This window comes from Luteibacter jiangsuensis, from assembly GCF_011742555.1.
GTDB classification, from domain to species: domain Bacteria; phylum Pseudomonadota; class Gammaproteobacteria; order Xanthomonadales; family Rhodanobacteraceae; genus Luteibacter; species Luteibacter jiangsuensis.
This window is the reverse complement of sequence record NZ_JAAQQR010000004.1, coordinates 398,921-456,591: the sequence shown is the minus strand read 5'-3', so window position 1 is coordinate 456,591 and position 57,671 is coordinate 398,921. Positions and strand designations below refer to the sequence as shown.

The 57,671-nt window shown below is 65.5% G+C and carries 48 protein-coding genes (2 of these 48 running past the window's edge); 25 read left to right on the top strand and 23 right to left on the bottom strand.

The annotated features are described in order from the left end of the window. On the bottom strand, positions 1–383 hold the 5' end (the start) of the coding sequence (locus tag HBF26_RS11945; protein ID WP_167126418.1) for a PfkB family carbohydrate kinase. 472 nt of this gene lie to the left of the window's left edge; 383 of the gene's 855 nt are visible here — the first part of the coding sequence; the start codon lies at positions 381–383; the stop codon falls past the left edge of the window. A 3-nt stretch (positions 384–386) separates the two neighbouring features. After that, positions 387–1,691 (bottom strand): NupC/NupG family nucleoside CNT transporter, encoded by a 1,305-nt coding sequence (locus HBF26_RS11940; RefSeq protein ID WP_167126415.1) that lies wholly within the window; start codon positions 1,689–1,691, stop codon positions 387–389. 102 nt (positions 1,692–1,793) lie between these two features. Here HBF26_RS11940 and HBF26_RS11935 point away from each other — a divergent pair, with 102 nt between their 5' ends. Continuing rightward, on the top strand, positions 1,794–2,468 hold the full coding sequence (locus tag HBF26_RS11935) for a homoserine/threonine efflux transporter (RefSeq protein ID WP_343162797.1): 675 nt from the start codon (positions 1,794–1,796) through the stop codon (positions 2,466–2,468). Between the two features lie 7 nt (positions 2,469–2,475). On the opposite strand, the gene HBF26_RS11930 is transcribed toward HBF26_RS11935, so the two are convergent. The 3 genes from HBF26_RS11930 to HBF26_RS11920 all read right to left on the bottom strand — a co-directional run bounded on the left by HBF26_RS11930 (position 2,476) and on the right by HBF26_RS11920 (position 5,465). Further along, positions 2,476–2,937, bottom strand: a complete 462-nt coding sequence (locus tag HBF26_RS11930) for a MarR family winged helix-turn-helix transcriptional regulator (protein WP_167126412.1) — start codon at positions 2,935–2,937, stop codon at positions 2,476–2,478. A gap of 3 nt (positions 2,938–2,940) precedes the next feature. Next, positions 2,941–3,699 carry a helix-turn-helix transcriptional regulator gene (locus tag HBF26_RS11925; protein WP_167126409.1) on the bottom strand — a complete coding sequence of 253 codons (759 nt, stop codon included), beginning with the start codon at positions 3,697–3,699 and terminating at the stop codon, positions 2,941–2,943. 110 nt (positions 3,700–3,809) lie between these two features. Continuing rightward, the gene (locus HBF26_RS11920; protein ID WP_167126406.1) at positions 3,810–5,465 is read right to left on the bottom strand and encodes an alpha-amylase family protein; all 1,656 of its coding nucleotides are present in this window, start codon (positions 5,463–5,465) and stop codon (positions 3,810–3,812) included. A 128-nt stretch (positions 5,466–5,593) separates the two neighbouring features. Here HBF26_RS11920 and HBF26_RS11915 point away from each other — a divergent pair, with 128 nt between their 5' ends. Further along, positions 5,594–7,165 carry an alpha-amylase family glycosyl hydrolase gene (locus HBF26_RS11915; protein ID WP_167126403.1) on the top strand — a complete coding sequence of 524 codons (1,572 nt, stop codon included), beginning with the start codon at positions 5,594–5,596 and terminating at the stop codon, positions 7,163–7,165. Between the two features lie 8 nt (positions 7,166–7,173). Here HBF26_RS11915 and HBF26_RS11910 read toward each other — a convergent pair whose 3' ends face one another. From HBF26_RS11910 to HBF26_RS11900, 3 genes are all read right to left on the bottom strand, one after another. Further along, positions 7,174–7,368: a hypothetical protein gene (locus HBF26_RS11910; protein WP_167021826.1), complete on the bottom strand. Its 195-nt coding sequence runs from the start codon at positions 7,366–7,368 to the stop codon at positions 7,174–7,176. A 65-nt stretch (positions 7,369–7,433) separates the two neighbouring features. Then, on the bottom strand, positions 7,434–8,348 hold the full coding sequence (locus HBF26_RS11905) for a hypothetical protein (RefSeq protein ID WP_167126400.1): 915 nt from the start codon (positions 8,346–8,348) through the stop codon (positions 7,434–7,436). 43 nt (positions 8,349–8,391) lie between these two features. Continuing rightward, positions 8,392–8,661 (bottom strand): hypothetical protein, encoded by a 270-nt coding sequence (locus HBF26_RS11900; RefSeq protein ID WP_167126397.1) that lies wholly within the window; start codon positions 8,659–8,661, stop codon positions 8,392–8,394. A gap of 104 nt (positions 8,662–8,765) precedes the next feature. Here HBF26_RS11900 and wrbA point away from each other — a divergent pair, with 104 nt between their 5' ends. Then, positions 8,766–9,365: an NAD(P)H:quinone oxidoreductase gene (wrbA, locus tag HBF26_RS11895; RefSeq protein WP_167126394.1), complete on the top strand. Its 600-nt coding sequence runs from the start codon at positions 8,766–8,768 to the stop codon at positions 9,363–9,365. On the opposite strand, the gene HBF26_RS11890 is transcribed toward wrbA, so the two are convergent. Further along, positions 9,362–9,940, bottom strand: a complete 579-nt coding sequence (locus HBF26_RS11890) for a helix-turn-helix domain-containing protein (RefSeq protein ID WP_205287626.1) — start codon at positions 9,938–9,940, stop codon at positions 9,362–9,364. The genes wrbA and HBF26_RS11890 overlap by 4 nt on opposite strands. Positions 9,941–10,177: 237 nt before the next feature. Here HBF26_RS11890 and HBF26_RS11885 point away from each other — a divergent pair, with 237 nt between their 5' ends. From HBF26_RS11885 to HBF26_RS11860, 6 genes are all read left to right on the top strand, one after another. After that, positions 10,178–12,118 carry a PAS domain-containing sensor histidine kinase gene (locus HBF26_RS11885; protein WP_167126392.1) on the top strand — a complete coding sequence of 647 codons (1,941 nt, stop codon included), beginning with the start codon at positions 10,178–10,180 and terminating at the stop codon, positions 12,116–12,118. Then, positions 12,115–12,753 (top strand): response regulator transcription factor, encoded by a 639-nt coding sequence (locus tag HBF26_RS11880; protein WP_167126389.1) that lies wholly within the window; start codon positions 12,115–12,117, stop codon positions 12,751–12,753. Before HBF26_RS11885 ends, HBF26_RS11880 begins: the two co-directional genes overlap by 4 nt. A 109-nt stretch (positions 12,754–12,862) precedes the next feature. Further along, the gene (locus HBF26_RS11875; protein WP_167126386.1) at positions 12,863–13,234 is read left to right on the top strand and encodes a response regulator transcription factor; all 372 of its coding nucleotides are present in this window, start codon (positions 12,863–12,865) and stop codon (positions 13,232–13,234) included. Between the two features lie 68 nt (positions 13,235–13,302). Next, positions 13,303–14,055: a YdcF family protein gene (locus HBF26_RS11870; protein ID WP_425482995.1), complete on the top strand. Its 753-nt coding sequence runs from the start codon at positions 13,303–13,305 to the stop codon at positions 14,053–14,055. Positions 14,056–14,115: 60 nt separating this feature from the next. Further along, positions 14,116–14,622: a hypothetical protein gene (locus HBF26_RS11865; RefSeq protein WP_167126382.1), complete on the top strand. Its 507-nt coding sequence runs from the start codon at positions 14,116–14,118 to the stop codon at positions 14,620–14,622. A 99-nt stretch (positions 14,623–14,721) separates the two neighbouring features. Then, entirely contained in the window at positions 14,722–15,600 is an 879-nt protein-coding gene (locus tag HBF26_RS11860; RefSeq protein ID WP_167126379.1) for an EamA family transporter, read from the top strand. A gap of 61 nt (positions 15,601–15,661) precedes the next feature. Here HBF26_RS11860 and HBF26_RS11855 read toward each other — a convergent pair whose 3' ends face one another. Beyond that, a complete protein-coding gene (locus tag HBF26_RS11855) occupies positions 15,662–18,565 on the bottom strand; it encodes an autotransporter family protein (protein ID WP_167126376.1) in 2,904 nt (967 codons plus the stop codon). A 247-nt stretch (positions 18,566–18,812) separates the two neighbouring features. Here HBF26_RS11855 and HBF26_RS11850 point away from each other — a divergent pair, with 247 nt between their 5' ends. The 4 genes from HBF26_RS11850 to ligD all read left to right on the top strand — a co-directional run bounded on the left by HBF26_RS11850 (position 18,813) and on the right by ligD (position 23,163). Then, on the top strand, positions 18,813–19,061 hold the full coding sequence (locus HBF26_RS11850) for a hypothetical protein (RefSeq protein WP_167126373.1): 249 nt from the start codon (positions 18,813–18,815) through the stop codon (positions 19,059–19,061). 181 nt (positions 19,062–19,242) lie between these two features. Further along, complete coding sequence (locus HBF26_RS11845) at positions 19,243–21,150, top strand: CocE/NonD family hydrolase (RefSeq protein ID WP_167126370.1); 1,908 nt, start codon at positions 19,243–19,245, stop codon at positions 21,148–21,150. A 174-nt stretch (positions 21,151–21,324) separates the two neighbouring features. Continuing rightward, entirely contained in the window at positions 21,325–22,287 is a 963-nt protein-coding gene (gene ku, locus HBF26_RS11840; protein ID WP_167126367.1) for a non-homologous end joining protein Ku, read from the top strand. Between the two features lie 3 nt (positions 22,288–22,290). Beyond that, on the top strand, positions 22,291–23,163 hold the full coding sequence (gene ligD, locus HBF26_RS11835; RefSeq protein ID WP_167126364.1) for a non-homologous end-joining DNA ligase: 873 nt from the start codon (positions 22,291–22,293) through the stop codon (positions 23,161–23,163). Positions 23,164–23,335: 172 nt separating this feature from the next. On the opposite strand, the gene HBF26_RS11830 is transcribed toward ligD, so the two are convergent. From HBF26_RS11830 to HBF26_RS11815, 4 genes are all read right to left on the bottom strand, one after another. Beyond that, positions 23,336–24,556: an AGE family epimerase/isomerase gene (locus tag HBF26_RS11830; protein WP_167126361.1), complete on the bottom strand. Its 1,221-nt coding sequence runs from the start codon at positions 24,554–24,556 to the stop codon at positions 23,336–23,338. Further along, positions 24,553–25,533 (bottom strand): carbohydrate kinase family protein, encoded by a 981-nt coding sequence (locus tag HBF26_RS11825; RefSeq protein WP_167021843.1) that lies wholly within the window; start codon positions 25,531–25,533, stop codon positions 24,553–24,555. Before HBF26_RS11825 ends, HBF26_RS11830 begins: the two co-directional genes overlap by 4 nt. Positions 25,534–25,602: 69 nt before the next feature. Next, on the bottom strand, positions 25,603–26,922 hold the full coding sequence (gene fucP / locus HBF26_RS11820; RefSeq protein WP_167126358.1) for an L-fucose:H+ symporter permease: 1,320 nt from the start codon (positions 26,920–26,922) through the stop codon (positions 25,603–25,605). A gap of 20 nt (positions 26,923–26,942) precedes the next feature. Next, a complete protein-coding gene (locus HBF26_RS11815) occupies positions 26,943–27,992 on the bottom strand; it encodes a LacI family DNA-binding transcriptional regulator (protein ID WP_167126355.1) in 1,050 nt (349 codons plus the stop codon). A 166-nt stretch (positions 27,993–28,158) separates the two neighbouring features. Between HBF26_RS11815 and HBF26_RS11810 the strand changes: the two genes are divergently transcribed. The 6 genes from HBF26_RS11810 (at position 28,159) to HBF26_RS11785 (ending at position 35,687) form a co-directional block, all read left to right on the top strand. Beyond that, a complete protein-coding gene (locus HBF26_RS11810; RefSeq protein ID WP_167126351.1) occupies positions 28,159–30,513 on the top strand; it encodes a GH92 family glycosyl hydrolase in 2,355 nt (784 codons plus the stop codon). 189 nt (positions 30,514–30,702) lie between these two features. After that, the gene (locus HBF26_RS11805) at positions 30,703–32,499 is read left to right on the top strand and encodes a CHASE3 domain-containing sensor histidine kinase (protein WP_167126348.1); all 1,797 of its coding nucleotides are present in this window, start codon (positions 30,703–30,705) and stop codon (positions 32,497–32,499) included. Then, entirely contained in the window at positions 32,496–32,942 is a 447-nt protein-coding gene (locus HBF26_RS11800) for a response regulator (RefSeq protein WP_167126345.1), read from the top strand. The genes HBF26_RS11805 and HBF26_RS11800 overlap by 4 nt, the downstream gene beginning before the upstream one ends. A 16-nt stretch (positions 32,943–32,958) precedes the next feature. Next, positions 32,959–34,524, top strand: coding sequence for a hybrid sensor histidine kinase/response regulator (locus HBF26_RS11795; protein WP_167126342.1), 1,566 nt, complete (start codon positions 32,959–32,961; stop codon positions 34,522–34,524). Between the two features lie 50 nt (positions 34,525–34,574). Continuing rightward, on the top strand, positions 34,575–35,165 hold the full coding sequence (locus HBF26_RS11790; protein WP_167126339.1) for a hypothetical protein: 591 nt from the start codon (positions 34,575–34,577) through the stop codon (positions 35,163–35,165). A 27-nt stretch (positions 35,166–35,192) separates the two neighbouring features. After that, positions 35,193–35,687 carry a hypothetical protein gene (locus HBF26_RS11785; RefSeq protein ID WP_167126336.1) on the top strand — a complete coding sequence of 165 codons (495 nt, stop codon included), beginning with the start codon at positions 35,193–35,195 and terminating at the stop codon, positions 35,685–35,687. 92 nt (positions 35,688–35,779) lie between these two features. Here the strand turns inward: HBF26_RS11785 and HBF26_RS11780 are convergent, their stop codons facing one another. Together HBF26_RS11780 and HBF26_RS11775 are read right to left on the bottom strand one after the other, a co-directional pair. Further along, positions 35,780–37,183: a sigma-54-dependent transcriptional regulator gene (locus HBF26_RS11780; protein WP_167126333.1), complete on the bottom strand. Its 1,404-nt coding sequence runs from the start codon at positions 37,181–37,183 to the stop codon at positions 35,780–35,782. 67 nt (positions 37,184–37,250) lie between these two features. Then, complete coding sequence (locus HBF26_RS11775) at positions 37,251–38,891, bottom strand: sensor histidine kinase (protein ID WP_338039670.1); 1,641 nt, start codon at positions 38,889–38,891, stop codon at positions 37,251–37,253. Positions 38,892–39,145: 254 nt separating this feature from the next. Here HBF26_RS11775 and sucC point away from each other — a divergent pair, with 254 nt between their 5' ends. From sucC to HBF26_RS11755, 4 genes are all read left to right on the top strand, one after another. Next, positions 39,146–40,306, top strand: a complete 1,161-nt coding sequence (gene sucC, locus HBF26_RS11770) for an ADP-forming succinate--CoA ligase subunit beta (RefSeq protein ID WP_167021859.1) — start codon at positions 39,146–39,148, stop codon at positions 40,304–40,306. A gap of 14 nt (positions 40,307–40,320) precedes the next feature. Further along, on the top strand, positions 40,321–41,193 hold the full coding sequence (gene sucD, locus HBF26_RS11765) for a succinate--CoA ligase subunit alpha (protein ID WP_167021860.1): 873 nt from the start codon (positions 40,321–40,323) through the stop codon (positions 41,191–41,193). 458 nt (positions 41,194–41,651) lie between these two features. After that, a complete protein-coding gene (locus HBF26_RS11760) occupies positions 41,652–43,166 on the top strand; it encodes an N-acetylmuramoyl-L-alanine amidase family protein (RefSeq protein ID WP_167126330.1) in 1,515 nt (504 codons plus the stop codon). A gap of 495 nt (positions 43,167–43,661) precedes the next feature. After that, complete coding sequence (locus HBF26_RS11755; RefSeq protein ID WP_167126327.1) at positions 43,662–46,670, top strand: TonB-dependent receptor; 3,009 nt, start codon at positions 43,662–43,664, stop codon at positions 46,668–46,670. A 103-nt stretch (positions 46,671–46,773) separates the two neighbouring features. On the opposite strand, the gene HBF26_RS11750 is transcribed toward HBF26_RS11755, so the two are convergent. From HBF26_RS11750 to HBF26_RS11720, 7 genes are read right to left on the bottom strand one after another with little or no spacing between them, the layout of a single operon-like run. Then, the gene (locus tag HBF26_RS11750; RefSeq protein WP_167126324.1) at positions 46,774–47,898 is read right to left on the bottom strand and encodes an NAD(P)/FAD-dependent oxidoreductase; all 1,125 of its coding nucleotides are present in this window, start codon (positions 47,896–47,898) and stop codon (positions 46,774–46,776) included. Then, the gene (locus tag HBF26_RS11745; protein ID WP_167126321.1) at positions 47,895–49,130 is read right to left on the bottom strand and encodes a dicarboxylate/amino acid:cation symporter; all 1,236 of its coding nucleotides are present in this window, start codon (positions 49,128–49,130) and stop codon (positions 47,895–47,897) included. The genes HBF26_RS11750 and HBF26_RS11745 overlap by 4 nt, the downstream gene beginning before the upstream one ends. Further along, entirely contained in the window at positions 49,127–49,888 is a 762-nt protein-coding gene (locus HBF26_RS11740) for a L,D-transpeptidase family protein (RefSeq protein ID WP_167126319.1), read from the bottom strand. Before HBF26_RS11740 ends, HBF26_RS11745 begins: the two co-directional genes overlap by 4 nt. A 19-nt stretch (positions 49,889–49,907) precedes the next feature. After that, complete coding sequence (locus HBF26_RS11735) at positions 49,908–50,756, bottom strand: MurR/RpiR family transcriptional regulator (RefSeq protein ID WP_167126316.1); 849 nt, start codon at positions 50,754–50,756, stop codon at positions 49,908–49,910. Between the two features lie 10 nt (positions 50,757–50,766). Next, positions 50,767–51,858 carry a dipeptide epimerase gene (locus HBF26_RS11730; RefSeq protein ID WP_167126313.1) on the bottom strand — a complete coding sequence of 364 codons (1,092 nt, stop codon included), beginning with the start codon at positions 51,856–51,858 and terminating at the stop codon, positions 50,767–50,769. Between the two features lie 22 nt (positions 51,859–51,880). Beyond that, entirely contained in the window at positions 51,881–53,269 is a 1,389-nt protein-coding gene (locus tag HBF26_RS11725; RefSeq protein ID WP_167126572.1) for a C40 family peptidase, read from the bottom strand. Between the two features lie 19 nt (positions 53,270–53,288). Further along, on the bottom strand, positions 53,289–54,437 hold the full coding sequence (locus HBF26_RS11720) for a DUF819 family protein (RefSeq protein WP_167126310.1): 1,149 nt from the start codon (positions 54,435–54,437) through the stop codon (positions 53,289–53,291). 177 nt (positions 54,438–54,614) lie between these two features. Here HBF26_RS11720 and HBF26_RS11715 point away from each other — a divergent pair, with 177 nt between their 5' ends. Beyond that, entirely contained in the window at positions 54,615–56,105 is a 1,491-nt protein-coding gene (locus tag HBF26_RS11715; RefSeq protein WP_167126307.1) for a transglutaminase-like domain-containing protein, read from the top strand. Positions 56,106–56,147: 42 nt separating this feature from the next. Next, positions 56,148–57,671 carry the 5' portion of a TonB-dependent receptor gene (locus HBF26_RS11710; RefSeq protein WP_167126304.1) on the top strand. It continues 1,473 nt past the right edge of the window, so 1,524 of the gene's 2,997 nt are visible here — the first part of the coding sequence; the start codon lies at positions 56,148–56,150; its stop codon lies beyond the right edge, outside the window.

The window sequence follows — 57,671 nt, the reverse complement described above, 5'->3', positions numbered from 1 at the left end:
CTGTCGAACAGATCGGACTGGTGCGCGATGAACTCCGCATCCAGGTGGGCGTTGGCACCGGCAGAGAGCACGGAGAGCGTCTGCCCCTTCGTGTCCGTGACGATGGCCGTGCGTCCCGTGCGCACGCCGGACACCACCTGCCAGCGGGCCACCACGTTGGCCGGCAGGCCGGAGGGGTCGATGGTGTCGTCGCCGATCGCGGCAACGAGCCCTGTCGGCACGCCCGCACGGGCGGCGGCCACCGCCTGGTGGAACGCCTTCCCGCCCGGCAGCCGGTCGAACTCGTCGGCATAGGCGGGCTCGCCGGCCTTGGGAAGGCGCGGCGTACGCCAGCGCTCTTCCTCGCTATAGCCGCCGACGACCAGCAGGCGGACGCCGGCCACGCCTCAGAACTGCTCGAGCACGCCGGCGATGGTCGCCGTCATGAAGGTGGCGATGGAGCCGCCCAGCACGGCGCGCAGGCCGAGGCGGGCAAGGTCGCCGCGGCGGTTCGGCGCAAGGCCGCCGATGCCGCCGATCTGAATGGCGATCGAGGAGAAGTTGGCGAACCCGCACAGCGCGTACGTGGCGATGAGTCGGCTCTGCGGCAGCAGGTCGTCGAGGTGGCGCGCCAGGTCGGCGTACGCCACGAATTCGTTGATGACCACCTTCTGGCCGATGAAGCTGCCGACGAGGGTGGCATCCTGCCAGGGCACGCCGATCAGCCACGCCACCGGGGCGAGGATCCACCCGAAGATCGTTTCCAGGCTGAGCGCGACGGGATGACCCGCGGTGGCAGTGAGCCACGCGTTGAGGCTGTGCTCGCCGCCGACCGTGCCCACCCACTGCACGGGACCGTTGATGAGGGCGATGAGCGCGATGAAGGCCAGCAGCATCGCGCCGACGTTCATGGCCAGCTTCAGGCCGTCGCCCGCGCCGGTCGCGGCGGCGTCGATGACGTTGGCGGTGGTTTTCTCGACCTCGATCTTCACCGTGCCGCGAGTGAGCGGCTCCTGCGTTTCGGGCACGAGGATCTTGGCCAGAACCATGGTGGCCGGCGCGGCCATCACGCTCGCGGTGAGCAGATGCTTCGCGTAGAACATGCGCTGCACCGGATCGTCGCCGCCGAGCATCGCCACGTACGCGGCCATCACTGAGCCGGCGATGTGCGCCATGCCGCCGATCATGACGGTCATCAGCTCGGCCTGGGTCATCCGCTCGATGTAGGGCTTGATGGTGAGCGGCGCTTCGGTCTGGCCGATGAACACGCTGGCGCAGACGCTGGTGGTCTCGGCGCCCGACACGCGCATCACCTTGGTGATCACCCAGGCCATGCCCTTCACGATCTGCTGCATCACGCCGAGGTGGTAGAGCACGCCGGTGAGCGCCGCGAAGAAGACGATGGTGGGCAGCACCTTCACGGCGAAGATCACGCCGAACCTGTCGCTGTCCAGCAGGCTGCCGAAGATGAAGCGCGAACCGACGTCCACGTAGTCGAGGAGGCGCACGAAGCCGGTGGCGATGGCATCGAACACATCGCGGCCCAGCGGCACCTTCAGCACGATGGCGGCGAAGACGATCTGCAACAGCACGCCGGTGGCGACGAGCTTCCAGTCGACCACGCGCTTGTTGTTGGAGAAACAGAATGCGATGGCGACGAGCACCACCAAACCGAACAGGCCAAAGAGAACGTGGCCCAACAGACCCAGCATCGCGACTTACCCCTTGGAAGGACGGGGGCAGCCCCGTGACCACTTTAAAAAACGCGAGGTTACGGGAGGAGTGCCCTGTGGGCAAGGCGCGATGCGGAATAAATGGTCCGACTTCCGCCGTCGCGTCCCGGGTACTACCCTCGCACGATGAACCTCTTCCTCACCATCGCCATCGTCCAGATCGTCGCCCTGATCACTCCAGGACCCGATTTCTTCTTCGTGTCCCAGCTCGCGGCCAGCCGGTCGCGGCGCGAAGCGTTCGCGGGGGTGCTGGGCATCGCGCTGGGGGTGGCGGTATGGGCCGCCCTGGCGCTGCTGGGCCTGCACATCCTCCTGCATCGGCTGGCGTGGCTGGAACGGGGCATCGCCGTTGCCGGCGGGGCCTACCTCTGCTGGATGGGCTTCCAGATGCTGCGCGCCTCCTGGAAAGCGAAGGCGGACGCCGCCGTGCCCGTCGTCGACGTGCGCGGTTCCAGCCCGTGGCGCGCCCTGCTGAGGGGGCTGGCGACCAATCTGGCGAACCCGAAGGCGGCGGTGTACTTCGCCTCGATCTTTTCCGCCTTCGTGGGCGACGGCATGTCGGGCGCGGCGCGTTGGGGTCTCTGGACCATGGTCACGCTGGAGACGGTGGTGTGGTTCTCGGTGGTGGCCGGCATCTTCGCGATGCCCGCCATGCGGCGGGCCTACGTGCGCGTCAGCCGCTGGATCGACGGCGGCGCCGGCGCGGTGTTCGCCCTGTTCGGGCTCCATCTGATCTTCGGGCGCCGAACCGCCTAGAGGGTCCCTAGGGGATGTCCTTGGGAACCTTGGCCTCTTCGAGGTTGCGGGTGACCTGGGCCAGGCTCTCAGCCAGCAGCCCCGGCTGGTCCACCCCTTCCAGCGCGGTCCGGGCCAGGTCGGCCACCAGCGCCCGAACCCTCTCGGCCATGCGCTTGCCGGCCGGCGTCAGGACGATGTCGACCAGGCGGCGGTCGCCCTCGTTGCGTTCGCGCAGCATCAGGCCGCGATCGATCCCGGCGTCCACGGCGTGCGTGACCGTGCTGGCGTTCACGCCGCACGCGGCCGCGAGCTCGGTGGAGATCATGCTGCCGCGCGCGGCGAGCAGGAGCAGCAGTTCGCCTTGCAGTGCCGTGAGGCCGAATTCCCGCTGGGCGCGGCGGCCCACCGCGTCGCGCAGCCGGGATCCCGCCAGCATGAGGTCGCGCCCCAGGCCCAGGGTCGAAACCGTGTTGTCGTCGTTGGCCATGCTTTAGTCCGCCGCGCGCCGCCATGCGCCCGGCGGCATGCCGACGGTACGGGTAAAGACACGGGTGAAGTGGCTTTGTTCGGCAAATCCGCAGGCGAGCGCGATATCGGCGAGCGCGAGGTTGGTTTCGCGAAGGAGCTCGCGCGCTCGCCCTATGCGGCGGTCCAGCAGCCAGCGGTGCGGCGGTTTGCCCATGCTGCGACGGAAGGCCCGGGAGAAATGGTTGACGGAGAGGCCGCAGACTTCCGCCACGGCCGATACAGGGAAGGACTGGTCCAGCCGTTCGTCCATGAAGGCGACGGCCCGGCGTTCTTGCCAGGTGGCCAGCCCGCCGCGCGGCGTGGCGCCCTCGTCGCGGGCCGAGGCGCCCCCGAGCAGGGCCCGGAGGGCCAGGGCCACATGGGCTAGCAACGGCGTATTCGGCGCCTCGGCGCGAAGGCTGTCGAACAGGACCTGGGCCAGGGAGCGGACCGCGGGCGGGTGGCTGCTTTCGGCCTCACCCTCGGCCTGTCTGCGGAACAGGATGGCGCCCGCCCCGTCGGCGTCGGCTGCGCACGCGGCGCGGTAGACCAGGAGCAGGTCGTCGGCGGCACCGTCGAGCGGAATTTCCGTAAGTTGCGCCCGTCCTCGCAGGTCTTCCACGAGGCTGGTGCTTCCCCGGCGGTCGCCGCGGTCGATGGCGGCGGAGCGTTGGGCGAGATCGACGATGACCGTGGGCAACGTGGCCAGACGGATGCTGCAGGTGGGTTCGGCGCGATACATGGTGGCCGATCCTTTCGAGATACCGAAGGAGGAGCCAAGCATTGCGCATGCAAGGATCGGCACCTACCCCCATAAGAGGTACTGGAAGGGGGTCCCGCCGCTAAGCGGCGTCAAACGCCGTCGATTTCGTCACGATCGAGGATGTAACCGAGGCCGCCCTCGCGGAACCAGCGGTAGCCATAGGGCTCGAGCATGACCTGGTGGTGGCCCCGCTCGTCCGGCCGGCTGTGGTCTTCCGACAACACATTGGTGAGTTGGGCCGGGCCCGCGAAATCGACCTCCACCGGTGCGTCGGACAGGTTGTGCAGGAACAGCACGGCATTGCCGCGCCATGTGTAACGCAGCATCAGCACGGCATTGTCGTCCAGGGGCAGCACTTCGAAATCGCCCCAGGACACCTCCGGAATCTCCTTTCGCATGCGGATTACGCGTTCCATCCAGTTCAGCAGGGAGCCCGGATCGCGCCGCTGCTGGGCCACGTTGACGTGTGCGAACCCGAAGGGGCCATCGGAGATCACCGATTTCCCTCCGCTGCGTATCCGGGTGAACCCGCCATAGGACTCCGTGGACCATTGCATGGGGGTGCGCGCGCATTCGCGCTCGGGCAGCGACAGGTCGTCGCCCATGCCGATCTCGTCGCCGTAACGCAGCACCGGCGTGCCGGGCAGGGTGAAGAGGAGGCTGTAGGCCAGTTCGAGCCGTCGGCGGTCGTTGCGCAGCATCGGCGCAAGACGGCGACGGATGCCCCGGTCGTAGAGTTGCATGTCCTTGTCGGGGCCGAACTCCGCGAAGACGCGTTGGCGCTGCGAAGGCGAGAGGCGGCCAAGGTCGAGTTCGTCGTGGTTGCGCAGGAACTGCGCCCACTGCGCGGTTGCCGGACGCGGCCGCGTTTTCTTCAGCGCACCGGCCAGCGACCGCACGTCGCCGGAAGCCAGCGCGTGGAAGAGGTGCTGGTTCACCTGGAAGTTGAACATCATCTGCAGCCGGTCGCCGTCCGAACCGAAATACTCCATGTCGTCGCGCGGCAACACGTTCGCTTCGGCAAGGATCACGGCGTCGCCCCGGCGCCACTGCAACAGTTCGCGAAAGCCGCGCAGCATGTCGAACTGTTCCTTCGGCTTCTTGACGTCGGGACCCTTCGTTGCGATCACGAAGGGTACGGCGTCCATGCGGAAGCCGGATACGCCCAGCTGCGTCCAGAACCCCATGATCTTCAGGATCTCCGCCTGCACATAGGGATTGGAGGTATTGAGGTCCGGCTGGAACTGGAAGAAGCGATGGAAGTACCACGCCTTGGCGGTTTTCTCGTACGTCCAGGTGCTCTTCTGCACGCCCGGGAACACCATGCCCTCGTCGGCGTTTTCCGGACGCGTCTTCGACCATACGTACCAGTCCCTGTACTTCGATTTCGGATTGCGACACGCGTCACGAAACCAGGGGTGGCGGTCCGAGGTGTGGTTCACCACCAGGTCTATCATCACGCGCATGCCTCGCTGATGGGCGGCTTGCGTGAATTCCACGAAGTCGCCCAGGGTGCCGTACCGCGGGTCCACGTTGTAATAGTCGGCAATGTCGTAGCCACCGTCCTTGCCGGGCGAGGTCTGGAAGGGCATGAGCCAAAGGGCCGTGACGCCGAGGCCCTGCAGATAGTCCATCCGCCGGCCCAGCCCCTGGAAATCGCCCACGCCGTCGTCGTTGGAGTCCTGGAAGGTGCCCACGGAAAGGCAGTAGACGATCGCGTTCTTGTACCAGAGGTCGTTGATCATGACGCCGCCCGGATGTTGGTTGCCCGGAAGGCTAAGCGAAAGGTTGTGAAGGCATTCCCTACACGTGCCAGCGGCGAGGCTCTGTGTCAGAGCCGCGGAAGCCGCTCCCACAATGCAATGGAGGATGTGTGTCGGAAGGTTCATGGTGGCGCGATGGCGTCGTTTATCAGGTGTACCCCCGCTCGTTCGCCGACGCGAACGGCGACGGTATCGGCGATCTGGCAGGCATCCGTTCCAAGCTCGGCTACCTTGCCGACCTGGGGGTGAGCGCGCTCTGGATCTCGCCGATCTACCCCTCGCCGATGGCCGACTTCGGCTATGACGTCAGCGACTATCGCGGCATCGATCCCTTGTTCGGCGACATCGCCGGCATGGACGCGTTGATCGCCGACGCACATGCGCTCGGGTTGAAGGTGATCCTCGACTTCGTGCCCAATCACAGTTCCGACGAACATCCGTGGTTCCGCGAGAGCCGCCGTTCGCGGGACAGTGTCTTCCGCGACTGGTACATATGGCGCGACCCGGCACCCGACGGCGGTCCGCCCAACAACTGGCTGTCGAACTTCGGGGGCAGTGCGTGGACCTTCGATCCGGCCACCGCGCAGTATTACCTACACCTGTTCCTCGACAGGCAGCCGGACCTCAACTGGCGCAATCCCGTGCTGCGCGAGGCGATGTACGAGTCGATGCGCTTCTGGATGCGCCGCGGCGTGGACGGCTTCCGCGTGGACGTGATCTACCACGTGATGAAGGACGCAGCCTTTCGCGACAACCCTCCCAATCCCGCCTTCCGTGAAGGCATCGACGCCGACGCACATCGTTTCCTGCCGGTGCATACCGCCGACCTGCCCGAGACCCAGGGGATCGTGGCCGCCATGCGCGAGGTGGTGGACGAATTTCCCGATCGCGTGCTGATCGGCGAGATCTACCTGCCGCTGGAGCGCATCGTCGCCTATTACGGCGAGAACCTCACCGGGGCGCACCTGCCGTTCAATTTCCTGCTGATCGGCACCGACTGGCACGCGCCGACCATCGCCGGCCTCATCCGCCGCTATGAAGCCGCGCTGCCCGCGGGCGGCTGGCCGAATTGGGTATTGGGCAATCACGACAAGCCGCGCATCGCGTCGCGCGTGGGCGCCGCACAGGCCCGCGTGGCGGCGGTGCTGCTGCTCACCCTGCGCGGCACACCCACCATGTACTACGGCGACGAGATCGGCATGCAAGACGTGCCCATTCCGTTCGCCGAGGTGCGCGACCCGTTCGAACTCAACGAACCGCACAAGGGACTGGGCCGCGATCCGCAGCGGACGCCGATGCGCTGGTTCCCGCGCGAGGGCGCCGGATTCACGCGTGGCACGCCGTGGCTGCGCATCGGCGACGACGTCGGGACATGCAACGTGGCGACCCAGGCGGACGATCCCGAATCGATGCTGTCGTTGTACAAGGCGCTGCTGCGTTTACGGCGCGAGACGCCGTCGCTCAGCCGCGGCGATATCCGTGTGCTGGAAGCGAGCGACGCCGTGCTGGCGTACGAGCGTTCGCACGAGGGCGAGCGCGTGGTGGTGCTGCTGAACTTCACCGACCAGCCGGCGGATCTTCCGATACCGGAGCCGGCGGGACGCGTACTGGTATCCACCCACGCGGGCGTCGCGGAAGGGGCGTTGCGTGCCGCGGAAGCGAGGATCTACAGGCTCGTCTGAGCAGACTCTTACAGCCAGCCCGGCGCAAGCCAGTGCAGGGCGGCGACAACGATGGCGAGCACGATGGCCACGATGACGATGTGGCGCAAATAGGCGCCGCCGGTGGCACCGCCGTCGTAGCTGGCGTCGTCATAGTCGTGCGACGCGTCGCGCGGATGGCGCACGAAGGGAAGGCGCAGGCGCTTTCGGCGTTTGGGTGTCATGGGTCGATACTGGTGCAGAGGGTGTGTGCGCAAGGCATAGGGGCGGAACCCATGGCGTCATGGTCTCATGCGCCGACGCGGGACGTGTTCTTCAGTTCTTCGAGGATTTCCGGCCCGCGCACGTCGATGTGGTCCAGGTTGTTCACGTAGAAACGCACGAAGGGCTTTTCCGCATCCTTGGGCATCCACGGCTTCGCCCACACGAACGCCACGCAGTAGCCGCCCGATTCCGCGATGAGCTTGTCCAGCCGGGCACGCAGCAGCTTGCGGACCGGATACGCCTCGATGTCCCGGGCGGTAATCGTGATGGTCGGCCGCAGTTCGGCATCCTCATGGCGGAAGGGGCGCGAGAAGCGGAGGTAGTAGCCGCCTTCCCGGGTGGCGCGAAGGGAGGCCGTGCCCCACCAGACGGCGCGGGTGCCGAGCAGGTCGACCACCTTCTGCCGGTAGATATTGCGGAACAGGGCCTCGTAGGTGGTGGTTTCCCCGCCGATGTCGACCGTGGCCTCCGCGAGGTCCCGGTCGCGGCGATGCTCCAGGAACTTCTGCACGAGCGAGGAAAGGCGGTAGTAGTGGCTGGCGCGCGGCGGTAGCCCGGCCGTCTGCGAGGCGGATACGCGGCGTGGCGATCTGTCGCCGGCCGGCGAGGCCGGCGGCGTCGGCTCCCTGCGGAAATGGCCGGCCGGTCGTTCGGCCTCGAAGACGTCCGGCCGTTTTTCCGTCCGCGTCTCGCCGCGGCCATGCGCGACCTCGCACGTTGCCGCGTGGTCTTCCAGCCGGTAGGAACGGAAATAGGGGCGGATCCTGAGGTTCTGCTCGGGCTTGTCCAGGCAGGCGCAGATCAGCGGTGCCGAACAGCCGGTGCCGACGCATGCGAAGCGGGCATCGCGGGGAAGCAGATCCGCCCAGTAGAGTTCGTAGGCGCGCTCGGCGGTCAGCCGTTCGTCGCGGTCGGGCAGGGTGGCTTCTTCGATCGACACGTGGTGGCCCGCGGCTTTCCGTTCCGCCGACTTTACCGCGACTTCAGAACGCCGCGAACGCCCGGGCAGGCGTCAGGCCGAGGTCCCGCGCCGCCGCGCGGAGGAAGCCCAGCACCTCCTCGTGCCGGCCGCAGGCCACGAGGGACTCGGCCGTCTGCTGGCCCAGCGTCGCGATCGGGTCGCCGCGGTACCACGCCATGCGGGCGGCCTCGTCCGGCTCGATCCGGGCGGCTTCGTGCAGGACCAGCGCGGTCCAGGGGGCCGGGACGTCGATCCGGGGCGCGGGACGAAGGTGTACGACGCTGGCAAACATGCGGTTACCTCGATGCGTTGGCGATGCTGCGTCTAGACGCGGCCTGCATGGCCGTGCCGGTATCGTCTCCTTCTGCCTAGACCTTTCCCTGCGGAGTGCGTTCCATGGCCAAGATCCTCGTTCTCTACTACTCGGCTTACGGTCACATCGAGAAGATGGCGGAAGCCGTGGCGGCGGGTGCCCGCGAAACCGGCGCCACCGTCGACATCAAGCGCGTGCCCGAACTGGTTCCCGAGGACGTGGCCAGGAAATCGAACTTCAAGCTCGACCAGGCCGCGCCCGTGGCGAAGGTGGACGACCTGCCGGGCTACGACGCCATCATCATCGGCACCGGCACGCGCTACGGACGGATGGCGTCCCAGATGTCCAACTTCCTCGACCAGACGGGCTCGCTCTGGGCGAGTGGCGCGCTCAACGGCAAGGTGGGCGGCGCCTTCGCCTCCACGGCCACGCAGCACGGTGGCCAGGAAACGACGCTGTTCTCCATCATCACCAACCTCCTCCACCTGGGGCTGATCCCCGTGGGGCTGCCCTATGCGTTCCAGGGCCAGATGAAACTGGACGAGGTCACGGGCGGCAGTCCCTATGGCGCCACCACGATCGCGGCCTCGGACGGCTCGCGGCAACCCAGCGAGAATGAGCTCGCCGGCGCCCGCTACCAGGGCCGTCACATTGCGGAAATCGCCACGAAGCTGTTCGGTTAGACCTCCTGCCAGCGGGAGCGCCGCCACTGGCTGGGGCTCTGCCCCACGAGCCGGCGGAACAGGTTGCACAGGTGTGCCTGGTCGGAGAGGCCGCAGGCGAGAGCGATCTGGCTCAGCGGCTCGCGCGTCTGCAGCATCAGCGTCTGCGCCCGTTCCACCCGGCGGCGCATGATGTAGGCATGCGGCGGGTCGCCGAAGCTGTCCTTGAAGGCGCGGCAGAAGTAGCTGCTGGACAGGCCCGCGATGGCGGCCAGCTGGTCGATGGTGATCGAGTAGCCGAGGTTCTCGTCCACGTGCGCGGCCACACGCCTCGCCTGCCACGGTGCCAGCCCGGCACCGATGCGCCGGCGGGTCGGCGCCGCCGGGCGGGCGACGGAAGACTCGCGCTCGAGCAAGGCAGCCACCCTGGCCACGCAGGCACGCGTGGTGGCGATATCGGTCTCGGCGGACGTCAGGGCCTGCTCGAGCAGGCGGGTCACGTTGGATTCTTCTTCCTCGGCGGGAAGGGCGAACGGCGGAAGACCCTGTCCGGCGTTCGGGACGTTCATCTGGAAGCGCATCTGCGTCTGCTCCACGGCGGCGGCTCTGGGCGGGAATGCCCGTGAGGAAGAGCCTATGCGCGGGACGACGCGGGCTGAATTCTACATTCGGTCGGACGCTCCATACCAAAGGGTTAGTCGCCGTGGCGTGCATTTCTTGTAGGGTCCGCTCCGTAATGGTCAAAAACCATCACCGCTGTGCAAGACGGGCGCCACGGGAAATCGGGACACTCCACGCTAAATCCATACAAGACACCTCGTCTGGCGCGACCCATGACCCGATTCCGGCCCCTACACAGCCAGGCCTACGCGCCCGCCACGCGCCCGCGGGGGTATGTGGCCGCACTGCTGATGGGCGCGGGTGCCGTGCTGGCCGCGGGCGTGTTCGTGGTGGACACCTTCACCCCGTTGCAGAGCGCCGTGGCGGTGCTTTACGTGGTAGTGGTGCTGCTCGTGGCGGCCAGCGGAAGCCGCCGGGCGATCGTCGGCGCCACCGTGGGCTGCATGGGGCTCACGGCCGTGGCTTATGCGAGGGGGCACGGCGCACCGGCCATGGATGCCTCGTTCCTGCGCTGCGCGGTGAGCCTGGGCGCCATCGCCATCACCGGCGTGCTGGCGCTGCGCAACCGCGAGCGCATGATCACCATCGCCGGGCAGGCGCGGCTGATCGAACTCACCCACGACTCCATCTTCGTTCGCGACATGGACGACGTGATCGTGCTCTGGAACGGCGGCGCTGAACAGCTCTACGGCTGGACGGCCCAGGAGGCCCTGGGGCGCCGGGCAAGCGATCTGCTGGGTACGGCGTTCCCGGGCGACCATGCCGAGGCGGAGGCCGAACTTTTCGGTGCCGGACGGTGGGAGGGCGAAGTGTTCCAGCGCCGTCGCGACGATCGCATCGTGATCGTGGAGGCGCGCTGCGCACTGCTGCGGGACGAGTACGGCAAGCCGCGTGTCATCCTGGAAGCGGGCACCGACGTCACCGGGCGCCGTGCGGCCGCGGCCGCCCTGACGGAAAGCGAGCGGCGCTACCGCAGCATGTTCGAAAATGCGCGCTTCTGTTTCTGGGAACAGGACTACTCCTTGGTGATGGACCGCGTGCACGCCCTGAGGGAAGAGGGCGTGACCGACTTCGCGGCCTATATCGACGCGCATCCGGAGTTCGTTTCGGAAGCGATGCGCCTCACCCAGATCGTCGACGTGAACCAGGCGACGGTGCGGATGCTGGGGGCGTCGCGCCGCGAAGAACTGCTGGGGCCGCTCGCGCGCGTGCTCGCGCCGTCGCAGGCCGTATTCGCACGGGTGCTCGCGACCATCGAAGGTGGCGGCGTGGCGGAGGGCGAGACGACGCTCACGAACCTCCGCGGCGAGCGCCTGACCGTGCTCTTCGCGCTGAACATGCCGCTGGGACCGACACGCTACGACCGCGTACTGGTCAGCGTGGTCGACATCACCGACCGCAAGCGGGCGGAACGTGCGCTTATCGCCGTGCAGGCCGAGCTGGCCCAGGCAGCGCGGATCACCGCGCTGGGGGAGATGAGCGCCTCCATCGCCCATGAGGTGAACCAGCCGCTGGCCGCCATCGTTACCCATGGCGAGGCCAGCCTTCGTTGGCTGCGCCGTGCCGAACCCAATCTGGCGGAAGTGAGCCAGGGGCTGGAACGCGTGGTTCGCGATGCCCGGCGTGCAAGCGAAGTGGTGCACCGTGTGCGCAGCCTGGCCAGCAAGGAACCGCGCCAGCACGTGCATTTCGACCTCGGCATGCTGGTCGAGGAATGCGCGCAACTGCTCGACGGCGAACTGGCGCAGCATCGCATTTCGTTGTGCATCGATATCGATCGCGGCGCGCCGTTGCCGCGCGGCGATCGCGTGCAACTGCAACAGGTGGTGGTGAACCTGATGGCCAACGCGATACGTGCCATGTCCGAGACCGCCGACGCGCGGCATCTGCGCATAAGCGCCCGCGCCGACCCCGCGGACGGCCTTCTCGTGGAGGTGGAAGACAGCGGAACCGGTATTCCGGAACATATCGCGCCGCACCTGTTCGATGCCTTCGTCACCACGCGCTGCGACGGCATGGGCATGGGGCTTGCCATCTGCCGTTCCACCATCGAGTCGCATGGCGGCCGCCTCTGGGCCACCAACCGCCCCGGTGGCGGGGCCACGTTCCATTTCACCCTGCCCATTGCCACCCTGGAGCCGACGCCGGCATGACACGCACCAGCCTTGCCGATTCCGAGCCGGTGCCCGTCGTCTGCGTGGTGGACGACGATGCGTCGGTGCGCGAGGCGCTGGCCTCCCTGTTCCGTTCGGTGGGACTGGAGGTGGCGACCTTCGCCAACGCCGCCGATTTCCTTGCGCGCGACAACGCCGACGCGCCCGGCTGTCTGGTGCTCGACGTGCGCCTTCCGGGCGTGAGCGGGCTGGATTTCCAGGCGCAACTGGCCGCCATGGACAATCGCCTGCCGGTCATTTTCATGACGGGGCACGGGGACATCCCCATGTCGGTGCGCGCCATGAAGGCCGGTGCGCTGGACTTCCTGTCGAAGCCCTTCCGGGACCAGGACATGCTGGACGCAGTGACCGCCGCGATCGAGCGCGACGCGGCCGACCGGCGCAACGCGATGGCGCTGGACACCCTGCGCGAGGCCTACGCATCGCTGACCCCGCGCGAGCGCGAGGTCATGGCGCACGTGACGGCGGGGCTGATGAACAAGCAGGTCGGGGCGCTGCTTGGCTTGTCGGAAATCACCGTGAAGATCCATCGCGGCAACGTCATGCGCAAGATGCGGGCGAAGTCGCTCGCGGAATTGGTGAAACAGGCGGAAGCCCTTGCCGGGCGGGCCTGAACACGACTCGCTGGCGCGACCGCACACCTCCGTATGATTCCCAATCGCCGTGACGCGGCGCACTGTAGGCGGCGGCAGGGTCAGGCAGGTGCCGGGCGAGGATGTGACATTGGCCGCTAACAGGATCGTGGCGATCGTGGACGACGACGAGGCTGTCCGAACGGCGACCGTCAGTCTCGTCCGGTCGCTCGGGCACGACGTACGGAGTTTCGCCTCCGCCGAAGAGTTCCTCCGCGAGGGCGGTGACGAGGGCATCGACTGCCTTGTGACCGACGTGCACATGCCGGGCATCGATGGCACGGACCTGCATCGCCTCCTTGTCGAAAAAGGCCGCACGTATCCGGTGGTGTTCGTCACCGGTTACCCGGATGACGCCATGCGCGCCAGTGTCATGGCCGCCGGCGCATTCTGCTACCTCGGCAAGCCTTACAGTGGCGACGAGCTCATCGAATGCCTCGAGCGGGCGTTGCATCCCCGGTAGCGCTCGCAAGGAAACACGGATCGCGTCGGTTTGCTAGGCTCCGGCCCATGACTCTCGTGATCTTCCTCATCGTCCTGGCCATTGGCCTCGTCCTGTTCGCCCTGCGTCGTCTGCGCGGTGGCTGGTGCTTTTCGCTCGTGGCATTGGCGTGGCTGTTCTTCGCCGGTTGCGGCCCCTTGACCAGCCTGTTGCTGGATCGCCTGCAGGCGGGGTACCCAGCCGATGTAATGCAGTGGGGCCGACGCAACGCGATCATCCTGCTGGGGGCCGGCACGGTCCGTGGCAACGCCGGCGCCGTCGAACCCAGCCTTTACGCGAACGGACGCATTCTCCGGGCGGCGCAGCTGTACCACGCATGCAGGGCCAGCGGTGGGGACTGCAAGCTCGAGGTCAGTGGCGGCGATGCCATGCGGCTCAGGCAATCCGAGGCCGACGTCTATGCGCGGTCGCTGGACCAGCTAGGCATACCTCGCGCGGACCTGATGCTCGAAGGGCGCAGCATGAACACGTTCCAGAATGCGCAGTTCAGCAGGCCCTTGCTGGCGGGTTATGGAGCGGACAAGGTGGTGCTCGTGTCGTCGGCCGTGCACTTGCGTCGTGCGAGCCTGTATTTCGCGCACTTCGGCATCCGCGCCGAGGCGGTGCGCGGCGATTACGTGCGGGCCCGGTATGCGTGGCTGCCCACTTCCGAGAACCTCTCCTTCGCCGACTTCGCGATTCACGAATATATCGGAGTGGCGCGTTATCACTTCTATAACGCCATGGGTTGGAACGTGCCGCGCGTTCCTGAAGAAAGCGTGACCGCGCAGACACATGCGTAACAATTCGACGATTATCCTGTGCCACCGTCCAGCGCGGACATGACAACGAAGGAGTTGCCCGTGAAGTTTCGCTACGTACTTGCCGCCCTGCTGGCCACTGCATCCCTCGTGCCCGTTGCCGCCAGCGCACAGCAGGCAGCCAATCCTGTCTCGCAGATTCCCGCTTCGGACAAGAAGGCGATCCAGGATTACAGCCTCAACGACGACGTGTTCAACCGTATCGTGAAGGTAACGCAGGAAGCCAAGGCCCAGGGCATCAAACCGAAGGATGCGGCTACCGATTTCTCGAAGGTGCACTCCCTCGACGACCTCGCGAACCAGGTCACCAGTGCGGATCCGCGCATCGCTCCCCTGCTCAAGAAGTATGGATTCACCCCACGCGAGTTCCTGCTGGCGAATCTGGCGGTGACCAATGCGGCCATGGCGTCGCAAGCCAAATCCAACCCCCAGCTGGCGGCTTACATCGACCAGTCGAAGGTTAACCAGAAAAACGTGGCCTTCTACGAGGCGCACAAGGGCCAGATCAACGCGTTGATGGCCGAGGGCGACAGCGACGACGACCGCTGAGGAGGCGCGCCCCCGATGGGAGCCGGGGGGCAGGGCCATGGTTGGCTGTTGGCGTGTGTACTATGTGCGCCTCCACGCCGCCCGGCCCTGAGTCTGTCGATGACCTCCCTGCGCTCCACTCCCTGGTTACCGGCGCTGGCCGTCCTTGGCTCCGTGACCTCGCTTTGCATCGGCACGTCGTTCGCCAAGAAGCTTTTCCCTCTTGTCGGGGCCGAAGGCACATCGGCGTTGCGCGTCGGGTTTTCGGCCATCGTGCTGTTGCTGCTGTGGCGCCCATGGCGCTGGCCCTTGAGCCGGCAGGATGCCGGGTCCGTGCTGCGGTACGGACTCACGCTGGGCACGATGAACCTTCTGTTCTATCTCGCCTTGCGCACCATCCCGTTCGGTATCGCCGTAGCCATCGAGTTCAGCGGCCCGTTGGCCGTGGCGATGTGGGCGTCGCGTCGTCCGGTGGATTTTCTGTGGCTGGCTTCGGCGGTGACGGGGTTGGCGATGATCCTTCCGCTTGGGCACGGGAGCACCCTGGACCCGACGGGTGTGCTCTTCGCACTGGGTGCCGCCGTCTGCTGGGCCTTGTACATCGTGTTCGGCAAGCGTGCGGGCCACCTCCACGCGGGCCACTCCGTATCGCTCGGGCTGGTGGCGGCGAGTCTGGTGGTAGTGCCCTATGGCGTCGCCCACGCAGGCGCGGCGCTGCTCGATCCCGCGATACTCGCGGCGGGGCTCGGTGTGGCCATCGTGTCGAGCGCCATACCCATGTCGCTGGAAATGATGGCGATGAAGCGATTGCCGAGCGAAACCTTCGGCATCATGGTGAGCCTGGAACCCGCGGTGGCGTCGTTGCTGGCGATGCTGCTGCTCGGGGAGCACCTCACGTCGTTCCAGTGGCTTGCCATTGGCTTCATTGTGCTGGCTTCCATCGGCAGCACGGTGACCGCGCGGCGCGCACGACCAGAGGCTGCGGAGCTTGCAGGGTAGGTGGCGATGGTCGACCGGAGCCTTGCGCGAATGCGGCAGGGCTCCGGTGCCCTGAGGGTGGTTACCAGATTTTACGAATGCCGACGGTGCCCGCCATGCGGCGATACCGCCGGACGCCGAAGCGCGACTCCACGTCGCTCCAGAATCGCCATCCGTCGTTGCGCACAATGCTGAGACCGAGCTTGAGCGCGTAGGCGTTACGCGGCACGCCGCCGGCAAGGGAGGTGACGTCGAACTGGGTGGCGTCGAGCCTGCCTAGCCGCCGCAGCCAGCTGCCGGCGACGTAGGGCGAAGCAACGTGTCCTCCGGGCGTCTGCCATCGCGCGGCCGCACGCAGGCCAAGGCGCGAGGTGCTTCCGCTGGCGTGTCGGGGAGCGATGCGCGTGCCATTGGCCTCCACATGCGTGCCGCCGCGCAGGCGGGTGGCCACGAGTTGTGCCTGCGGTTCGAGGTAGACGTCGGTATCGCGGTTGAGCGCCCGGCGCCAGCGGTGTCCTGCCTCCACGCTGGTGGTGAGTGCGCCGCTTCCGTAGCGCTCGTTGGCGAGCGCCTGGCCTTCCACGCGTTGATTGAAGTGCGCGTACTGCGACCAGCCGCGCAGATAGGTGCCGGCGGCCGTGCGGAAACCACCGTAAACACCTGCTGCGGCGCCCTTGACCCGCCCGCGCGCCGAATAGCGGGTGACGGTGGACGTGCCGCGGGTGTCCGACTGGCCCATGGCCGCCATGATGCCGAGATGGCCTTCGACGGAGCCGCCGGACCGGAGGAGGTCGCTGCCCAGGGTAAGCTCGTTGCTGGAGGTGGTGGTCGTGACCTGCCGGCCGAGATCGAACGCGGTGTGACGCCGCTGGAACCGTGCCCAGGCACTGCCGCGCGAGTTTTCCGCCTCGTCGTCCCAGCCGCCGCCCGGGCCGCTCTGGAACATGTCGAGCGCGGCGGTCTGGTTCGCACGGTAGGTGCCCGTTTCCGGGCGCAGAACCGGCACCGGTGTCATGTCGGCGTCGTCGATGTTCTCGCCATCCTCGGGCGCGAGGATGGGGTTGGAGAGCGACGAACGCAGGTACCAGTCGCCGTCTTCGGGCTGGCTGATCGATCCCTGGTGCAGGAAGTATTCGTGGGCACCGGCGACGGCGCGGCCCGACAGTTTGAACTGGCCTTCGGAGCGGCCGTCCACGCGGACAAGCTGGATGCCGTCGGCGGTGTCGTTGCCCGCACCATCGAGGGCATCCACGGAAATGAAGCTGGTGCCCGACGTATTCCCCATGACGTGAATGCGATCCGTGGGCGAGGTGTCGTCACCCAATCGGCTGCGCATGCGGAAGAGTCCTTGTTCGCCCGCGTAGTCGCCCGTGATTGTCAGTGTGCCGAACGCGCCGGGCGTGGCCGGATGGAAAGCTATCACGCCATGGTCGTTGCGCAGGCCGGCGACACGGCTGTCCGCCGTGACTATCCATGTGCCGCCGTCTTCGATCGAGAGGTCGCGCACGATGGACGACGCACCGGACCACACCGCGTGCCCCTTGATCGAGAGCGAGAGCTTCGGATCGCCAGATGCGGGTGCTTTCGACGACGGCGAAAGCCGGATGTCGCCCAAGGCTTGAGACTTGCCATCCAGCACGATAGTGAACGCGTCGGTGGAATCAGGATCGACTTCCGCAAAGGCGCCATTGCCGCCGCTCAACACGGCGCCGCCAGTGATGTGGATGCTGCCCGGATCGTGCAGCCCCAATGCCGCGGCGTGCGCGCTACTGACACTGCCCCCGTCGATGACCAGGCTGCCGCGGTTCTTGACGATGGCACCATAGGCATCCTGCCCCTCGGTCGAGATCGTGGTATCTCTGCTGGTGAGTTCGGCCTGGGTGACGTACACGCCGTGGCCGGCATCGCCCGTGGTGCGAATCGTGGTGTCGACCAGCGAAACCCGGGCACCGGTGGATGCCACGGCGCCATTGCCAAACATGCCATGGGTGACGATGCGCGAATTGCGCACGTCGATGAAGGGCACCTTGCCCGCATACTGCCCCCCTCTGGCGAAGACGCCGTGGGCGTTATAGCCGCCGGTAGCGACGTCCGCGTTCTCGACACTCACGAACGATCCGTGGTTGAACACGGCGTGGGAATTCCTGCCGAGGGTTTCAAGGAACGAGTCGCGAACGGCAACGGGGGCGCCGTCATGCGCGATGACGGCGATGGACTCGAGGCCTTCGGTACGCACTCTGCTGTTGGCCGTGACCGTCACGAGTCCGCTGCCTTGGTTGGCGTGAATGGCGTTCGCATAGGGCCCGCGGGTGGCTACCTCCGTGCGGACGAGCGTGGCGGTGGCGTTGCCCTGTCCGATCAGGACGCCGTGGCTGCCGCGACCGCTCGTGTGGACGGTGGCTCCGTCGGATTCCATCGACGATCCCTGGTCCACGCGTACGCCCTGGGCTTCGTCGCCGCGCGTGACCACCGAGGTGCCCTCGAGGGAGACCGAGCCTGTGGTCCTGACCTCGACGCCCACGGCGTTGTGACCGGAGGTTTCGACGGAGCCGGCACGGAGCTTGCCGCTGGCGCGATCGAGCTGGATGCCTCTGGCGCCTGCCCCTTCGGTGACGACGCCGACGTTTTGCAGGAGCAGGCCCGACATGCCGGTGTTGGTTGCTCTTACGGCAAGTGCACCGTCGCCCTTTGTGTTCAGGGCGCCGCCGATCAGCTCGACAAAGCTGTTGGGCCCCGAGATGTCGACAGCGTTGCCCAGGCCGCCCGAGGTGGCGATCTCGATGTCCCGGCCGAACGCTCGTCCGCCGCCCAGGACAGTGAGGCCCACCACGGAATCGGCAGTGTAGGTATACGTGCCCGAGGGAATGGTCCGGATATCGCCATTCACGACGATGGGCAAGGAGTCCGCCGCGGCGGCAAGAGGCGAAAAGGCGGCTGCGACGAAAGCCGCGAGGTACTGCCGGGAGAGGGGGATGCATGGTTTCAAGCGAGTCACTCCTTGTCAGGCTGCCGGCTGGGGATGCCGACTGCAATTTCCGGGTGACAGGTTAGGGACTGGCTTATGGCGGGGGAACGCGATTATTCTGAAAATGTCTACGAACGCTTCTGCGCTGCGCCGTCGGACACCTACGCTTCATAATTGTGGTCGCACCCTAGACGGGCCCGTCTTCGGGGGGAAACGTCGAAGATGCAAGCATCCACTGCATACATAACGAAATGAGGAGCCCAGCATCATGAAGGTTATTTCGGTTACCGCCCTGGCTTTTGTCGCCGCCGCCATGCTCGCCGGCTGCAACAAGTCCGATGACAACGCCACGCCGGCCTCGCCGTCGTCGGCTTCCACCGCAGCCGCTCCGGCTACGGCACCGGCCGCTGCACCGGAAACCACCCCGCCGGCCGCCAGCACCGCCCCGGCAATGACGCCGCCGGCCACCACCGGCACGGCCGCCACGCCGGCTCCGGCTTCCACCGCCGGCCAGTAAGGCCCCGCGCCAACCGGCAGTTGCCGGCTCGGCAAGAACGCCGCTGCTACCGCAGCGGCGTTTTTTTTGGCGCCAAGCATGGGTCGTGCCATGTGGGGCATGACTGTTGGCATGCGTGGCTCTCGCGTTCAGGATCGGGCACGCTTGGAGGGTTCCGTCCCACTGCCGCAGGAAAAACTCCATGCCACGTCTCTCCGTGTCGCTTCCGATGCTCGCCCTGTCCCTGGCTGTCGCCTCCACGTTCGCCGCTGCGCAAACGGCACCGATGACGCCGGACATCCCCTCCCGGTTCGAGTTGCCGACAACGGCCAACGACTACGTGAAGCGCGTGGTCGAGATCCCTATGCGCGACGGCGTGAAGCTGCATACCGTCATCGTCATTCCGAAGAACGCGAAGCACGCGCCCATACTCCTCACCCGTACCCCTTACAACGCCGACGGCCGGGCCGAGCGGACGGTGTCTTCCACCATGCGCAACCTGTTGCCGATGGGCGACGAGGTGTTCGTCGATGCCGGTTACATTCGTGTGTTCCAGGACGTGCGCGGCAAGTACGGATCGGAAGGCGACTATGTGATGACCCGCCCGCTGCGGGGGCCGCTCAACGACACGCCGGTCGACCATTCCACCGACGCCTACGACACCATCGACTGGCTGACGAAGAACCTTCCGGAGTCGAACGGCAAGGTGGGCATGCTCGGCTCGTCGTACGAAGGGTTCACCGTGGTCATGGCCCTGGTGAATCCGCACCCCGCGTTGAAGGTGGCGGCACCGGAAAGCCCGATGGTGGACGGCTGGATGGGCGACGACTGGTTCCATTACGGCGCCTTCCGCCAGACGAACTTTGCTTACATCGCGGGCCAGAACGCGAAGCGCGGGAAGGGTGCCACCATTCCGAGCGCGGGCGATGACGACTACACGAACTTTCTTCAGGCGGGTTCGGCGGGCGACTATGCCCGTGCCAACGGCTTCGATCAGTTGCCTTACTGGCGCAAGCTCAGCGAGCACCCCGCCTATGACGCGTACTGGCAGGAGCAGGCGCTGGACAAGATCATGGCGAAGCAGCCGCTGAAGGTACCGACCATGTGGTTGCAGGGCCTGTGGGACCAGGAGGACATGTGGGGCGCCATCCACAGCTATGAAGCCGTGGAGCCGAAGGACAAGGGCAACGACAAGAACTATCTGGTGATGGGCCCCTGGCGCCACAGCCAGGTGAACTACGAAGCGGCCTCGCTGGGCGCGTTGCAGTGGGACGGCGACACCGCGCTGCAGTTCCGCCGCGACGTGCTGCTGCCGTTCTTCAACCAGTACCTTGTTGACGGCGCGCCGAAGGCGAACACGCCGCCGGTGTTCATCTACAACACCGGGGAGAACCACTGGGACCGCTTCAAGTCCTGGCCCCAGGGGAAGAAGAACCGTTCCTTGTACCTCGGGGCCAACGGCACGCTCTCGTTCGAAGCACCCGCGGCCGCGGCCGCGAAGTACGACGAATACGTTTCCGATCCGGGCAAGCCGGTGCCTTACGTGCCGCGCCCCGTGCACTTCAACGACCGCCAGTCCTGGACCACGTGGCTGGTGCAGGACCAGCGCTTCGTGGACGGCCGCCCCGACGTGCTCACGTACGTGACCGACCCCCTCACGGCGCCGTTGCGGGTGGCCGGCGCGCCCCAGGTAAACCTCTATGCCTCCACCAGCGGCACCGACAGCGACTGGGTGGTGAAGCTGATCGACGTCTATCCGTCCGCGAACGCCAGCAACCCGGCCATGGGCGGCTACGAGCTTTCGGTGTCCATGGACATCTTCCGTGGCCGCTATCGCGAGGGCTTCGGTGAAGGAAAACCGCTCACGCCGAACACCCCGCTCGAATACCGTTTCGGCCTGCCCACCGTGAACCACACCTTCCAGCCGGGCCACCGGGTGATGGTGCAGGTGCAGTCGTCGTGGTTCCCGCTGTACGACCGGAACCCACAGACCTTCGTGCCCAACATCTTCTTCGCCAAGCCCTCCGACTACCGGAAGGCCACGCAGCAGGTATGGCACACACCCGGCACGGCCAGCGCCATCGAGTTGCCGGTGGTGGAGGCGAAGTGACCATGGCCCGATAACCCTGTGGGAGCCGCTTCAGCGGCGATGGGTGCCCGCGGCAGGCTCGCCCGTTGCCGCGGGATCGCTGGCATAGCCGGCTCCCACAGTTCGCTGCGATTTTGCAAACCTTGCACGCCCACACCCGTATCCTCGCCGCACCTACGCGCCGAGGATCGCACCATGGCCCGCCCCATCTGGACCGGAACGCTCTCGTTCGGTCTGCTCAACATCCCCATCCGGCTGATGTCGGGCGAGCGTCGCAACGACCTGCATTTCCGCATGCTCGACCAGCGCGACAACACCCCGGTGCGCTACGAGCGGGTGAACGCCGAGACGGGCGAAGAGGTGCCGTGGAAGGAGATCGTGAAAGCCTTCGAGTACCAGAAGGGCAATTACGTGGTGCTGGAGGAAGAGGACATCCGCAACGCCGCGAGCGACGCGCACGAGACGGTCGAGATCGACACCTTCGTCGACGCCACGGACATTTCCCCGGCGTACTATGAGAAGCCCTACGTACTGCTGCCGGCGAAGAAGGCGGAGAAAGGCTACGTGCTGCTGCGCGAGACGCTGAAGAAGACCGGCAAGGTCGGCATCGGGCGCGTAGTGATCCGCACGAAGGAATACCTGGCCGCCGTGATGCCGCAGGGCGACGCGCTGGTCATGAACCTCCTCCGCTACAAGTCCGAGGTGGTGGACGCGGAGGATTACGAACTCCCCAGCAAGTCCGCCTCGGACTACCGCATCTCCCCACGGGAGATCGAGATGGCGACGGACCTCATCAAGTCGATGTCGGGCAAGTGGAAGCCCGAGGATTACCACGACGAATTCCGCGCCAAGCTGCGCACTGCCATCGAGAAGCGCCTCAAGAGCAAGGGCGTGACGGCCACCGTGGAGGAAGAGGAGCGTACGCCGGAGAACGCCGCCACCAACGTGGTGGACTTCATGGCGTTGCTGAAGAAGAGCATCGGTGCGAAGACGCGCACGCCGGCGGCGAAAAGCACCTCGGCGAGCGAGGGTGGCGGGAAGAAGGCCGCTGCGAAGAAATCCGCCGCGAAGAAGAGCGCAACGAAGAAGACGGCCGCGAAAAAGGCCACCAAGAAGACCGCCAGCCGCAAGGCGCCGGCGCGGCGCCGGGCGGGCTGAGCCATGGCGGGTCTCGTTGTCGGCGGTGTCACCATCACCCATCCGGAGCGTCCGGTTTTCGGGGAGGGTGGGCCGAGCAAGGGCGAGGTCGCGGCTTACTACGACGCCGTGGGGCACTGGATGCTGCCGGAACTGCGTCAGCGCCCGCTGTCGCTCGTGCGTTGTCCGCAGGGCGCCACGGGCCCGTGCTTCTTCCAGAAACACCATGCCGACACCTTGGGCGAGCACGTGCGTTCGGTCACGCTGGAAGAGAAGGACGGAGGCGCTGCCGAATACATCTACGTGGACGACGTTCGCGGCGTGCTCGAACTCGTGCAGATGAACACCCTGGAGTTCCATCCCTGGGGTTCCCGCGTCGACGACCCCGACAAGCCCGACCGGATGATCTTCGACCTCGACCCGGCGAAAGGCGTGGAGTGGAAGGCGGTGGTCGCGGGGGCGCGCATGATTCGCGAGCGCCTCGCCGCCGCGGGGCTGGAAAGCTTCGTGCGCACTTCCGGCGGGAAAGGCCTGCACGTGGTGGTGCCGATACGCCGCGGCCCGTCATGGGAGAAGGTGAAGGCCTTCTGCGAATGCGTGGCCGATGCTCTCGTGGCGGAAAAGCCGGCGCTCTACATCGCCGAGGCCAGCAAGGCCAAGCGCGAGGGGCTGATCTTCATCGACTGGCTGCGCAACACCCGCGGGGCGACGAGCGTGACCGGCTGGTCGCTGCGCGCCCGTCCGGGCGCACCCGTGGCGATGCCGCTGCGCTGGGAAGAGATCGCCCGCCTGAAGACCGGTGGAGCCTTCGACATGAAGAAGGCAATGAAGCGGGCGAAGACGTTGGAGGCGGATCCTTGGGAAGGGATCGCCACACTCAAGCAGTCCCTACCCTGACACCCCCCCCGTCATTCCTGCGAAAGCAGGAATCCAGAGCCTTACCGCACGAATGAGTACCGAGGCCCTGGATCCCTGCTTCCGCAGGGATGACGACCGAGCTGGGCCCTGGATCCCTGCTTTCGCAGGGATGACGACCAAGCTGGGCTGCGGTGAGTGCCAGGATGTCGATTCAGTCGCCCTGCATGCGCCGCAGCGACGCCATCACCTCGTAGCACGCGCCCATGGTGTGGTAATCCGTCTTGCCGGCCGGGCTCTTCTCGTCGTCGTACTTTTCGTTGTTCCGCTTCAGGATGCGAAACCACGCGCCGTACGTGTGATCGACGAGGTGCTGCCAGCTGTAGGCCCAGATCTTCTCGTACCACTCGTCGTATTTCCGCTCGCCGGTGGTCTCGAACAGCAACTGCGCCGCGGCGAGCGATTCGGCCTGCACCCAGAAATACTTATCGTCGTCGCACACCTCGCCCTCCGGAGCGAAGCCATAGGCGATGCCGCCGTATTCCTTGTCCCAGGCCTTGTCGAGCGCCTCGTCGAAGAGATGCTTTGCGGTGGGAACGAGCCAGTCCTTATGACGCGAGGTGCCCTTGGTGTAGCGCTCGAGCATCATCAGGAGCTTTGCCCACTCGGTCTGGTGACCGGGCTGGAAACCCCACGGGCGGAACAGGTGCTTGGGATTGTCGAGGTTGTATTCCCAGTCGATCGACCAGTCCTCGTGGTAGTGCTCCCAGATCAGCTTTTGCGGGGTGAGCGCAGCCTGGCGCTGGGTCATGTTGTTCGCGAGCAACATGGCGCGGTCGAGGTAGCGATCGTCCTTCGTGGCTTCCCACGCGGCGATCATGGCCTCGGTCATGTGCATGTTCGCGTTCTGGCCGCGATAGCCCGTGAAGTTCCAGTCCTTGTCGGCCTCATCGCGGTAGAGACCGTGCGCGGGCTCCCAGTAGCGCTGTTCGAGCAGGTTCCAAATCTCGTCCTGCCAGCCGCGCGCCTCGTCGAAGCCTGCTTTCACACCGCAGGAATAGGCCAGCAGCATGAACGCCAGGCCGTAGCAGTGGTTCATCTGGTCGTCGCGCTTGCCGTCGGCGATGGTCCAGGCGTAACCGCCCGTTTCGGGATTGCGGTGCACCTCGCGCAGATACTTCAGGCCGTGCATCACCAGGTTCTTGTCCTCGGGCTTGCCGAACTCGAGGTAGGCCATCGCGTGATTGAACACGAAGCGCGTGCTGGAAACGAGGTGGCGATGGCTGCGGTCGTAAACCGTGCCGTCGTCCTTGTAGTACTGGAAAAAACCGCCGGCGGGATCGACTTCGTTCGGCTTGTAGAACGCCATCGTCTTCGCGACGTGGTCGCGCAGCACATCGACGGAGTGGAAATCGGGGAGGGGGACGGTCGTCATGCGTGCTTCTCCATGAAGGCCATCACTTCGGCCTGGTCGGGGATGGCGGTGAACGAGCCCTTGTGCGTCGCGGTGATCGCGCCGGCTGCCGCGGCAAAGCGGATCAGGCCCACGAGACGGGCTTCGTCGGCGATAAGCGCGTCGAAGCGTGCCGGCGTGACTTCTTCCATGGCCAGCCGCGCGAGCAGGCCACCCACGAAGGCGTCGCCGGCGGCGGTGGTGTCCACGGCGTCCACCGTGTAGCCCTGCAGCGTGCCGCGGGCGCTACGGGTGAACCAGCGCATCGGTTCCGGGCCGTCGGTGACCAGCAGGAGGCGCGCCTTGCCGCGCCACAGCCGCTCCAGCACCGCGTCGTCGGAACCCGCACCGGCGTGGATGAATGCGAATTCTTCCGCGCTCAGCTTGATCACGTCGGCTTCGTTCAGGGTTTCCCACAGGCGCGGCAGGGGCGCTTCGTCCTTCGGCCAGAGAGCCGGACGCAGGTTCATGTCGAAGCTGACCAGCGCGCCGGCGGCACGCGCCCGGCGCATGCCTTCGACGGTGGTCGCGGCAATCGCGGCCTCGGTCAGCGAATTGGAGCAGACGTGGAAAACGGCCAGGTCGTCGAACGCGCCGGGGCGGAAATGCTCGGGGCGAAACAGGAGATCGGCGGCCGGCGGACGATAGAAGCTGAAGCTGCGGTCGCCCTTTTCGTCGTGCGCCACGAAGGCCAGCGCGGTGCGGGCCTCGTCGGTGCGCGCGATGTCTTCCGTGCCGACCCCGAGTTCGGTGAGGCTCTTGAGCAGGAAATCGCCGAACATGTCGCGTGAAAGCATGCCTGCGAAACGGGCTTTGCCGCCCAGGCGCGCCGCGGCAACGGCGACATTGGCCGGCGCACCGCCGGCAAAGGGAACGAAGGCGGGAGGCTGACCGGCGCCGCCCTGGGGCTGTGCGTGGAAATCGATCAGCGCCTCGCCGAAGCAGAGGATGGAAGACATGCTACGGCCTGTCCTTGGGGCGGAAAGAGGAAAAAGACGACCGGCGAATGCCGGTCGTCATCGAGGTTCTCAACGAGTAACCGGCGCGCTTCGGATCTTCGAGCCGGAAAGGCCGTAGAACACGATGTAGGCGTAACCGATCAACGGGACGAAGAAAGCGACCTGAAGGCCGATATGGTCGGCAAAGTAACCCTGGATCGGCGGGAACAAGGCGCCACCGACGATGGCCATGATGAGCAGGCTCGACGCCTTGCCGGTCAGCGGGCCCATGCGCTCGATGCCCAGCGAGAAGATCGTCGGGAACATGATCGAGTTGAAGAGGCCGATAGCGACAACACTGTACATGGCGAGAGAGCCGCTACCGAGGATGGTGATCAACAGCAACACGAGGTTGATCGTGGCAAAAACCGCGAGCAGTTTGCGGGGCGGGAACTTGGTCAGCAGGAACGATCCGACAAAACGCCCCACCATCGCGCAGGTCCAGTAGGCCGTCACGTAATGGGATGCATCCTGCTGGGACATGTTTCCGATGTTGGGCAGCTGCAGGAAATTGATCAGGAAGCTCCCGATCGTTACCTCGGAGCCGACATAGAAAAAGATGGCGAGCACACCGAAGAAGACATGCGCATAGCGCAGCGCTTCGCGCAGTGTGTGGTGGGCGGGGTCACCCTTTTCCGTGCTTTCGTCAAGCGCGGGCATGCGGAAAAGGAACACGAGGATCGCCAGTACGAAGAGCACGCCGGCCAGGAAGAGGTAGGGGCCCTGAACCACGCTGGCTTCGTGAGCCCGGTAAGCAATCTGCTCGGCGGCGGAGAGCTTGGCGACCTCGTCGCCGGTCTTCGGGGTATCGGCGAGGATGAGCAGGCCGCCGAAGATGGGAGCGATGGCTGTGCCGGCCGAATTGAGCGCCTGAGCCAGGGTCAGTCGGCTCGACGAAGTGCGCTCCGGCCCCAGCAGCGCCACGTAGGGATTTGCTGCCACTTGCAGGATGGTAATACCCGTCGCGAGGACGAAGAGAGCGCCCAAAAACGCGTAGTAATTATGCGACGCGGCGGCGGGCCAGAAACCCAGGGCGCCCACGCCTGCCACGGCGAGTCCGGCAACGATGCTCTTCTTGTAACCGAGCCCCTTTACCAGGACACCGGCCGGAAGGGACATGATGAAGTAGGTGCCGAAGAACGTGAACTGGATCAGCGACGCGCGGAAATAGTTGAGCTCGAACACCGCCTTCAGATGCGGGATGAGGATGTCGTTCAAACAGGTGAGGAAACCCCACATGAAGAAGATCGTCGTCATCACGCCGAGCGCGAGCGGGAAGTAGGTGTAGCGGTTGTCGCCCGGTGTTGCTGCGGACGGCGTGTTGGGCGATGGCGTATATCCGGTGGCCATGGGGCGCTCCATTAAGGGGTTCAGGGGGAGGAGGGCGGGCAGCTGCTTTCGCGTACGACGAGCCGTACCGGCGCGATCGTATAGGCTGCTTCCGTCTCGGGTTTGCCAAGTCTCTCGAGGATGAGTTCGGCGCTGCGACGCCCCAGGCCACGCGGATCGACCGCGATGGTGGTGAGGGGCGGCACGCAGACCGACGCTTCTGCGACGTCGTCGAAGCCGGTCAGGGCGAAATCCTCGCCCGGGCGCCGGCCCCGCTTCGTCAGGCCAAGCATAAGCCCCAGAGCGACGGCGTCGTTGTAGCAAACTGCTGCCGTGGGCGCCGGGTCGCGCGCGAACAGCGCGCCCGTCTGCCGGGCCGCTTCCAGGCGGGTGGGCGCACTCTCGATGAGCCAGGCTGGATCGACCTTCAGGCCGGCATCGCGCATCGCTCCCGCGTAGCCCCGGCGGCGCTGCTCCACCGAACTGGAATCGCGGTGGCCACCGAAGAAAGCGATGCGCTGGTGGCCGAGATGGATGAGATGTTCCGTGGCGAGGCGCGCGCCGTGCTCGTTATCCATCTCGAGCGTGTCCCAGCGATGGGCGCCGTTGTCGTCGGGCAACTCGCGGTTGAATACGAGCAGGGGCGTATGCATGCCCACGGCGGCCAACACCTGTTCGCCCTCGCTGCCTTCGGCCGGGGAGAGGATGATCCCGGCCGGGCCGTGCTCGATCAGCGAGTTCAGGACCGCCTGCTGGCGGATGGGCGATTCGCCGGTATTGCCCAGCAGGGTGACGTACCCCGCCCTGGCCAACGCCTCGTCGGCGCCGGCCGCGAATTCCGCGAAGAAGGGGTTGCCCAGGTCGTTGATGACCAGGCCGATGCTGGAGGAGGTACGCCGGCGCAGGTTGGCCGCGGCACGGTTGTACACGTAGCCCTGGCGCTTGAGCTCGGCTTCCACCCGGGCCCGGGTGGCGGAGTTCACCAGCGGGCTGCCACGCAGCACCAGCGAGACGGTGGCCCGGGAGACGTCGCAGCCCTGTGCGATATCGGCGAGCGTCACCTTGCGGCGCTGCGGGGTATTCCTCGACATCGGAACTCCTTCAAACGATCTAAACCCGGCGATCATCGCGCGGGGTGGCCAGGGATGCATCACGCACTGCAACATGCGCGACTGCGCTATCTTTGCTACGTTCGACGCGTTTGTCACGATCCAAATGATCGGGACCCGCGATTTGCCTACCGAAGGGGAGCCACCGATGTCGAAAACCACCCGCCTCAGCCGCGGCCTGCTGGCCGCAGCCCTGTCCCTCGCGCTGCCGGCCCTGGCCGCCGCAGCCTCCAGCGGCAAGGCCGAAGGCGCGTTCGCGGCCGTGGACCCCATGATCGGGACGGGCGGCGATGGGCACACCTTCCCCGGCGCGACGGTGCCGTTCGGCATGGTGCAGCTCTCGCCGGACACGGCCATGCCGGACTTCAAGCACGCCTACAAGTGGGCCGCGGGCTACCAGTACGGCGATTCCAGCATCCAGGGGTTCTCCCATACGCACTTCTCCGGCAGCGGCCATTCCGACCTGGGCGACGTGCTCGTCATGCCCATTGCCGGCGATGTGAAGCTGGACCCCGGTTCCCCCGACCAGCCCGGTAGCGGCTATCGCTCGCGGTTCGACCACAAGAGCGAAAAGGCCGAGGCAGGGTACTACGCCGTCACGCTGGCCGACTACGGCGTACGGGCCGAATTGACCGCCGGTGCCCGCGTGGGCTGGCACCGCTACACCTTCCCGAAGGGCAAGCCGGCCCACCTTCTGCTCGACCTGCGCCCCAGCATCTACGATTACGACGGCAAGGTGCTCTGGTCGTCGGTGCGCGTCCGTGCTGACGGCACGGTGACCGGCGGCCGCACCACCCGCGGGTGGGCGCCCGGCCGCCAGCTGTACTTCGCCATGCGCTTCAACCAGCCGATGACCTCGCGCAGCCTCAAGAACCGCGAAAAGGACGTGCCGTACCGGGGCTTCTCCGGGCCGGGCAACCGCGCCGAGGACGTTGACGCGATCAGCGGCCGGGCCCTGGAGGGCGTGTTCGACTTCGGCGACCTCGGTAAGCCCCTGATCGTGAAAGTGGCCGTGTCGTCGGTGAGCGAGGACAACGCGGTGGCCAACCTCGACAAGGACGGTGCCGGGTTCGACTTCGACGCCCGCCGCGCCGAAGCCCGCCAGGCGTGGGAGAAGGCACTTTCCACCGTGGACGTGCAGGCGCCCGCGGAAACCCGCAAGACATTCTATACGGCGCTTTACCACGCCATGATCGCGCCGGGCCTGTCGATGGACGTGAACGGCGAATACCGCGGCCCCGACAACCAGGTGCACAAGGCGAAGGGCTTCGATTTCTATTCCACGTGGTCGCTGTGGGACGTCTATCGCGCCCAGCAGCCCCTGATGACCCTGCTCGAGCCCGCTCGCAGCAATGATTTCGTCAGTTCGCTCATCGCCGCACAGCAGGCCAGCCCCTTCGGCATTCTTCCGGTGTGGGCATACCAGGGCATGGAAACCTGGTGCATGATCGGCTACCACGCGGTGCCGGTCATCGCCGACGCCTACATGAAGGGCATTCGCGGCTACGACACCAAGGCGGCGCTCGACGCCATGGTGGCCAGCGCCACCTATGGGCCCTATGGCGGTATCGACGACTACATGAAGCTTGGCTACGTGCCGATCGATCGCCAGCCGGAAGCGGCCTCCAAGACCGTGGAGTACGCCTTCGACGACTGGTCGCTCGCGCAGATGGCCAAGGCCATGGGCAAGGAGGACATCGCTGCCACCTTCATGAAGCGCGCCGGCAACTGGAAGAACAGCTTCGATACGAAGACCGGCTTCCTCCGCGCCCGCAAGAGCGATGGCAGTTACCGCGAACCGTTCGACCCGTCGTCGGCCGGCTACGGCACCGACTACACCGAAGGCAACGCCTGGCAGTACTCCTGGTACGTGCCGCAGGACGTGGCGGGTCTCATGGAGGCCCTGGGCGGCAAGGACGCGTTCGTGAAGAAGCTCGACCAGGTGTTCGACGCGAAGGTGGACCCCAAGTCGTTTGCCCACGTGGAAGACATCACCGGCCTCATCGGCTGGTACGCGCATGGCAACGAGCCCAGCCACCAGGTGGCTTACCTGTACGACTATGCCGGCCAGCCCTGGAAGACCCAGGAGCGGCTGGTCAAGATCATGCAGACGCAATACTCCCCCACACCGACGGGCCTCGTGGGTAACGACGACCTGGGCCAGATGTCGGCGTGGTACATCTTCACGTCGCTGGGCTTCTATCCGGTGGCGCCCGGCAGCAATCAGTACGTGATCGGCCGCCCCTTCGTGGAGAAGGCCACGCTCAACCTCGCCGGCGGCAAGAAGTTCACCGTGTCGGCCGACCATCTGGACGCGAAGCACCCGTATGTGGGCAAGGTGACGCTCAACGGCAAGGCGCTCGACCGCACGTATATCCGGCACGAAGAGATCGTGGCTGGCGGCGAGTTGCATTTCTCGATGCAGGAGACGCCGGCGAAGGACTGGGGCACCGCCCCGGGCAGCCAGCCGTACTCCATGAGCGGGGCCGCGCAACACGACTGAGCCGCAAATGCCGCCTGCCGGTTGGCGCGGGTTCCCCGTCACGGGGAATTCACCGTCCTTTCGGCATTAAGCTCGCCTCCATCCGGACGGGTACGCCTCTCTCCACCACCTTGCGGGGAGGAGGGCGTGCCCGTCCTCGTTTAGAATGAGGCATTCATTGACAGGAGTCGTCGCGGGGATGACGAAGGCATGATGGTACGTATCGGACCGCGCTGGCGCCTGGTGGGCCTGCTTGCTGCCGTGCTCGTGATCGTCGCGCTGCCGTATGTCGTCACGCGCTCGAGCTCCGAAGAAGCACTGAACTCGCGCGACTGGGTCGCCCATACCTCCGAGGTGAAGGCCAGCGTCTACGAGATGGCCGAGTACCTGCGCGCCAGCGAAGCCGCCATCTATGCGAGGCTGGCGGGGGCGCCGGCCAGCGCGGCGCTGGAAGAGAGAGCACGTGCGCCACGAAAGGTGGTACCCGGTATTCTCGCCGGCCTTCGCGAAATGACCCGCGACAACCCGGAGCAGGTGGGCCGTCTGGGCGCGCTCGAAACCATCGCCAGCGGACGCATGGCGCTGGCCGAGCAGGCGCTGCAGCGCCTGCAGGCCGGCGATCGTCCTGGGGCGCTTGCCTCGATGGAAGACGCCCGCGAGCTCTTTCCCCTCCGCAAGCAGATCGAGGCGGTGCTGGCGGAGGAGACGAAACTGCTCGACACCCGCAGGAAGGAAGCCGCCGAGTTGGCCGCCGACAACCGGCTTGTTCTCCTGGTGGCGGCGTTGGCCCAGGTGGCCTTGCTAGGCATCGTGGTGGTGGTATCGGAACGGCAGATCGCCATCCGGCTGGCCGCCGAATCCCGCGTGGCCAGCGCCGTCAGCCGTTCGCAGCTGATTGTGCAGGCGGTGCGCGAGCCCATCGCGATGCTCGACCGGCAGCTCCGCACGTTGCTGGTGAACACCGCCTTCGCGGAACTCTACGGCTTCGACCCGGAGCGGGACCAGAAGCTGCCGCTGGACCAGATCGGCGACGGCGCGTGGACCGACACCGCGCTGTTGCAGCGCCTCGGCGATGTCATCACGCGCGACCGCGAACTCTGGGATTACGAGCTCACCCAGCGCACGGTGGACGGTATCGATCGCTTCGTGGTGATCAACGCCCGACGTATCGAACAGCCGGACAACGCAGACCCGGCCCTCTTGCTGACGGTGAGCGACATCACCGCGCGAGCGCTGGTCGAGCAGAAGGTGAGCGAGCTGAACCGCCAGTTGGAAGGCAAGGTGGAGCAGGTGTCCGACGTGAATCGGGAGCTGGAAGCCTTCAGTTACTCCGTGTCGCACGACCTGCGCGCGCCACTGCGGCACATCTCCGGTTTCGCGGCCAAGCTGGAGGCGCAGCTCGGCGACAAGGCGGATGACCGCGTGCGCCACTATATCGACGTGATCAGCAGTTCGTCGCGGCGCATGGCCCAGCTGATCGACGACCTGCTCGTGTTCTCGCGGCTCGGTCGCGGCGCGCTGCGCCTGCAGCCGGTGGACATGCAGTCGCTGGTGGACGAGGCCCGCGCGCTGGTGGAAACGGACGCCCGCAACCGCCATATCGAGTGGAAGATCGCTCCCATGCCCATCGTGGTCGGCGACGAGAACATGCTTCGCACGGTCTGGCAGAACCTGTTGGGCAACGCGGTGAAGTACACGAGCAACCGCGAGGTGGCCACCATCGAGGTCGGCGTGAACCGCCTGCCGGTGGGCGACTACGAATTCAGCGTGCGCGACAATGGTGCCGGTTTCGACATGCAGTACGCGGGCAAGCTGTTCGGCGTGTTCCAGCGCTTGCATCGCGCATCGGAATTCCCGGGCAACGGGATCGGCCTCGCCAATGTGAGACGCATCATCGCGCGCCATGGAGGGCGTACCTGGGCCGAAGGCGAAACCGGCGTCGGCGCCACCTTCCATTTTTCATTACCGGCATCGGACGTTCCCGGCGCCACAACGGGTGACACATGAACAAGCGTGACCTGCGTACGATCCTCCTCGTCGAAGATTCCATGGCCGATGCCGAGATGGCCATCGACGCCCTCCGCGAGGCCAAGCTCGCCAATCCCATCGTCCACCTGGAGGACGGTGTGGACTGCCTCGACTGGCTGTACCGTCGTGGGCCCTTCGCCGACCGCGCCGAGGGCGATCCGGCCGTGATCCTGCTCGACATCAAGATGCCTCGCATGGACGGTCTGGAGGTACTGAAGCAGTTGCGCTCCGAGGAACGCTGGAAGCGCCTGCCCGTGGTGATCCTTTCCTCCTCGCGCGAAGAGAGCGACCTGGCCCGCAGTTGGGACCTGGGTGTGAACGCCTACGTGCTGAAGCCCGTGGACGTGCAGCAGTTCTTCACCGCGGTGCAGACGCTCGGCCATTTCTGGGCCGTGCTCAACCAGCGTCCTGAAGGCGACTGAGGCACGGGTGGAACCCATGACTGACATAGGCGGGCAACAGGTCGGGAAAGTAAGGATCCTCCAGGTGGAGGACAACGAGTTCGACGCCGAGCTCGTCCTTGGCGAGCTCGAGCAGGACGGCCTCGAATTCGAGGTGAAGCTCGTCGACCAGGAAGAGGCGTACGTCGCCGCCCTGGAAGGGTTCCGCCCCGACATCGTGCTGTCCGACCTCAGTCTGCCGGCATTCAGTGGCGAGCGCGCGTTGCACATCCTGCGCGAGCGCTCGTCGGATATCCCGTTCATCTTCATCTCCGCCACGATCGGCGAGGAAGCTGCCATCGAGGCGCTGCGCAACGGCGCCACCGATTACATCCTGAAGCACAACACCGCCCGCCTCGCCAGCGCGGTGCGGCGTGCGCTGCGCGAAGCCGACGAACAGCGTGCGCGCGTGCGTGCCGAGCAGGAACTGATTCGCGCGCAGCGCTTCGAAAGTCTGGCGCTGCTCGCCGGCGGCCTGAGCCACGATCTGCGCAACCTGCTGCAGCCGCTGCTGCTGGCGGGCGACACATTGGAAGACTACGCGGACGACCCGCGGCTGGCCCGACTTGGCGCGCTGGTGCGCGACTGCGGACGCCGCGGCCTGGAAATGGTTTCGTCCATGCTTTCGTTCGCCCGCGGTGCGCGACGCGCGGAACAGGTGAAGCTGGGTGCTTTGCTCGAAGCGCTGAAGCTGCTGTTGCAAGGAAGTGTGCCGCGCACGGTGAAGATGCGCGTGGACGTCTTCGATCCCGATGTGGCCTTCGAAGGCAACCACACGGAGTTGCAGCAGTGTCTGCTGAACCTGTGCCTCAACGCCATTCAGGCCATGCCCAACGGCGGCGAACTGGTCATCGAAACCGACCTCGTGAGCCTTCCCGAAGACTTCTTCACCGAGGTCGAGCAGCCGCTGCCCGGCCGTTATCTGCGCCTCTCGGTGAAAGACACGGGTGAGGGCATGTCCCCCGAGGTGCTGCAACGACTGTTCGAGCCATTCTTCACCACCAAAGCGGCGGGTACCGGACTGGGCCTGCTTTCGTGCAAGCGCATCGTCGCCAGCCATGGCGGCTTCATGCGTGTGCGCAGCCAGGTGGGCGAGGGCACCGAGTTCCATCTTTATCTGCCGCTCAACGCGGAAGACGCCGATCACATGGATGCGCAGGTACTCGACGCCAGCCTGCAAGGCGAGGCCGAGCGAGTACTGGTGGTGGTGGAGGAAGCAGTGCAGCTGTCGCTGCTGGTCGACACCCTGGACACCTACGGCTACCAGGCCGGTGCAAGCCAGAGCGGCACCGCCGCGCTCCAATGGATCGAAGCGCACGGCGTGCCCGACCTCGTGGTGATGGACGCCGACATGAACCTGTTCACCGGCGTGCGCACCCTGGCCGCACTGCTCGACCACGGTTACACCGGCGCGGTGCTCTTGCTGGCGCGACCGGATGCGCCACCGAACCTCGACGAACTGCCGCAGCTCGATCATCTGTATGTGATCGAAAAGCCGGTGCAGTCGAGGGCGCTGCTGCGGAAGGTGCGTGAGGCGTTGGATGCTAGCGAGGCGAAGCGCTGATTCCGCGGCTTGCTGGGAGCAGGCACTCACGCGTGAGGACCAGGACTGCATTGGCACTTGCGTTCGCGGCGATGCTCGCCTGCGGCGACACCAACGCTTTCGACCTGTTCGCTCCCGGTCCCGAAGCTTTGCAGAGACCGCGCAAGGGATCGCCCGAGGTGCAGGCCTATGCGAACGCGTTGATAGATGCTCTCGACCGATATCAGGCGGAGCGTGCTGCGCACAAGAACGATCCGCGTGCTTCTTGGTGGCGGCCTTGGCCGGCACGGGGATACTGGTTGCGTGCGGAAGGCGTCAGCTCCATGCACTTGCTTGTCTTCCACCAGGATGGGCCGGGGGATGCCAGGTTTGCTATTGGCGACGGTTCGCCAGGTCCGTTTTGTGTCGGAGCAATGGCGGAACTACGCTTATTTTCCGTCGGAGGCCGTTCGGCGCTCTTCAAGGGTCACTGCATGGATGGAATGATCGCATTTACACCTGCAAGAGCTTCGGATGAAGTGCGCCTCAAGAATCGGATTGAAGGCGGAGGACGCCTGCTGGTTACAGGCGTCGGCCGGTCCGGAACATTCGACCTGTCGGGCGTTCCGGTCCTGAAGGCGATGTTGGCTGCGGAAGCACTTGGGACGCCGCCCGATGAGTGACCGTTGCGGTACGGTGATTTCGACGAGATGAGCATCAACGACAGCATCGCGACATGCGATACGCAATCGTGGCTACGTGTCGCCAGCCTTGTTTTGAGACTGGTCGAATCAGGCCATTCCGGGCAATCGTCTCTCGTGAAAATGGATGGACTGCGAGTGCGCCGGGGAATGTACACCGTGCTTATCGACGGTGGTCCCGACTCGGAGCCGGCGTTCCGGGAGGACTCCGCGGAACTCTGCCCTGCGCTGGAAAGGGCCTTGAGTGGGATTTCGTTGTCCGTCGAGTCGAACTCGGCGGACGGTACTGGTCCGGGGGTGATTGCTGACCTACTTGAGGGGCTGAACTCTTTCGCGCGAGCTGGCGCCGTCGTCAGCGTGAGAGTCGATCACGCGCGTGCACCAGAGTTCCTGCAGGTGCACGTGGGCTCTGGCAATGCGTACTTCCATGTCGAAGGTAGCGAACTGCAGCCCCTTTTGGAGGAGGCGATAGTGTTTGCTGAAAGCCTGCAAGGCTCCACATGAGAGTCCTGCTGAGATTCTCAACGCTCGTCTCGATACCTGAGTTCGCGGACGACGCGTCATGCCGAACGTGACGTGACCGAGGCCATGAAACCTCAGTCAATCCCCAACTTCTTCAACTTATACCGCAACGCCCGGAACGTAATCCCCAACTTCTTCGCCGTCGCCGTCTTGTTGTAGCGCGACTCTTCCAGCGCCTTGATGATCGTGTCGCGCTCGATATTCGAGATGTAGTCCTCGAGCGAGCCGTCCGCGGCCGGTGCGGCACGCGGTGCGGGTTGTGCGACCGCCGCCGCGGCGAGTACGGCTTCCGTCGCGGCCGCGGTCGGTGGCATCGCGGTGCGCTGGGGAAGCATGAGGTCGTCGGCCTCGATCGTGTCGCCTTCGCACATGGCCATGGCGCGTTCGAGGATGTTCTCCAGTTCGCGCACGTTACCGGGGAAGTGATAAGCCTCCAGCGCCGCCAGCGCTTCCGGCTTGAGCTTCCCGGGCGCACCGCCGGACTCGGCCGCCAGCTGCCGCAGGATGAAATCGGCCAGGCGGGGCACGTCGCCGCGGCGCTCGCGCAGCGGCGGCACGCGCAGTTCGATCACGTTGATGCGGTAGAACAGGTCCTGGCGGAACAGGCCTTGTTCGACCAGCGCGGCAAGGTTCTTGTGCGTGGCGGACAGGATGCGCACGTCCACGGGAATCTCGTCGCGGCCGCCGATCGGGCGCACCGCCTTTTCCTGGATGGCGCGCAACAGCTTCACCTGCATGTGCAGGGGCAGTTCGGCCACTTCGTCGAGGAACAGGGTGCCGCCTTGCGCCGCCTGGAAGAGGCCTTCCTTGTCGGCATGCGCGCCGGTGAAGCTGCCCTTGCGGTGTCCGAAGAACTCGCTTTCCATCAGTTCGGACGGAATGGCACCGCAGTTCACCGGTACGAAGGCGCCGGCGGAACGCGGGCCCATCTCGTGGATGAGACGCGCGACCAGCTCCTTGCCCACGCCGGATTCGCCAGCGATGTAGACCGGTGCCTGGTTGCGGGCCAGCTTGGCGATCTTGCCGCGTACCTCGGTCATGGCGGGGGAGTCGCCGATGAGGCGATCCGCGCCGGAAGCCGACTTGTTGCCGGTATCGGGCTTGCGTTCTTCCGACAGGCGCAATGCCGTGCGCACGAGGCGGCGGAGCAGGTGGATGTCCACCGGCTTGGACACGAAGTCGAAGGCGCCGGCCTTCAAGGCGGTCACGGCGGCGTCGACATTGCCATAGGCCGTGATCATCGCCACCGGCATGTCCGGATACTGAGCGGCGATGAGTTCGATGATTTGCTGGCCACTGCCGTCCGGCAGGCGCATGTCGGTGAAGCACAGGTCGTAGTGCCGCGAGGCCAGCACGCTCCGCGCCTCGCTAACGCTCCCCACCGCGTCGACGTCGAGTTCCATTCGACCAAGAGTGATGGTCAGCAACTCGCGGATGTCCCGCTCGTCGTCGATGACCAGTACGGTCTGCTTGCTCATTGGGTCCGAAAGCTTCGGTTAATGGTCCAAATGTAACCGCCCGGGCGGGATACGCAAAGGCTGGCCTTCACGCGTGTGCCGCCACGGGGGCCGCGGCGGCGGTGCGCGCGGGCGGCGTGAGGCTGATGCGGAAGCAGCTGCCGCCGCCCGCCACGCGCACGTATTCGAGGGCGGCCTGGTTGGCCTCCGCCATCTGGCGGGCGAGATAAAGTCCCAGGCCCGTGCCGTATTCGTGCGTGGTGAAGAACGGTTCGAAGATCTGCGCGGCCACTTTCGGCGGGATGCCGGGGCCGCGGTCGATCACCTCGAGAATGGGGATGCCGGCCTCCGAATGCCTGGCCACGAGCATCACGCGTGCAGGCTCGCCGGGCAGGCGGCCGTAACGAAGGGCGTTCTGCACGAGGTTCCAGATCACCTGCTGCAGGTGCTGGGGGTCCGCCACCGCGGCCACGGGTTCGCTGCCGGAAACGGCGCGGAGGATGTCCGAGCCCAGGTCGTTACCCTGGCGATACTCGGTCACGAAGTGATGCACCCACTGGCCCAGGTCCAGGGTCTCGGGGCGCGAGCGCTCCCGGCGGGAGAGCTGCAGGATGTTCTCGATGATCTCGTTGAGCCGCGAACAGTGGTTGTTGATGATCTCCACCATGCGCAGGTCGGTGTCGTTCATGTCGGTGGATTCGGCCAGCAGCTGCGCCGAGTAGTGGATCGCGGCGAGCGGATTGCGAATCTCGTGGGCAATGGAGGCCGAGAGCCTGCCCAGCGAACTCAGGGTCAGTTCTTCCGCCCGGCGCGACACCAGCGAGGTGTCGTCGAGGAAGATCAGCACGTGCGAATCGTCGTTGGGCGCGAGGCGGGTGAAGCGGGGCACCACTTCGGGCGTGCCGTCGGCAAGCATGGTGGCGCTCTCGTCCAGCTTGCCCGAGGCGCGCCAGTGATAGAGGCGTCGCGACAACTCGGGCGCCAGGCTGCCCAGATCGCGCTGGTCCGCTGAAGGGTTGCCCATCAACATCCAGGCCGACTCGTTGAGCTGATGGATGCGATTGCCTTCGTCCACCAGCAGCACGCCCGTCTTCATGCGCCGGATGATCAGCTCGTTCACCTGCGACAGGTTGGCGAGATCGATGCCACGCTGCTCGGCCAGGGCCTCGGACGCGCGGATATTGCGCCCCAGCACGTAACACAGCGAGGCGCAGGCGAAATAGGCGGCGCCGAACAGGCCGTATTCCGCGAGCTCCCTGTCGGAAGGATCGGTGGTCAGGTCGAACACCGAGTGGCCCAGCATGCCCAGGGTGGCCAGCGCGGCGAAGAACATGGACAGCCGGAAGGGCAGCAGGAGCGCGCCGGTGGCGATGTTCACGGCCAGCATCATGGCCACGCCCATGCGCACGTCGTGCATGAGCACGAGGGCCATCAGCGCGGCCGCCACGTCGAGGGTGAGCCCGATCGACACGATCAGCACGGGCCGCTGAAGGCTCGGGCGGGTGCGGGCGACCATCACCAGGGCGGCCAGCAGGTAGGCAAGGGCGAACACCCGGGCGATCACGGGCTCGGGCAGCGCCGGCCAGTTCATGTGCTCCGGGCGGAACGCCAGGGCGGTGTAAACGGCGGCCTGGCCCAGCCGGAAGTAGTTGAAAAAGAAGAGTTCGTGGCGCGCGGTGCTCTGGTTCGCGCGGGTTCGGGCGGCGATGGTCGACGCGGGCGTGGACACCTGGATGCTTCTCCGCCGGGGCCCCCCGGGGCCCGGATAAGGTTCCAGTATAGGGGTGCCGGCCGTTGCAGCAAGCCGACTGCGTCGCACCGTGCGTGGGCGGATGGGCGGGCGCCCCTTTCCATCCGGGGCGCCTTGCGGGAAAATACGCGGCCGTATTGCGTGAAACAGCTCGCAATCGCTCCCCCCTCCCCGTGCAGGCCTCACGGCCGGCGCGCGTTCACACGTTTTCTCCCGTTCGCTCGAGGTATCGAATGAATTTCCACGAGTACCAGGCTAAAGAACTGTTCGCCAAGTACGGCATCGCCGTGCCGCCGGGCAAGACTGCCAACTCTCCCGACGCCGCCGTCGACGCCGCCAAGCACCTTGGCGGCACGCAGTGGATGGTGAAGGCCCAGATCCACGCAGGCGGCCGCGGCAAGGCCGGCGGCGTCAAGTTCTGCCGTAGCCTGGACGATGTCCGCGCCGCTGCCAAGGGCATGCTCGGCACGAACATGGAAACTTACCAGTCCGCCGGCCGTGCGCTGCCGGTGAACCTGGTGCTGGTCACCGACGCGACCGACATCGCGAAGGAACTCTACCTGTCGATCCTCACCGATCGCGACACCAAGTCGATTTCGTTCATCGCCTCCAAGCACGGCGGCGTCGACATCGAGCAGGTGGCGCACGACACGCCGGAAGACATCCACACCATCGTGGTGGATTACGTGGAAGGCCTGCAGCCGTACCAGTGCCGCGAGCTCGGGTTCAAGATGGACCTGAACCCGAAGCAGGTGAACCAGCTCGTCAAGATCATGCTGGGCCTGTACAAGCTCTTCAACGAGAAAGACCTCTCGCTGGTCGAGCTGAACCCGCTGGCGATCCTCGCCGACGGCAACCTCGCCGCCCTCGACGGCAAGGTGAACTCCGACGACAACGCCGAGTTCCGTCATCCGGACCTCGCCGCCATGCGCGACCTCACGCAGGAAGACGCCGCCGAAGCGGCCGCCGTCCAGCACAATCTCAACTACGTCACCATGGACGGCACGATCGGCTGCATGGTCAACGGCGCCGGCCTCGCGATGGCCACGATGGACGTGATCAAGCTGGCGGGCGGCGAGCCGGCCAACTTCCTCGACGTCGGCGGCGGCGCCACCAAGGAGCGCGTCACCGAGGCGTTCAAGCTCATCCTCTCGTCCGACAAGGTGAAGGCCATCCTGGTCAACATCTTCGGCGGCATCGTGCGCTGCGACCTGATCGCCGAAGGCATCATCGCCGCCGTGAAGGAAGTGGGCCTGAAGATTCCGGTGGTCGTGCGCCTGCAGGGCACCAATGTCGAGAAGGGCCGCGAACTGCTGGCCAACTCGGGCCTGGCGATCACGCCGGCCGACGATCTCAACGATGCGGCCCAGAAGGCCGTGGCCGCCGCGGCCTGAGGAGCGAAAGCAACATGAGCGTCCTGATCAACAAGAACACCAAGGTCCTCGTCCAGGGCTTCACCGGACAGCAGGGTACCTTCCACGCCGAACAGGCGATCGACTACGGCACCAAGATCGTCGGTGGCGTCACCCCGGGCAAGGGCGGTTCCGAGCACATCGGCCTGCCGGTCTTCAACACCGTGCGCGACGCCGTCGACCAGACGGGCGCCGACGCATCGGTGATCTTCGTGCCGCCGCCGTTCGCGGCCGACTCGATCCTCGAAGCCATCGCCGGCGGCATCAAGGTCATCGTGGCCATCACCGAGGGCATCCCGGTGCTCGACATGATGCGCGTGAAGAACGTGCTGAAGTCGCATCCGGACGTGGTGCTCGTCGGTCCGAACTGCCCCGGCGTCATCACCCCGGGCGAGTGCAAGATCGGCATCATGCCGGGTCACATCCACAAGCCGGGCAAGGTCGGCATCGTCTCGCGTTCGGGCACGCTCACGTATGAGGCAGTGTTCCAGACCACGAACGAAGGCCTGGGCCAGTCCACCTGCATCGGCATCGGTGGCGACCCGATCAACGGTCTGAACTTCATCGACTGCCTGAAGCTCTTCCAGGACGATCCGCAGACCGAAGGCATCATCATGGTCGGCGAAATCGGCGGCAGCGCCGAGGAAGACGCGGCCGAGTTCATCGGCCAGTACGTCAAGAAGCCCGTGGTGTCGTTCATCGCCGGCGCCTCGGCTCCTCCGGGCAAGCGCATGGGCCACGCCGGCGCGATCATCTCCGGCGGCAAGGGCACGGCGGCGGCGAAGTTCGCCGCGCTGGAAAAGGCGGGCGTGACCACGGTCAAGTCCCCGGCCGACCTCGGCAAGACCCTCGCGGGTCTGATGAAGTAAGCCTCGCGCACTTTGCTGTGCGTATAAGAGCCGCGGCCTTCGGGTCGCGGCTTTTTTTGTTGGTGCGGTTCAGCATGTTCGCGTGACACAGGTCTGGCGTTCGCAGGGACGAAGTGCGGTGAACCAACCAATTTCCCGCTCGTCATTCCTGCGAAAGCAGGAATCCAGCGCCTCATTGCATGGCCGAAGCCGCCGTCGGCTCGGAAGGTGAGGCCAGAGGCTTCGCCTCGAGGTGGACACCGAAGACGATCCCCATGCTTGAGGCGGCTTGTCGGGAGAGCCGGCGCGCGCTGTGAGTCCTTTCCCGGGACGGGCAAGTGATCGATTGACGCAAGTGCGCGGGAAGTGGCGACTCATCCAAGTCCGTGCCGACAAGGACGATGGAGACGCCGCGCTCCGCGGCGCCACTCGGATTGACCATGTCGCAATCACTAAGCCGGAGGATATTCCTATGTTTGATGCTCACCGCGGCCTGCACGTGCGTGCCTCAAGCGATCGCACAGGAGGTTCCGAAAAAGACAATCGTCGAAATGACGGAAGATGAGCAAGTAAACCTCGTCAGGGAAATGCAGCGCACCGTCGACAATGCCATCATCGGGGCGCACTTTTTCAGCGAAGACCCGTTACCGATCCACGTCGAGGTCAGCGTCGACCCGATGACCAATCTCGTGCTTCTCAATGTCGATGAGCGACTTGGGCCCGATGCGTTGACGAGCGAGTTCAACGATTTCGCCGCGCATCTTAGCAGCGCACTGTGGGGGCCGATGGAGAGGATCGACGGCGTTACCGGCATAGACTTCAGGTTCGGCGGCTTCGATGCCGATCACTGGCCGATCAATCGCCGTCCTGAAGCTTCCGAGAGGAGTCAGAGGCGTCGGCGCAATGTCGACCGCAAACCCCTCGTGGTCGTATCGCCGGGGCACGGGCTTTACTTTCACCACAAGTATAAGGATTGGCGTGCGCAGCGAGAGTCGGCCAACGGCATCCTCGAGGATGACATCACGCCGGTGCTTTCCGGGCACCTCCTCTGGGAATTACAACGCGACAATGCCGAAGTTAAGACCCTTCGCTACCACGGCGATAGGTTTTCCCACAAACCCAGCGGGGAATCATGGTGGCGCCTCGCCGCACGGTACCATCTTGAAAGGTCAGATCCCGAACTAAGGGATGTATGGCAATCACAGGGCAAGGATAACTCCCTGAAAGAGCGCAACGAAGACATTCGTAGCCGCCCTCTCTTCGCCAATCACATGAAGGCAGATGCACTGATTCATATCCATACCAATGCGGATACGAGCAGTGAGGTCAATGGGTTGCGCACATACATCCATGGCCGGCCTGCAGATCACGAGCTTGCGTCGAAGATTCTATGCAGCGCGCGAGAACTGATTCGTACGGACGACGATTTCAAGGACTTTTCTGTTAGTTCAGTGCCGCACGTGGCTTCTTGGCACGCAGAAAATAAATTAGCCCGGATGCCATCGGTCATCGTTGAGGTTGGATTCCACACCAATCCCAAAGACGCCGAGTTCCTCAAGAAACGAGACTTTCAGGTGCTCGCGATGCGTGGTGTCGCAAAGGGTTATCGGCTCTATCGGAACAAGCTGCCGTGCGAGGAATTCGCGATCAATCCAACCGAACAGGTTGAGGGGCAGATAAATCGCGACACCCAGATGCCTTTCAGTTTCAAAGGAAACCCTCGATTTCCGGTAAGGGTCTGGTCGACTCGGCTCGATTGCAGTGGAATCGGCTGCCAAGAGCACGAATACGAGCTATCACGACAGGAAGATATCGGGCGGCTGCGGATCAGATATATGTGTCGCAGTATACAGTCGAGCCGGGTACCAAACGACGAGGGCGCCGTGATCGAACTGCAGGTCAAGGCCCGCGAATCCGACCGTGTGTACGCCAAGCCAGCCCTTTATCGCGTAGCCTGCCCAAAGAAGAATCAGAGCCAGGCAGGAAGGCGTTGACGTCCAATCGCTCGTAAGTCCTTCATCCCACGGCCCGGACCTGGGGCGGGGTCCGGCTCCTCTGCCCTTATGGCCTTTGGAACGAATGCCGCGGGATATGGCTGCGGCATTCGCACTTCTATCCCAGTTCGAGCCGCGGGCCATCTAGACGTCCAAATGCTTGACACGGCCATATCGAACCGTGTTACGGTTGCGCACCGCAGCAAAAAACGAGGGGTCGTCATGCGTCACCCTGAACTCGTTGCTTTCCATCCCATGCGCGTGCGTCTCGCCGCGGTGCGATGTTGTTGTTGCCGCTGATCCAGCGGCGCTAGCGCTGTTCGGCTGCGCCGGGCACGGCGCGCCTTCCTGATTTCGTTCCGATCCATCAACGCCTCGCAGGCGTAACGGGCGTTCGCGTCCGTGCACCGGCAAGCCGCTGCGATCGATCCATCGCCCTCGCAAGGGGAAGGCGATGCGGTTACGGCTTGCCTAACTCCACGATCAAGGGTTTTCATGAGCATGTTTTCGTTGCAACGGTCGCTGCTGGCCGTCGCGGTGTTCTCCGCGTTTTCAGGGGCCGTGCTGGCGCAATCCACCACGGGTTCCATCTATGGGCAGGTGCAGGCGAGCGAGGGTGATGTCGTTCGTGTGGTGAACGACACGGGTCTCACGCGCGAGGTACCGATCGACGCGCGCGGTCGTTACTCCGTGGCACAGCTGCCCCTGGGTACGTATACGGTGTCGGTGATCCATGCCGGCGCGCCCGTGCAGAGCCGCGAGAACGTGGCCCTGCGCGTCGGCGCCGGTGTGGAGGTGTCGTTCGCGGAGCAGGGCGTGCAGGACCTGGGCGGCGTGAAAGTGTCGGCGAATGCCTTGCCCGCCATCGATGTGTCCACGGTGGATTCGCGTACCGTGGTCACGTCGCAGCAGCTTGCCAGGCTCCCCTTGGCGCGGAATTCCGAGGCCATTGCGTTGTTGGCGCCGGGCGCCGTCAACAACAGCGGAAGCTATACCGGTGCCACCGGAAACTCCCTGGTGTCGTTCGGCGGTTCCGCCGCAAGCGAGAATGCCTATTACGTCAACGGCTTCAACACGACCGATCCGCTGCGCGGGTTCGGTGGCATCTCGCTGCCTTACGGCGCCATCGAGCAGCAGGAGGTGTACACCGGCGGCTACAGCGCGCAGTACGGTCGCTCCGACGGTGGCGTCATCAACGTGGTGGGTAAGCGCGGAACGAACGAGTGGCACGGCGGAGCACAGCTGATCTGGGAGCCGAACGGTCTGCGCGCGCACGAGAAGGACAGCTATTACACGAACGGCCTTCCTCCGCAGCCGAAGGCAGGGCGTCTCTATGCTCCCAACAGCGCCAATACCGTCACCTCCACCACGGCGAGCCTCTATGCCGGCGGTCCCCTGATCAAGGACAAGCTGTTCCTCTTCGCGGCGGCCGAGGTGGAAAGGCAAACGGGCGACACGATAAGCAACGTGACCTTGCCGCAGTCGCCCGACCGCTCGTACCGTTATCAGCTGCCACGCTGGTACGCGAAGCTGGACTGGAACATCGACGACGCCAACATCCTGGAAGTGACCGGTGCATCCGACAAGTCCGAGCGCTCGGGTACCGTCTACGATTACGACTACGCCAACCGCCAGCGCGGAGAGCGCCTGTCCGGCGCCAATAACGAGAAGTTCGGTGGCGACGTCTACACGGCGAAATACACGGGTTACCTGACCGACAATCTCACCATCAGCGCGCAGTACGGAAAGATGCGCACGACGAACTATGTGGTGCCTTCGGGATACAACCCCGATGCTGTGTATATCGCTGGGCAGGATTTCCAGAATCCCGCCTACACCGGCGGTGTAGCGCGCGACAACGGGCAGACGGTCTTGTCGTTGGCGAATCCGAACCGCGGCAACGAAACGACGAACACGCGATTCGACATTCACTACACCCTGGGCGACCACACGATCACCGCGGGCATCGACAACCAGCAGGCGCGTGCGCGCGATCAGGGCACGTCCAGTTCCGGTCCCGGCTATATCTGGACCTACGGGCAGGGCGCACCCAATCTTCCCATTTCCACGGGGTTGGGCGTGGATGCGCCGGGGAACTATCCCGGTGGCGAGCAGGGCTACTACGTGATACGCGGGGTGTCGTCGAGCCTTGCCACGGTGCGTTCGAGCCAGCGCGCGCAGTACATCGAAGACGCGTGGCAGATCACGGACCGCTGGCTCGTCACGCTGGGCCTGCGCAACGACCAGTTCACCAACTACAACGCCGACAGCGAGGTGTACATCAAGCAGACGTCGCCGCAGTGGGCGCCGCGCCTCGGCTTCAGCTGGGACGTGAATGGCGACTCCACCTTCAAGGTGTATGGCAACGCCGGCCGGTATTACCTGGGCTTGCCACTCAATCCCGCGCTCAATGCGGCGGGCGGGGCGTTATCCACGTCGCAATACTTCACGTACACCGGTATCGCTGCCGATGGTCAGCCGACCGGGCTGACGGCGATCGCGCCCGGTGTGCCCGTGTCGTCGAACAATTACTTCGGCCAGCTTCCGGACCCGAAGACCGTGGCCGCCAAGGGCATGAAGGCGGAAAACCAGGACGAGTACATCCTTGGCTTCACGAAGACCTTCGGCAGCGACTGGGTTTACGGCGCCAAGCTGACGTACCGGAAGCTGCGCAACGCCATCGACGACTATTGCGACATCGATCGCATCGTCGCGCAGGGGCAGGCCCTCGGCCTGGATATCGACACCAACCAGGTGAACAGCTGCTACCTGTTCAACCCGGGGCAGGCGAATACCTTCACGCTGCTGGACACCGCGGGTAATCACGTGGAAGTGCCGGTGAGCAACAAGGAGCTGGGTTTCCAGGGGCTGAAGCGCAAGTATTACAGCCTCGAGCTGCTGCTGGAGCATCCGTTCGACGGCACCTGGTACGCGCGTGCCACCTATGTCTTTTCGCGGAGCTACGGCAATACGGAAGGCCAGCTACGCTCCGATCTCAACCAGACGGCCGCATCCACCAGCGAGGACTGGGATAACGCGGAAATCATGGAGCACACCAACGGTCCGCAGAGCAACGATCACACGCACCAGCTCAAGGTGTTCGGTTACTGGCAGATCGCGCCGGAATGGTTGGCATCCGCGAATGTCAGCCTGGTGTCGGGTACGCCGCGGCATTGCCTGGGCTATTACGGACCGGATCGCTCCGACCCGGCGGGCTATTCGGGCAATTACCACTATTGCAACGGCCTGCCGTCGCCGCCGGGCGAACAGGGCCGCCTGCCGTGGATACGCCAGATCGACCTCGGCGTGACCTGGCGGCCGTCGTTCGGCGACGGGAAGCTGGCCTTCAACGCGAATGTGTTCAACCTGCTCAACGAGCGGCGCGCATTGCAGAAGTATCCATATTCCGAAGCGGGTCCGGGGCTGCCCGAGCCGGCGTATGGCGTGATCACGGCACGGCAGGAGCCGAGGTATGGGCGCTTGAGCGTTTCGTACGATTTCTGACGACAGGCGATCGCTTTGTGTGGGAGCCGCTTCAGCGGCGATGGGTGCTTGCTGCACACTGGCCCGCTGCCGCGGGATCGCCGCTGAAGCGGCTCCCACAGGTTCATTGGCGGAGTCGTGCCGGGCCAAGCAACTCCGGTGTGATGCCCTGGTCCACCAGATGCCAGGGCATCGGCCGTCCCAGGATTAGCGCTGCGCAGGCTTCGGCCATCGCCGCGCTGGTCTGGATGCCATAGCCGCCCTGCGCCGCCAACCAGAAGAAACCTTCGGCATCGGGCGCGAAGCCGCCCACGAGGTCGCCGTCGGCGACGAAGCTGCGCAGGCCCGCCCATGTACGTGCCGGGCGGTGGATCGTCATCGTCGTGGCTTCCTCGATGCGATGGATGCCGAGCGCGATGTCGTATTCCTCCGGTTGCACGTCGTGCGGATGCGTCGGGTCGGCATTGGCTGCCGAGCCCAGCAGCAGGCCGGCGTCCGGTTTGAAGTAGAAGGTTTCGTCGATATCCACGACGAATGGCCATGCGTCGACGGCAACGCCTTTCGGTGCCGCAAAGGTGAACGCCGAACGTCGCCTCGGCTCCAGGCCGATGGGTTTCACGCAGGCCAGTACTGCGAGGACATCCGCCCAGGCACCGGCAGCATTCACCAACACGGGTGCGCGCCATGCCTCGTTCAGTATCCAATGGTCGCCTTCGCGGCGGATCGACTGCACGTCGGTGTCGACATGCAGCGTCACGCCGTTGGCCTTCGCGCCGCGCAGGAAACCCTGGTGCAGTTCGTTCACGTCGATGTCGGCGGAGTCCGGCTCGAAGAACGCGATCTCCGCCGCTTCCGGACGAAGGACGGGCACGCGGTCGCGAACGGCCGAACCGCTCAGGAGGGAAAGCGACGGCGTGTGCTGCCGCACCGCTTCGTATTCCGCTTTCACGCGTTCGGCCTGACCGGCACCGCCGATGACCAGGGCGCCGCGTGGCTGCAGGATCGGATGGGTGGCGAAACCCGCCGGCGGCCGTTCCAGGAAAGGGCGCGTGGCGCGGCTGAGGGCGCGCACCTGCGGGGAGCCATAGCTCTCGCTGAAATGAGCCGCGGAGCGGCCGGTGGTATGGAAGCCCGCGAACGACTCCCGTTCCAGCACGGCCACGCGCGCATGCGGCGCAAGGAACCACGCCACCGATGCACCGGCGATACCGCCGCCGACCACGATGACATCCAGTTGCTTCATGCTCATGCCTTGTCCCTGGACGATTGGGCCGCGACCACGCTGGTGGCGGCGAGGTCGGCGGTGACGTTGCCCAGCGTGGCGAGGGTGTCGGGAAGCGTGTCCACCGCCAGCATCAGACCCAGCGGCCCGACAGGCAGCCCCATCGCCTGCGCCACGGGCACGTTGGTCGCGATGAATGTCACCTGGCCCGGCAGGCCCACCGATCCGAGGCTGATCACCACCGCCAGCGCGGCACCCGCGGCAAGCTGCGCCGGGCCGAGGTCGATGCCGAGCGCCCATGCGATGAAGCACGACGACACGATGTACTGCACCGGGCTGGTCAGCCGGAACAGGGATACGGCCATCGGCAGCACCAGCGAGGTGACCGCGGTGGGGTAGCCCAGCCGCCTGTCCGCGCTCTCGATCATCGCCGGCAGCGATGCGAGCGAGGACTGTGTGCTCGCCGCGACAACTTGCGCCGGCGCGATCGCGGTGGCGAAGCGCACGAAGGGTTCGCCGCCCCAGAGGCGCGCCACCACAAGCATCAGCACGGTGACCATGAGGTACACGATGCACTCCACCAATACATAGGCGCCAAGCGCGCCGAGCATCTGCAATCCTGCGCGTGCGCACACGGAAAAGATGAGGGCGAAGACGCCGAACGGGGCGAGCAGAAGCACCCAGCGCACGACGACGATCATGGCGTCGGCGATGGCGCCGAAGAGTTCGACGGCGAGCGCGCGCCGCTCCGGAGCGATGCGAGTGAGCGCGAAGCCGAGGAACATCGCGAACACCACCAGCGGCAGCATGGCGCTTTGTGCCGCAGCCATGATCGCGTTGGTCGGAACGATACCGGCGAGCCAGTCGCTCCACCCGATGGGCGCGGTGGTGGCCAGATGACCGGTAGCCGTGCCGAGGGCCGTGCGCAGCGACTCGCTGCGCGGGAACAGCATGAAGAGTTCCGGTGCGGCCAAGGCTGCCACGGCGGCACCGAGCGCGAGCAACAGGAGGAAGACCACGATGGCGCGGCGGGCGATGCGTCCGGACGCCGCCGCATCGGTCGCGGTGTTCGCGCCGACGACCACGAGCGAAAGCACGAGGGGTACCACGGTCATCTGCAATGCGCCCAGCCAGAGCTTGCCGAGCGGTTGCACCACGTCGGCCACGCGCACGGCGGCGTCGGGCGCCCAGTGGGCCAGGGCGATACCGGCGGCGGCACCGAGTGCCAGGCCGAGGAGGATGCGTTGGGTGGCGGTCATGGGGCCGGCAGGTTCCAGGCTTCGCGCAGGCGCGCGTATTCGGTCTTGGGAAGCAGCACGAAGACGGGTTTCTTGCTCGGGTCCAGCCATGCGAGCAGGCGCTCCATGGTGCCGTCGGTCATGGCGGTGCAGCCCACGGTGGGCGAGGTGGGCGACTTCCACAGATGGGCGAAGATGCAGCTGCCCGCGCCCTTGCGCCCCTCGGGGTTGTGTTCGATGACGAAGCCGATGCGGTAGGCCCGGTCGCCGTCGAAATGGAGATCGCGACGCATCGCTTCGGTGGCGCCGGCCACCGCATTCCTGCCCACCTTGTCCGCGTCCACGATGCGGTTGTAGTAGGGGGAACGATCCACATCCACGCAGTAATCCGTTGCCGTGAGGCCGCGATAAGGCATGGCGGTGGGGTTGCTTTCCGCGTAGCCGAACGCGGGCCCCACTCGGAACACGCCCGCCGGGCTGCGGCCGTCGCCTTCCTTCTTCACGGGACCGTCCTGTTCGGGAGGATTGAGGCCTATGCCCCACGCGCTGCCGCGTTTGCCGATCGTCACGTCGGCGGCAGAGCCTTCCTGTTTCCAGTGAGTGCCCTCGCGCACGTACGTGCGCAAGGTACCGTGGTCCGCGTTCCATCCGTCCGTGGTCACCACGATCATCTGCCGCGACACGGACCAGGCCGCGGGCGTTTCGAATGCCCCCGATGGCATGGTGGCGACGAATGCCAGCAGTCCGAGGACACGGGGAAGGCGACTAGGCAATGGCATGGTGCGCTCCGGCAAGGATTCAGGTTGCCCCTAACATCTGGTGGATACGATCGAGGTTCTCCACCAGGCGGGCATGACGGGCTTCGTCTCCCTCGCACAGATGCACGAACACGGTGTCGAGCAACTGCTGCACGGTGGACTGGTAGATCAGGGATTGCACATAGGATGCGTCGTCGTGCGCGGCCACGGCCAGCGAGACGTCGGACAGCGCACGCAGCGGGTTGGACGTGTGCCGCGTCACCGTGGCCACACGGCCGCGATGCTCACGGAAATAGCGGGCCAGCTTCACGAGCGCCGGATGCTTGCCGTGCTCGGAGAATACGATGAGCAGGTCGCCCGGCGCGGACATGGCCACCTGTGCGGCCATGCGCCCGACGTCCACGTGACGGATGGCGACGATGCCGAGCAGCGACAGGCGTGCCGCGAATCCGCGGGCGTGCAGTTCGTCTTCGCCGACGCCGATGAGGAACACCTTGCCCGCCGCGTCCAGCGCCGCGACCAGTTCGCGCAGGGTGGCGGGATCGTTGATGAGGCGTGTGGCTTCTTCCGCCCGGGACTTGCGCTGCCAGAGCGTGGCACCCAGCGCGTCGCCACCCTCGCGTTCCTCACGCGCCGGGGTGCCGTCGCCCGTTTCCTCAGTGCGGCCGATGGCCTCGCCCACGGAGTACTTGAGGTCGGGATAGCCGCGGAACCCTAGCTTCTGCGTGAACTTCACGACGCTGGACTGGCTGATGCCCAGCGCGCTCGCCAGTTGCTGCGAGGAATAGTCGCGGAGCAACTGGGCATTCTCGAGGATGAAATCGGCGATGCGCCGCTCCACCGCCGACATGCGGTCGCGCTCGGAACGGATCTTCACCAGCGGCGACATGGCGGCTCCTTCAAAGAGGTTCGAGACCGCGGATTTCGCGGATGCCGAGGCCCGGGGCCTCGCTGATGGAAATCTCGGATTCGTTGAAGTTCACGCCGCCGTCCACCGGGTCGTAAGCACAGAGCGAAGGGCCATCCAGGTCCACCTTGGTGATCACGTCGGATTTGGCCACCGCCACGTGCACCGCGGCAGCCACGCTGATACTGGATTCGAGCATGCAGCCGATCATGCATTCCACGCCGTACAGCCCGGCGATGTCGGCGATGCGGATGGCATTGGAGATGCCGCCGGTTTTCATCAGCTTGATATTGATGATGTCGGCGGCGCGCATGCGGATGAGATCCATCACCTCGGCCGGGCCGAACACGCTTTCGTCCGCCATGATCGGCGTGTGCACGCGCTCGGTGACGTAGCGCATGCCTTCCAGATCGCGCGCCTTCACCGGCTGTTCCACCAGTTCCAGGCGGACGCCCGCGTCTTCCAGCGCATGCAGCGCATAGACGGCTTCCTTCGCCGTCCAGCCCTGGTTGGCGTCCAGGCGAAGCAGGGCGCGGTCTTCCACTGCGGCGTAGATGGCGCGCACACGCTCGATGTCCACGCCGATGTCCTTGCCCACCTTGATCTTGAGCGACTCGAAACCGCGTTCCACCGCCGCCACCGAATCGGCCACCATCTTGTCGATGTAATCCACGCTGATGGTGATGTCGGTGGTGATGACCGGGTCGCCGCCACCGAGCAGCTTGTACAGCGGTGCATCGTAAAGCTGGCCCCAGAGGTCGTAGATCGCGATTTCCACCGCCGCCTTGGCGCTCGTGTTCTTCTCCATGGCCCCTTGCACCAGCTTGGTGATGCGGTTCAGATCGGCGATGTCCTGGCCGATGAGGCGCGGCGCGATGTAGTGGCGGATGGCATCCACGATGGAACCATGGGTGTCGCCGGTGATGACCGCCGTGGCCGGGGCCTCGCCGTAACCCACGCGCCCATCGTCGGTGTGAACCATCACCACGATGTCTTCGACCTTGTCCACGGTGCGCAGCGCCGTCTTGAACGGGGTCTTCAGCGGTACGCGCAGCATGCCGAAGCGGATATCGGTGATTTTCATGGAGCCTCGTTGGGCAAGGTAATCAGCGGATGCGGACGATGCTGGTCATGATGTCGACGAATGTCTTGTCATGGCTCGACATCATCGGCAGGAGCGGCGTGACCGACACTTCGTTGAGCTTCACGTGCCGGAGGCTGCCGTCGGCCTGGCGGTAGCTCATGCCGCCCACGTCGTGGATGACGTAGGGCTGGCCGTCGATCTTGCCGATGACCATCATCACGTGGCCGGGAATGTAGACGAGGTCGCCCACTTCCAGCGCCATCGCCGCCTTCAGTCGTGCGTCGTGGCCGTCCTTGTCGGTGTAGAGCGTGTGCGTGAGGCCGGGGCTGATGCTCTGGTCGCGCGTGTTGCGCGGCATCTGCACGCCCATGCTGCGATATACGTCCGATACGAAACCGCTGCAGTCGCGGCCGTTGTAGGCGTGTCCCCAACCGTAACGCTCGCCGAGGAACTTGAACGCCTGGCGTACGATGTTGGCACGCGTGAGCGGAAGGTAGTCCGGCGAGGAATCCTGGTTTCGCTGGAGCAGGGCCGGATGGAACGACAAGGCGCCCCTGGCGTCGCGTACCGGCAGGCTGAGCACCCAGGAGGCATACGGGCTCTGGCCGTTCACGGGCTGGTCGGCGGGCAGCGATGTATCCAGCGGTACGCGAGTGCCCATGTCCAGTTGCAACTCGGAAACAGCGGGTGCCTCGGGCGTGTACACGGTGAGCGGCTTGGCGCCGGTGATCACGCGATAGGGCGTTGCATCGGCGTGGGCGAATACCGCGGCGGCGTCGCCATAGGCCACGTCGGCGGCGTTCACCCAGGCGGCATAGCGCGGGCTCACCACGAATACCCAGTTGCCGTCCTTGCTGGTGTGCACGGACACCAGCGGATCGCCCGGGAAGAGCGTGCTTTCCTGGAAGCGGTCGATGTCTTTGTCGTCGGCGTCACGGAACACGCGCAGATCGGTGGGGTAGCCACGCAGCGCGGTGCGCCGGACCGCCATGCCGTAGCGTGGCTCGACCTGCGCCGGGATCGTATCGATCGCCGCGTTGGCCAGCACGCTGTCGATGGCGGCGGCGGCCACCGGTGCGCCCTTCACGTCGAACAACGGCTTGCTCGGTCTGCTGGTCAGTTTCTCGATCCAGGCCTTCACCTGGTCACGCGGCAACGCGGCCGGAAGGTGGCGGATATCGTGCATCGATGGATCGAGCCGGGCGACACGTTCGTTCAGTGCCGCGATGGCGGCGCGATCGAGCAGCGGCTTGTCGGCGTCAGCAAGGCGAGCCACCCAGAAATCGGGCGTGAGCTGCGCATCGGTGACGCCCATGACGCCGGAGGGCGGCACGAGCATGTCGGCTGCCGCGACCGGCGCGCCGCCGAGCGAGAGCGCGAGCAGCGTTGCGAGCAGGGCGGGGCGAAGCATTTTCATAGCGAGTTCCTTGTCAGGAGGCCAACGCCGAAAGCACCGCGGCGACGACGAGACCGAATCCGGTCCCGAGGATATAACCGAGCAGGGCGAGCAGGATGCCCACCGGCACCAGCGACCTCGAATAGGTAGCGGCCAGCACCGGCGTGGCGGCCACGCCGCCGATGTGCGCGAGCGAGGAAATGCCACACAGATAGAGATCGAAGTGGAAGATGCGCGCCGCGATACAGAGCAATGCCGCGTGCAACGCGATGACGGTGACCCCCGCGAGGAGATAGACGGGCGCGGCGGCGATGCCGGCAAAGCTGCTCTGCGAAGCGAGCACCGCCACCACGGAGATCAACAGGGCGCTCGACACGGACTGCGCGCCGGGCAGGCGGGCGAGCTGTGTATGCGCCGCGACGAGGCCGGCCACCGTGGCGATCAGGATGGTCCAAGTCGTGCCCGACACCATGCTGCCGGTAGGCAGATGGGCACCGGCGAGTGCCGACATCGTCGACACCAGTACCGCGAGGCCGAGCCACAACAGCACGCTGTCGCCCGTGGCGGGCGCACGGGGAGCGGTCTCGGCCACGCTCATGTCGGCACTTGACGTGGCCCGGGTCCACCGGTTGAAGGCAGGGGCGAGCCGCGCGACCGCGAACAGCACCACCACCCACATGGAATAGCAGAGGGCATCGGTGAGCAGTGTCGTCGCCAACGACGTGTCCGACATGCCAATGGCCTGTTTCACGGCGATCATGTTCGCCGTGCCGCCCATCCAGCTGCCCGACAGTGATGCGAGCGGCATCCATTCGTTACCGGGCATCCAGTGACGGTAGAGAAGGAAGGTGAGGACGAAGGCCGTGAACAGGCTGATCGAGGTGCAGACGAACACCCCCAGCACGCGCGGCCCAAGCGCCAGGATCGCGCGCAGGTCGCAATTGATCATCAACAGGAAGAGCAGGGCGGGCACCATCCGCGCGACCAGCGTCTGCTGCGCCTCGTGAATCTCCGGCGTGGCCGTCCACAGCCCAGCCACCGAAAGCGCCGTAACCATGAGGTAGGTGAGGACGATGGGCGGAAGGATGTCGAAGACCTTCCAGCCGTAGCGTCGTTCGATCGCCGGCCAGAACCCCGCCGCAAGCAGCATCACGGCCAGATAAGGCCAAACCGACTGGATCACTCGTCCCTCCCCGGGTGGTGTCGCGACGGTCGTCAGGAATATCTATTCCTAACGAGTTAGCCTGAAGCATAAATTATTGACCACGCTTTGCAAGCATGTTACACAGCGGTGAAGCACGTCCATCCACCACGGTTGCATCGGGGATACCGAACGGTGAAAGCGGCTCTACGAAACGCGATGCTATGCGCTGCCCTGGGGGCCGTGTTCCTCTTGCCGTCGGTGGGGGCGGCGTCGCGTAGCGATCCGTCCACGACGTCGACGGCCGCCAGCGAGATCGTGGCGGCGATCGACGCCGGCCACTTCAGGGAGGCGGAAGCCGCCATCGCGAAGGTGCTGTCCCGTCCGGACATCACGACGGAACAGCGCGACGCCCTCGCATTCCAGCGAGAGCGCATGCGCCGCATCCTCCTCGACTTCACGCTGGACGCCGACGCCGTCAAGGCGCGCCTGCGCAAGCAGATTCCGGACCTCACCGATGCGGAGTTTGCGAAGTGGGATCACGCGGGGCTGCTCGAAAAGCAGGTGATCGACGGACGCACGCTCTACTTCAAGCGGTCGCCGGGCAATCTTTTCCGCCTCAGCGCCGAGGCTCGTGCACGGAGAAAAGAGCAGACGCCGTTCGACGACGGTCCCAACGAAGTGTTGAACGACCACCACCGTGCGGTGCGTCAGGCCGCGCTGGCCGAACGTTCCAGCAGCGTGCTGCCGCGGCGCGAGAGCGTGACGCAGATACTCACCGTCAAGGCGGACGCGGTGCCCGCGGGCGAAATCGTTCGGGCCTGGATTCCCTATCCGCGCGCGATCAAGGGGCAGCAGGAAGACATCCGGCTCGTATCGAGCGATCCCGCCGGCGCCAGGATCGCGCCGGAGTCCGCCATGCAGCGCACCGCCTACCTCGAAAAAAAGGCCGTGGCTGGCAAGCCTACCGAGTTTTCGATTACCTACGAGCTGACGCTCTACGCCCGTTATGTCGACATCGATCCGGCGAAGGTCGTGCGTGCTCCGCTCACGCCGGAGCTCGCGCCCTTCGTGACGGAACGGCCTCCGCACATCGTGTTCACCGATGCGATGCGTGCGTATTCGAAGCGCGCGGTGGGCGATGAGACCAACCCCTACCGTATCGCTCAGAAGCTGTTCGCCGCCGTCGATACCATTCCGTGGGCGGGCGCGCGCGAATATTCCACGATCTCCAACATCGGCGATTACACGCTACACGCCGGTCACGGCGACTGTGGCGAGCAGACCTTGCTGCTGATCACCCTTCTCCGCCTCAACGGCATTCCGGCACGCTGGCAGTCGGGCTGGATCTTCTCCGATGGCAAATACAACAACATCCACGACTGGGGCCAGGTCTACCTCGCCCCTTATGGGTGGGTACCGATGGACGTGACCTTCGGCCGACTCGCGGCCGGTGCGAACGCAATGCCGGGCGACGACAAGCTCGAGTGGTTCTACCTCGGCGGCCTGGACGCCTATCGCATCGCCTTCAACGACGATTTCTCGCAGCCGTTCGTACCGGCGAAGACCTTCTTCCGCTCGGAAACGGTCGATTCGCAGCGCGGCGAAGTCGAATGGAAGGGCGGCAACCTGTATTTCGATCAGTGGGACTACGACTTCCGTTGGCATCGTGTCGAAAAGGCGGAAGGGGCCGCCGACACGACGCGCTGACGGCTTACTACAACCCGAGTGTCATCTTATGGGAGTGGGGAGATGGGGGATATCAAGACGAACCGGCGCGTGTTGCGCCACGGCGCCTTGTGCATGGCGATCGGCCTCGGCCTTGCCGTTTCCGGCGCGGCCTTCGCTGCGAACACCGACGGTTCGATCGTCGGCCGGACCAAGGCGGGCGCCGTCGTTACGGTGCGCGATCCCGGCACCGGCCTGACCCGCACGGTCACGGCCGACGCGGACGGCAACTTCCGCTTTCCATTCCTGCCGGTGGGCCGCTATCGGCTCGACAGCAGCGTGGACGGCAAGCCGGTGAGCACCACGACGGAGGTGAACGTCAGCCTCGGCAACGCCACCACGGTGAATCTGGTGGAGCGTGGCGACACCGGCACCACTCAGCTCGAGGGCGTGCAGGTGAGCGCCCCGGTGGTGATCAACGCGGTGGACGTCAGCTCCACGGAAATCGCGACGAACGTCAGCCGCGAGGAGATCCGCCGGTTGCCCGTGGACCAGAACGTGCAGGCCGTGGCGCTGCTGGCGCCGGGCGTGAACAAGGGCAACGCGGGGTTCGGCGGCATCTCCTTCGGCGGCTCGTCCGTGGCCGAGAACTCGTTCTACGTGAACGGCCTCAACGTGACCGACTTCTACAACCGCAACGGTTTCTCCGAAGCACCGTTTGCCTTCTACCAGGAATTCCAGGTGAAGACCGGCGGATACTCGGTGGAGTTCGGCCGCACCACCGGTGGCGTGGTCAACGCCGTCACCCGTTCGGGTACCAACGAGTTCAAGGCCGGCGCGGAGATGACCTTCGAGCCCAGCGCCTGGCAGGCCACCACGAAGAACCGCTACTGGGACGGCGAACGTTACATCACCTCGTCCGAGGACCATTACTCGCGCACGAAGATGAACGTGTACGCGTCCGGTCCGATCGTGAAGGACAAGCTCTTCTTCTTCGCCATGTACGAAGCGCGCGGGTACACGCCGCAGAACACGGACAACCAGGGCACGATCCTCACCCAGAACGACACGGATTCGGGTTTCTGGGGCACGAAGATCGACTGGCACATCAACGACAAGAACCTGCTGGAGTTCATGGCGTTTTCGGACAAGGACAAGAACGAGGCCTCTGTCTATCCGTACGACTACGCCACGCACACGAAGGGGCAGAAGAGCGACGTCATCACCAGCGATACCGGCGGCAGGAACTGGAACGGCACGTTCACCAGCTACCTTGTCGACAACCTGTCGATGAAGCTGATGTATGGCCGCAACGAGCGCGAGGCCTATACGCGTGGCCTTGCCGACGCCGAGTGCAATCCTGTGCGCATCGACGACAACTCCGACGCCCCGGATGTGCCGCTGGGTTGCAGCTCCAGCACCATGGTGGAAAAACGCAACGACACTCGCAAGCAAGGCCGCGCGGATTTCGAGTGGACGCTCGGCGACCACCTCGTGCGCTTCGGCTACGACCACGAGGTGGATACCTCGGAATACGACCGGCATTATCCCGGCCCCGGTGAGTATTACTACAACATCCGGCACGCGGCCGCGGGTTCGACCATCGAG

Excerpts from the sequence above, each read along its gene's own strand:
- HBF26_RS11795 (WP_167126342.1), top strand. The coding sequence starts at position 32,959 with ATGACTGACATAGGCGGGCAACAGGTCGGGAAAGTAAGGATCCTCCAG.
- HBF26_RS11900 (WP_167126397.1), bottom strand. The coding sequence starts at position 8,661 with ATGTTTGCCAGCGTCGTACACCTTCGTCCCGCGCCCCGGATCGACGTC.
- HBF26_RS11715 (WP_167126307.1), top strand. The coding sequence starts at position 54,615 with ATGCTATGCGCTGCCCTGGGGGCCGTGTTCCTCTTGCCGTCGGTGGGG.
- HBF26_RS11735 (WP_167126316.1), bottom strand. The coding sequence starts at position 50,756 with ATGTCGCCGCTGGTGAAGATCCGTTCCGAGCGCGACCGCATGTCGGCG.
- HBF26_RS11920 (WP_167126406.1), bottom strand. The coding sequence starts at position 5,465 with ATGATCAACGACCTCTGGTACAAGAACGCGATCGTCTACTGCCTTTCC.
- HBF26_RS11925 (WP_167126409.1), bottom strand. The coding sequence starts at position 3,699 with ATGTATCGCGCCGAACCCACCTGCAGCATCCGTCTGGCCACGTTGCCC.
- HBF26_RS11745 (WP_167126321.1), bottom strand. The coding sequence starts at position 49,130 with ATGACCGCCACCCAACGCATCCTCCTCGGCCTGGCACTCGGTGCCGCC.
- HBF26_RS11760 (WP_167126330.1), top strand. The coding sequence starts at position 41,652 with ATGCTCACCGCGGCCTGCACGTGCGTGCCTCAAGCGATCGCACAGGAG.
- HBF26_RS11755 (WP_167126327.1), top strand. The coding sequence starts at position 43,662 with ATGAGCATGTTTTCGTTGCAACGGTCGCTGCTGGCCGTCGCGGTGTTC.
- HBF26_RS11800 (WP_167126345.1), top strand. The coding sequence starts at position 32,496 with ATGAACAAGCGTGACCTGCGTACGATCCTCCTCGTCGAAGATTCCATG.
- HBF26_RS11815 (WP_167126355.1), bottom strand. The coding sequence starts at position 27,992 with ATGTCGAGGAATACCCCGCAGCGCCGCAAGGTGACGCTCGCCGATATC.
- HBF26_RS11825 (WP_167021843.1), bottom strand. The coding sequence starts at position 25,533 with ATGTCTTCCATCCTCTGCTTCGGCGAGGCGCTGATCGATTTCCACGCA.
- fucP (WP_167126358.1), bottom strand. The coding sequence starts at position 26,922 with ATGGCCACCGGATATACGCCATCGCCCAACACGCCGTCCGCAGCAACA.
- HBF26_RS11810 (WP_167126351.1), top strand. The coding sequence starts at position 28,159 with ATGTCGAAAACCACCCGCCTCAGCCGCGGCCTGCTGGCCGCAGCCCTG.
- HBF26_RS11880 (WP_167126389.1), top strand. The coding sequence starts at position 12,115 with ATGACACGCACCAGCCTTGCCGATTCCGAGCCGGTGCCCGTCGTCTGC.
- HBF26_RS11780 (WP_167126333.1), bottom strand. The coding sequence starts at position 37,183 with ATGAGCAAGCAGACCGTACTGGTCATCGACGACGAGCGGGACATCCGC.
- HBF26_RS11845 (WP_167126370.1), top strand. The coding sequence starts at position 19,243 with ATGCCACGTCTCTCCGTGTCGCTTCCGATGCTCGCCCTGTCCCTGGCT.
- HBF26_RS11785 (WP_167126336.1), top strand. The coding sequence starts at position 35,193 with ATGAGCATCAACGACAGCATCGCGACATGCGATACGCAATCGTGGCTA.
- HBF26_RS11860 (WP_167126379.1), top strand. The coding sequence starts at position 14,722 with ATGACCTCCCTGCGCTCCACTCCCTGGTTACCGGCGCTGGCCGTCCTT.
- HBF26_RS11910 (WP_167021826.1), bottom strand. The coding sequence starts at position 7,368 with ATGACACCCAAACGCCGAAAGCGCCTGCGCCTTCCCTTCGTGCGCCAT.
- HBF26_RS11935 (WP_343162797.1), top strand. The coding sequence starts at position 1,794 with ATGGTCCGACTTCCGCCGTCGCGTCCCGGGTACTACCCTCGCACGATG.
- HBF26_RS11740 (WP_167126319.1), bottom strand. The coding sequence starts at position 49,888 with ATGCCATTGCCTAGTCGCCTTCCCCGTGTCCTCGGACTGCTGGCATTC.
- ku (WP_167126367.1), top strand. The coding sequence starts at position 21,325 with ATGGCCCGCCCCATCTGGACCGGAACGCTCTCGTTCGGTCTGCTCAAC.
- HBF26_RS11940 (WP_167126415.1), bottom strand. The coding sequence starts at position 1,691 with ATGCTGGGTCTGTTGGGCCACGTTCTCTTTGGCCTGTTCGGTTTGGTG.
- HBF26_RS11725 (WP_167126572.1), bottom strand. The coding sequence starts at position 53,269 with ATGCTTCGCCCCGCCCTGCTCGCAACGCTGCTCGCGCTCTCGCTCGGC.
- HBF26_RS11805 (WP_167126348.1), top strand. The coding sequence starts at position 30,703 with ATGATGGTACGTATCGGACCGCGCTGGCGCCTGGTGGGCCTGCTTGCT.
- HBF26_RS11750 (WP_167126324.1), bottom strand. The coding sequence starts at position 47,898 with ATGAGCATGAAGCAACTGGATGTCATCGTGGTCGGCGGCGGTATCGCC.
- HBF26_RS11885 (WP_167126392.1), top strand. The coding sequence starts at position 10,178 with ATGACCCGATTCCGGCCCCTACACAGCCAGGCCTACGCGCCCGCCACG.
- ligD (WP_167126364.1), top strand. The coding sequence starts at position 22,291 with ATGGCGGGTCTCGTTGTCGGCGGTGTCACCATCACCCATCCGGAGCGT.
- HBF26_RS11930 (WP_167126412.1), bottom strand. The coding sequence starts at position 2,937 with ATGGCCAACGACGACAACACGGTTTCGACCCTGGGCCTGGGGCGCGAC.
- HBF26_RS11730 (WP_167126313.1), bottom strand. The coding sequence starts at position 51,858 with ATGAAAATCACCGATATCCGCTTCGGCATGCTGCGCGTACCGCTGAAG.
- sucC (WP_167021859.1), top strand. The coding sequence starts at position 39,146 with ATGAATTTCCACGAGTACCAGGCTAAAGAACTGTTCGCCAAGTACGGC.
- sucD (WP_167021860.1), top strand. The coding sequence starts at position 40,321 with ATGAGCGTCCTGATCAACAAGAACACCAAGGTCCTCGTCCAGGGCTTC.
- HBF26_RS11850 (WP_167126373.1), top strand. The coding sequence starts at position 18,813 with ATGAAGGTTATTTCGGTTACCGCCCTGGCTTTTGTCGCCGCCGCCATG.
- HBF26_RS11830 (WP_167126361.1), bottom strand. The coding sequence starts at position 24,556 with ATGACGACCGTCCCCCTCCCCGATTTCCACTCCGTCGATGTGCTGCGC.
- wrbA (WP_167126394.1), top strand. The coding sequence starts at position 8,766 with ATGGCCAAGATCCTCGTTCTCTACTACTCGGCTTACGGTCACATCGAG.